The organism is Streptomyces sp. NPDC030296, assembly GCF_055572815.1.
On the sequence record NZ_JBVICQ010000022.1, the window covers coordinates 5,061 to 60,480 of the forward strand.

The 55,420-nt window shown below is 69.9% G+C and carries 50 protein-coding genes, 1 tRNA gene, 2 pseudogenes and 1 riboswitch (1 of these 54 running past the window's edge); of the genes and pseudogenes, 27 read left to right on the forward strand and 26 right to left on the reverse strand.

All coding sequences use genetic code 11. The features are described from left to right. Together ACZ4Z3_RS38555 and ACZ4Z3_RS38560 are read left to right on the forward strand one after the other, a co-directional pair. A partial coding sequence (locus ACZ4Z3_RS38555) for a tetratricopeptide repeat protein (protein ID WP_468505423.1) occupies nt 1–290 on the forward strand: 290 nt, incomplete at its 5' end. Then, nucleotides 280–768 (forward strand): hypothetical protein, encoded by a 489-nt coding sequence (locus tag ACZ4Z3_RS38560; protein WP_468505424.1) that lies wholly within the window; start codon nt 280–282, stop codon nt 766–768. The genes ACZ4Z3_RS38555 and ACZ4Z3_RS38560, both read left to right, overlap by 11 nt. A 784-nt stretch (nt 769–1,552) precedes the next feature. Here the strand turns inward: ACZ4Z3_RS38560 and ACZ4Z3_RS38565 are convergent. Both ACZ4Z3_RS38565 and ACZ4Z3_RS38570 read right to left on the reverse strand, forming a co-directional pair. Continuing rightward, a pseudogene (locus ACZ4Z3_RS38565) lies at nt 1,553–1,744 on the reverse strand (YxiG-like protein); the annotation flags it as partial. A gap of 298 nt (nt 1,745–2,042) precedes the next feature. After that, nucleotides 2,043–3,827 carry an SIR2 family protein gene (locus ACZ4Z3_RS38570; protein WP_468505425.1) on the reverse strand — a complete coding sequence of 595 codons (1,785 nt, stop codon included), beginning with the start codon at nt 3,825–3,827 and terminating at the stop codon, nt 2,043–2,045. 509 nt (nt 3,828–4,336) lie between these two features. Here ACZ4Z3_RS38570 and ACZ4Z3_RS38575 point away from each other — a divergent pair. Beyond that, nucleotides 4,337–4,825: a GIY-YIG nuclease family protein gene (locus ACZ4Z3_RS38575; protein ID WP_468505426.1), complete on the forward strand. Its 489-nt coding sequence runs from the start codon at nt 4,337–4,339 to the stop codon at nt 4,823–4,825. Between the two features lie 245 nt (nt 4,826–5,070). Here the strand turns inward: ACZ4Z3_RS38575 and ACZ4Z3_RS38580 are convergent. The 6 genes and pseudogenes from ACZ4Z3_RS38580 to phoU all read right to left on the reverse strand — a co-directional run. After that, a pseudogene (locus tag ACZ4Z3_RS38580) lies at nt 5,071–5,232 on the reverse strand (site-specific integrase); the annotation flags it as partial. A gap of 191 nt (nt 5,233–5,423) precedes the next feature. Beyond that, nucleotides 5,424–5,840 (reverse strand): hypothetical protein, encoded by a 417-nt coding sequence (locus ACZ4Z3_RS38585; RefSeq protein ID WP_468505427.1) that lies wholly within the window; start codon nt 5,838–5,840, stop codon nt 5,424–5,426. A 726-nt stretch (nt 5,841–6,566) separates the two neighbouring features. Beyond that, nucleotides 6,567–7,436 carry a GNAT family N-acetyltransferase gene (locus ACZ4Z3_RS38590; protein WP_468505428.1) on the reverse strand — a complete coding sequence of 290 codons (870 nt, stop codon included), beginning with the start codon at nt 7,434–7,436 and terminating at the stop codon, nt 6,567–6,569. 409 nt (nt 7,437–7,845) lie between these two features. Then, nucleotides 7,846–8,094 carry an SCO4226 family nickel-binding protein gene (locus tag ACZ4Z3_RS38595; RefSeq protein WP_055538819.1) on the reverse strand — a complete coding sequence of 83 codons (249 nt, stop codon included), beginning with the start codon at nt 8,092–8,094 and terminating at the stop codon, nt 7,846–7,848. A gap of 221 nt (nt 8,095–8,315) precedes the next feature. Beyond that, a complete protein-coding gene (locus tag ACZ4Z3_RS38600) occupies nt 8,316–8,477 on the reverse strand; it encodes a hypothetical protein (RefSeq protein WP_169800283.1) in 162 nt (53 codons plus the stop codon). A 240-nt stretch (nt 8,478–8,717) separates the two neighbouring features. Then, complete coding sequence (gene phoU, locus ACZ4Z3_RS38605; RefSeq protein WP_055517687.1) at nt 8,718–9,407, reverse strand: phosphate signaling complex protein PhoU; 690 nt, start codon at nt 9,405–9,407, stop codon at nt 8,718–8,720. 571 nt (nt 9,408–9,978) lie between these two features. Here phoU and phoR point away from each other — a divergent pair. Then, entirely contained in the window at nt 9,979–11,235 is a 1,257-nt protein-coding gene (gene phoR / locus ACZ4Z3_RS38610) for a two-component system sensor histidine kinase PhoR (protein WP_468505429.1), read from the forward strand. After that, nucleotides 11,232–11,912, forward strand: coding sequence for a two-component system response regulator PhoP (gene phoP, locus ACZ4Z3_RS38615; RefSeq protein ID WP_033322296.1), 681 nt, complete (start codon nt 11,232–11,234; stop codon nt 11,910–11,912). Before phoR ends, phoP begins: the two co-directional genes overlap by 4 nt. Before the next feature lie 84 nt (nt 11,913–11,996). Here phoP and ACZ4Z3_RS38620 read toward each other — a convergent pair whose 3' ends face one another. Continuing rightward, complete coding sequence (locus ACZ4Z3_RS38620; RefSeq protein ID WP_468505430.1) at nt 11,997–12,680, reverse strand: copper chaperone PCu(A)C domain-containing protein; 684 nt, start codon at nt 12,678–12,680, stop codon at nt 11,997–11,999. 616 nt (nt 12,681–13,296) lie between these two features. On the opposite strand from ACZ4Z3_RS38620, the gene ACZ4Z3_RS38625 reads away from it, so the two are divergent. The 6 genes from ACZ4Z3_RS38625 to ACZ4Z3_RS38650 all read left to right on the forward strand — a co-directional run bounded on the left by ACZ4Z3_RS38625 (nt 13,297) and on the right by ACZ4Z3_RS38650 (nt 19,915). Then, the gene (locus tag ACZ4Z3_RS38625; RefSeq protein WP_003953493.1) at nt 13,297–13,779 is read left to right on the forward strand and encodes a CarD family transcriptional regulator; all 483 of its coding nucleotides are present in this window, start codon (nt 13,297–13,299) and stop codon (nt 13,777–13,779) included. Between the two features lie 277 nt (nt 13,780–14,056). Next, a complete protein-coding gene (gene ispD / locus ACZ4Z3_RS38630) occupies nt 14,057–14,821 on the forward strand; it encodes a 2-C-methyl-D-erythritol 4-phosphate cytidylyltransferase (RefSeq protein ID WP_468505431.1) in 765 nt (254 codons plus the stop codon). Next, nucleotides 14,811–15,326: a 2-C-methyl-D-erythritol 2,4-cyclodiphosphate synthase gene (gene ispF, locus ACZ4Z3_RS38635; RefSeq protein ID WP_468505432.1), complete on the forward strand. Its 516-nt coding sequence runs from the start codon at nt 14,811–14,813 to the stop codon at nt 15,324–15,326. Before ispD ends, ispF begins: the two co-directional genes overlap by 11 nt. A gap of 318 nt (nt 15,327–15,644) precedes the next feature. Next, nucleotides 15,645–17,048, forward strand: a complete 1,404-nt coding sequence (gene cysS, locus ACZ4Z3_RS38640) for a cysteine--tRNA ligase (RefSeq protein ID WP_468505433.1) — start codon at nt 15,645–15,647, stop codon at nt 17,046–17,048. Nucleotides 17,049–17,165: 117 nt separating this feature from the next. Continuing rightward, a complete protein-coding gene (rlmB, locus tag ACZ4Z3_RS38645; RefSeq protein WP_468505434.1) occupies nt 17,166–18,107 on the forward strand; it encodes a 23S rRNA (guanosine(2251)-2'-O)-methyltransferase RlmB in 942 nt (313 codons plus the stop codon). A 95-nt stretch (nt 18,108–18,202) separates the two neighbouring features. Next, nucleotides 18,203–19,915, forward strand: a complete 1,713-nt coding sequence (locus ACZ4Z3_RS38650) for a DoxX family protein (protein ID WP_468505435.1) — start codon at nt 18,203–18,205, stop codon at nt 19,913–19,915. A gap of 180 nt (nt 19,916–20,095) precedes the next feature. Here ACZ4Z3_RS38650 and ACZ4Z3_RS38655 read toward each other — a convergent pair whose 3' ends face one another. The 3 genes from ACZ4Z3_RS38655 to ACZ4Z3_RS38665 all read right to left on the reverse strand — a co-directional run bounded on the left by ACZ4Z3_RS38655 (nt 20,096) and on the right by ACZ4Z3_RS38665 (nt 22,823). Beyond that, on the reverse strand, nt 20,096–20,827 hold the full coding sequence (locus ACZ4Z3_RS38655) for a nucleotidyltransferase family protein (protein ID WP_055712729.1): 732 nt from the start codon (nt 20,825–20,827) through the stop codon (nt 20,096–20,098). A 164-nt stretch (nt 20,828–20,991) separates the two neighbouring features. Beyond that, nucleotides 20,992–21,456 (reverse strand): hypothetical protein, encoded by a 465-nt coding sequence (locus ACZ4Z3_RS38660; RefSeq protein ID WP_468505436.1) that lies wholly within the window; start codon nt 21,454–21,456, stop codon nt 20,992–20,994. A gap of 230 nt (nt 21,457–21,686) precedes the next feature. Beyond that, nucleotides 21,687–22,823 carry an ABC transporter ATP-binding protein gene (locus tag ACZ4Z3_RS38665; protein WP_468505437.1) on the reverse strand — a complete coding sequence of 379 codons (1,137 nt, stop codon included), beginning with the start codon at nt 22,821–22,823 and terminating at the stop codon, nt 21,687–21,689. Nucleotides 22,824–23,055: 232 nt separating this feature from the next. Here ACZ4Z3_RS38665 and ACZ4Z3_RS38670 point away from each other — a divergent pair. Continuing rightward, nucleotides 23,056–23,129 (forward strand) — tRNA-Thr (locus ACZ4Z3_RS38670). A 98-nt stretch (nt 23,130–23,227) separates the two neighbouring features. On the opposite strand, the gene ACZ4Z3_RS38675 is transcribed toward ACZ4Z3_RS38670, so the two are convergent. Both ACZ4Z3_RS38675 and ACZ4Z3_RS38680 read right to left on the reverse strand, forming a co-directional pair. Continuing rightward, a complete protein-coding gene (locus ACZ4Z3_RS38675) occupies nt 23,228–24,298 on the reverse strand; it encodes a glycoside hydrolase family 5 protein (RefSeq protein ID WP_468505438.1) in 1,071 nt (356 codons plus the stop codon). Nucleotides 24,299–24,605: 307 nt separating this feature from the next. Continuing rightward, nucleotides 24,606–25,484: an aminoglycoside phosphotransferase family protein gene (locus tag ACZ4Z3_RS38680; protein ID WP_468505439.1), complete on the reverse strand. Its 879-nt coding sequence runs from the start codon at nt 25,482–25,484 to the stop codon at nt 24,606–24,608. Nucleotides 25,485–25,818: 334 nt separating this feature from the next. Between ACZ4Z3_RS38680 and ACZ4Z3_RS38685 the strand changes: the two genes are divergently transcribed. Continuing rightward, complete coding sequence (locus tag ACZ4Z3_RS38685; protein ID WP_468505440.1) at nt 25,819–27,231, forward strand: NAD(P)/FAD-dependent oxidoreductase; 1,413 nt, start codon at nt 25,819–25,821, stop codon at nt 27,229–27,231. Between the two features lie 294 nt (nt 27,232–27,525). On the opposite strand, the gene ACZ4Z3_RS38690 is transcribed toward ACZ4Z3_RS38685, so the two are convergent. Both ACZ4Z3_RS38690 and ACZ4Z3_RS38695 read right to left on the reverse strand, forming a co-directional pair. Next, nucleotides 27,526–28,497 (reverse strand): zinc-binding dehydrogenase, encoded by a 972-nt coding sequence (locus ACZ4Z3_RS38690; protein ID WP_468505441.1) that lies wholly within the window; start codon nt 28,495–28,497, stop codon nt 27,526–27,528. Nucleotides 28,498–28,548: 51 nt separating this feature from the next. After that, nucleotides 28,549–29,751 carry an FAD-dependent oxidoreductase gene (locus ACZ4Z3_RS38695; protein ID WP_468505442.1) on the reverse strand — a complete coding sequence of 401 codons (1,203 nt, stop codon included), beginning with the start codon at nt 29,749–29,751 and terminating at the stop codon, nt 28,549–28,551. 149 nt (nt 29,752–29,900) lie between these two features. Between ACZ4Z3_RS38695 and ACZ4Z3_RS38700 the strand changes: the two genes are divergently transcribed. Then, entirely contained in the window at nt 29,901–30,569 is a 669-nt protein-coding gene (locus ACZ4Z3_RS38700) for a pentapeptide repeat-containing protein (RefSeq protein WP_468505443.1), read from the forward strand. Between the two features lie 39 nt (nt 30,570–30,608). Here ACZ4Z3_RS38700 and ACZ4Z3_RS38705 read toward each other — a convergent pair whose 3' ends face one another. Continuing rightward, nucleotides 30,609–31,109 (reverse strand): hypothetical protein, encoded by a 501-nt coding sequence (locus ACZ4Z3_RS38705; protein WP_468505444.1) that lies wholly within the window; start codon nt 31,107–31,109, stop codon nt 30,609–30,611. 38 nt (nt 31,110–31,147) lie between these two features. On the opposite strand from ACZ4Z3_RS38705, the gene ACZ4Z3_RS38710 reads away from it, so the two are divergent. Beyond that, complete coding sequence (locus ACZ4Z3_RS38710; protein WP_468505445.1) at nt 31,148–32,620, forward strand: M1 family metallopeptidase; 1,473 nt, start codon at nt 31,148–31,150, stop codon at nt 32,618–32,620. Nucleotides 32,621–32,672: 52 nt separating this feature from the next. Here the strand turns inward: ACZ4Z3_RS38710 and ACZ4Z3_RS38715 are convergent, their stop codons facing one another. Beyond that, nucleotides 32,673–33,263: a GNAT family N-acetyltransferase gene (locus ACZ4Z3_RS38715; protein WP_468505446.1), complete on the reverse strand. Its 591-nt coding sequence runs from the start codon at nt 33,261–33,263 to the stop codon at nt 32,673–32,675. A gap of 266 nt (nt 33,264–33,529) precedes the next feature. After that, a complete protein-coding gene (locus ACZ4Z3_RS38720; RefSeq protein WP_037670126.1) occupies nt 33,530–34,105 on the reverse strand; it encodes a TerD family protein in 576 nt (191 codons plus the stop codon). A 227-nt stretch (nt 34,106–34,332) separates the two neighbouring features. Here ACZ4Z3_RS38720 and arfB point away from each other — a divergent pair, with 227 nt between their 5' ends. Then, the gene (gene arfB, locus ACZ4Z3_RS38725) at nt 34,333–34,794 is read left to right on the forward strand and encodes an alternative ribosome rescue aminoacyl-tRNA hydrolase ArfB (RefSeq protein WP_468505447.1); all 462 of its coding nucleotides are present in this window, start codon (nt 34,333–34,335) and stop codon (nt 34,792–34,794) included. Nucleotides 34,795–35,289: 495 nt separating this feature from the next. Here the strand turns inward: arfB and ACZ4Z3_RS38730 are convergent, their stop codons facing one another. Then, on the reverse strand, nt 35,290–35,799 hold the full coding sequence (locus ACZ4Z3_RS38730) for a flavin reductase family protein (protein WP_468505448.1): 510 nt from the start codon (nt 35,797–35,799) through the stop codon (nt 35,290–35,292). A gap of 922 nt (nt 35,800–36,721) precedes the next feature. Here ACZ4Z3_RS38730 and cdgB point away from each other — a divergent pair. Next, nucleotides 36,722–38,512: a diguanylate cyclase CdgB gene (gene cdgB / locus ACZ4Z3_RS38735; RefSeq protein WP_468505449.1), complete on the forward strand. Its 1,791-nt coding sequence runs from the start codon at nt 36,722–36,724 to the stop codon at nt 38,510–38,512. A 207-nt stretch (nt 38,513–38,719) separates the two neighbouring features. Continuing rightward, entirely contained in the window at nt 38,720–39,679 is a 960-nt protein-coding gene (locus ACZ4Z3_RS38740; protein WP_468505450.1) for a carbohydrate-binding protein, read from the forward strand. 116 nt (nt 39,680–39,795) lie between these two features. On the opposite strand, the gene ACZ4Z3_RS38745 is transcribed toward ACZ4Z3_RS38740, so the two are convergent. From ACZ4Z3_RS38745 to ACZ4Z3_RS38760, 4 genes are all read right to left on the reverse strand, one after another. Then, nucleotides 39,796–40,122 (reverse strand): peptidase inhibitor family I36 protein, encoded by a 327-nt coding sequence (locus ACZ4Z3_RS38745; RefSeq protein ID WP_468505451.1) that lies wholly within the window; start codon nt 40,120–40,122, stop codon nt 39,796–39,798. Between the two features lie 163 nt (nt 40,123–40,285). Beyond that, entirely contained in the window at nt 40,286–41,212 is a 927-nt protein-coding gene (locus ACZ4Z3_RS38750; RefSeq protein ID WP_468505452.1) for a 1-phosphofructokinase, read from the reverse strand. Nucleotides 41,213–41,434: 222 nt separating this feature from the next. Next, nucleotides 41,435–42,682: an N-acetylglucosamine-6-phosphate deacetylase gene (gene nagA / locus ACZ4Z3_RS38755; protein WP_468505453.1), complete on the reverse strand. Its 1,248-nt coding sequence runs from the start codon at nt 42,680–42,682 to the stop codon at nt 41,435–41,437. Continuing rightward, entirely contained in the window at nt 42,682–43,644 is a 963-nt protein-coding gene (locus ACZ4Z3_RS38760) for an ROK family protein (RefSeq protein WP_468505454.1), read from the reverse strand. Before ACZ4Z3_RS38760 ends, nagA begins: the two co-directional genes overlap by 1 nt. Before the next feature lie 243 nt (nt 43,645–43,887). On the opposite strand from ACZ4Z3_RS38760, the gene ACZ4Z3_RS38765 reads away from it, so the two are divergent. The 3 genes from ACZ4Z3_RS38765 to otsB all read left to right on the forward strand — a co-directional run bounded on the left by ACZ4Z3_RS38765 (nt 43,888) and on the right by otsB (nt 46,475). Beyond that, on the forward strand, nt 43,888–45,108 hold the full coding sequence (locus ACZ4Z3_RS38765; RefSeq protein ID WP_468505455.1) for an extracellular solute-binding protein: 1,221 nt from the start codon (nt 43,888–43,890) through the stop codon (nt 45,106–45,108). A 243-nt stretch (nt 45,109–45,351) separates the two neighbouring features. Beyond that, nucleotides 45,352–45,579 carry a DUF3263 domain-containing protein gene (locus ACZ4Z3_RS38770; protein WP_468505456.1) on the forward strand — a complete coding sequence of 76 codons (228 nt, stop codon included), beginning with the start codon at nt 45,352–45,354 and terminating at the stop codon, nt 45,577–45,579. A 17-nt stretch (nt 45,580–45,596) separates the two neighbouring features. Beyond that, entirely contained in the window at nt 45,597–46,475 is an 879-nt protein-coding gene (gene otsB, locus ACZ4Z3_RS38775; RefSeq protein ID WP_468505457.1) for a trehalose-phosphatase, read from the forward strand. Nucleotides 46,476–46,571: 96 nt separating this feature from the next. On the opposite strand, the gene ACZ4Z3_RS38780 is transcribed toward otsB, so the two are convergent. Continuing rightward, a complete protein-coding gene (locus tag ACZ4Z3_RS38780) occupies nt 46,572–47,981 on the reverse strand; it encodes an alpha,alpha-trehalose-phosphate synthase (UDP-forming) (protein WP_468505458.1) in 1,410 nt (469 codons plus the stop codon). A gap of 212 nt (nt 47,982–48,193) precedes the next feature. Further along, nucleotides 48,194–49,138: a glucosyl-3-phosphoglycerate synthase gene (locus ACZ4Z3_RS38785; RefSeq protein ID WP_468505459.1), complete on the reverse strand. Its 945-nt coding sequence runs from the start codon at nt 49,136–49,138 to the stop codon at nt 48,194–48,196. A gap of 131 nt (nt 49,139–49,269) precedes the next feature. Then, a riboswitch (SAM riboswitch) is annotated at nt 49,270–49,413 on the forward strand. 18 nt (nt 49,414–49,431) lie between these two features. Between ACZ4Z3_RS38785 and thrC the strand changes: the two genes are divergently transcribed. From thrC to ACZ4Z3_RS38815, 6 genes are all read left to right on the forward strand, one after another. Next, complete coding sequence (gene thrC, locus ACZ4Z3_RS38790; RefSeq protein WP_468505460.1) at nt 49,432–50,733, forward strand: threonine synthase; 1,302 nt, start codon at nt 49,432–49,434, stop codon at nt 50,731–50,733. Nucleotides 50,734–50,786: 53 nt separating this feature from the next. Beyond that, a complete protein-coding gene (locus tag ACZ4Z3_RS38795; protein ID WP_055518759.1) occupies nt 50,787–51,062 on the forward strand; it encodes a MoaD/ThiS family protein in 276 nt (91 codons plus the stop codon). 463 nt (nt 51,063–51,525) lie between these two features. Further along, on the forward strand, nt 51,526–51,729 hold the full coding sequence (locus ACZ4Z3_RS38800) for a cold-shock protein (RefSeq protein ID WP_009339379.1): 204 nt from the start codon (nt 51,526–51,528) through the stop codon (nt 51,727–51,729). A gap of 389 nt (nt 51,730–52,118) precedes the next feature. Beyond that, the gene (groL, locus tag ACZ4Z3_RS38805; protein ID WP_468102026.1) at nt 52,119–53,741 is read left to right on the forward strand and encodes a chaperonin GroEL; all 1,623 of its coding nucleotides are present in this window, start codon (nt 52,119–52,121) and stop codon (nt 53,739–53,741) included. A gap of 207 nt (nt 53,742–53,948) precedes the next feature. Continuing rightward, nucleotides 53,949–55,073 carry an NADH:flavin oxidoreductase gene (locus ACZ4Z3_RS38810; protein ID WP_468505461.1) on the forward strand — a complete coding sequence of 375 codons (1,125 nt, stop codon included), beginning with the start codon at nt 53,949–53,951 and terminating at the stop codon, nt 55,071–55,073. A gap of 203 nt (nt 55,074–55,276) precedes the next feature. After that, nucleotides 55,277–55,420, forward strand: partial view of a superoxide dismutase family protein gene (locus tag ACZ4Z3_RS38815; protein WP_468505462.1) — the beginning only. It continues 489 nt past the right edge of the window; 144 of the gene's 633 nt are visible here — the first part of the coding sequence; its start codon is at nt 55,277–55,279; its stop codon lies off the right edge, out of view.

Consider the following 55,420-nt stretch of genomic DNA (forward strand, 5'->3'; position numbering starts at 1 on the left):
ACGCCATCCCCCTGTTCGAGGCCACCCTCACCCAGCGTGAGCAGGTACTGGGCGACACCCACCCCGACACCCTGGCCAGCCGCAACAACCTCGCCGACGCCTATCAGGAAGCGGGAGACCTCGAGCGCGCCATCCCCCTGCTCGAGGCCACCCTCACCCAGTACGAGCAGGTACTGGGCGACACCCACCCCCGCACTCTGGCCAGCCGCAACAACCTCGCCACCGCATACCGGGCACTGAACACTGCGCCGCCAGTGAATCGCCCGCAGGGGTGGGGAAATGGCCAGTGAATCTCGACGGGCAAGAATCGTTATTATCGAACTTAACGAAAGCGATACCACGAGCATATCAGAGCTGATCCGAGAAATTTCACCGCACGGCACATCAAGCACGTATGTAATTCGAGAGGTGACACACATGGGCGACACGTACAACGTATCTGGTCAGGCAGGAAATGTAGGACCGGACGGGCACGTGGAGGGGAATACCTTCCAGCAGCAGAGCAACAACCCCAAGGCTGAATTTGATCTTCCAACGCTCGCAACTCAACTGCAGGCCTTGCGATCGGCCATGAAGCAAGAGGCACAGACCGCAGAGCACGACATGGCAATCGGCTCCGTGGCCCAAGCGGAGGTCACTGCGTCGAACGGCGACAAGCCGACGACAATTGCCCATCTGAAAGCTGCGGGAGAGTGGGCACTCAAGGTCGCACGCACAATCGGTGTAGAGGTGGCAGCCCTCGCCATTGCCCATTCATTGACCAGTTAGTCAGTGTGGAAACTACAAACCATCGAGCACGGGATGGACGTCGCGACACTCGCCCGGCAAGATTTCGGGTGGCACGAGCTCACGGACCGTTAGCGAAGGCGTTGAGTCAACTCACCCATAAGTAAGTGAGGGGTAGTGTCGGGTGCTCACTACACCAGTCCGCGCACCTGTTCGGGCGGGAAACAGCGGGGAGCCACCAGGAAAGGGGCCGACCTAACAAGGTCGCGCTTCGCCCATTCGCGCAGGTGTGGAACCAGCTGCAAATGCCTGCAGCTTCCCAAGCTGCGGGCCTAAACCCCGCCTGCTCCCGTGCTATGTCGGATAAAGAACCGCTGACAGGCCCCAGTGCGATGGTCGCCTCACAGTTGGCGCCATGCTCATCAGCAAGCGGGAGGAGAACGGCCTGCACTTCTGCCGCGCGGTTTCACCTGCGATAGCAGCACATTTCGTGGAGGTTGTCGGGTGGCTCTACGGCAGCTCGGGACCGTGCCCGTACCCGAAGCTCCTCAGTCGCTGACATCCACGGCTGATATCAACAACGCCGGACAGGGACGAACACAAGCGTCTGTCCCCGGCCGCCGTACCAGTCACCAACCGCAGCTGGAGCGGGTCTGGATTGAACTCCTAAAGCGGGTGTCGCAGGTTCGAATCCTGCCGGGGGCACAGCTAAAGGGCCAGCTCAGGAGGATTTCCTCCCAGGCTGGCCCTTCGTCGGGTTCGAGGCCGTGCCACACGCGTGCCACTACGCCCGCTCAGCAGCTCGTCGGGGCGGAAGGGATACCCGCTACCCCGTGGGAAAGGATGCGTAGCCGTCCGGCACCTCGCTGACCTGCAGGTCCGAGAAGAGCAGGGTAAGGCGGTGCGCGTTGGTCTCAATGCGACCCTCATGGAAGTCGATCCCCACGGCTTGCGCCCAACGACGGGTCGCTTCCGACTCCGGGAGGACCTTCGCACCTGGCCACTCCACCGATCGCCAGTCATAGGCCAAGCGCGGGACATCAGAGAACTACAGCAACATCGCGGACCGCAGCCGGCCGTCTTCACCACCGACTACCCGACCAGGTTCGCCTAGCCGCACGCAGTCCGCGTTGAGGGGCAGTCTGACGTCCAAGACACCGCACGGCGGCGCACACCGGCCCTCTGTAAAGACACAGCCGGCGACGGACGTCAGGATCGGGCGTAGATCAAACTCCTGAAGTAAGTATCACGAGTTCGAATACGCCACACAATCCTGGCGCTCCTTTCGCGCATTAAGAAGCGCACCAGTAAGCACTCTACTGCTGCAGTGAGTCCGGATACCAAGGATCTGAAGGGAAGACAGTCACGCTGCCAGTGGAGTGGCGCCACACTAGGTTCTCTGCCCACTCGGAGAAACGGGCATCGTAAGTCGACTTGGCTGCGTTCAACCGCTCCCGGTCTCCTCCGAAGAGACCGTTAGACAAGAAGGGGTGATCGCCACTGTAGTGCGTGATTCCGCGTGCTAGCCAAGCAGCTGGAGCAGGGAGATAGTGATCATCCTCCTCCACGGCGCGAATGTGCGGTACATCGGACGTGCTTGATCCATGATTCAGTGAGTAATCAGTTTGCACGATCAGGCGCAGATATTCGAATCGTTCCCACGCATCCCGGTATGCACTATCGCCGAAAGCGAGCAACTCGACGAAGATGTTTTTCAGCGACTCATACAGTCTACTTGATGCTCGCGGTACGCCCATCGTTGTGCTAGGGCTCAGCAACACGCTTGCCGGAGCAACCACACCCCTGTAGTGATCTTTGGTTTGAGGCTCGGCAAGCAAACGATTGACCAGGTCCCATCTCTCTCCCGCGAGGGCAGCGATGCCTGCAGCGTAGATCAAGAACGTTGCTGGGGTGCGAATTAGTTCGATGAGAGCAACTGCTCCACCCAAGTTGGGCCGGTGGGCGAAGCGTTCGATGTCGGAAACCCACCACTTGTCGGTTTCTTCACTTCCCCAATATGCCATTGTCGCAGTGAGTGCAATAAGTTTCTCGCATTGCGCTTCGATAAGTTCAAGGCGCTGCCCGTGTTCACTGGGCACATCGGAGGTGTCCCACGGACCGGCCATTAGTACTGGAAGCTGACCGACTCTGTTGATTTCTTGGCGAATCGTATCGTGCAGTGGAATTGCCAACTGGGCGCCAGCTAGGGCCCTTTTAGCCGAAGAAACTGCAGTTGCAATAGAGGCTGGATGCTCACGTTCAATATCGAACAGCGCTTCCGCACTGTCAACCAGTCGACCAAAGAAAGTGTCGGCATCTGACTTTACATACTCGGCTTGGCGCAACTTGAGAACGTCATTGGCTACCGGAGAGAGCTCAAATGGATCTACCCAATAGGTAGCAAACCGGCGAGTCGAGCACCGATTTAGGGAACTCCTCAGGGCTACATCCCACTTTGCGGACCACCCTGAGATGATTAGCCCATACTCATCAAATACTTGATCAAGCAGCTTGTCCAGGCTAGGAGTGTACGACGCAAGCTCGTCCGAGGTGTTCAGCATGCTCGTGGGGTTTAGGTAGTCTCCGTGAAGATGGATAACCACGCATTGCAGAGTGTGCAATGGCGCCATTCCGGCAATATCGCTAGCGTGGGCTACCACGGTTGGCTCAATGCCGACATCCCGCAACGCCGTCTCCATCAGTCGATCAAAATTGATCGTCATAATCACTCGAATGAGTCCAAGACTTGCGAGCCGCGCCAAAGACTGATGTGCCGTTGTGGGCTTCTTGATTCCCTGCGATCTTTCATCGTCAGTGGGCTCGAAGTAGGTGCGGAGAAGGGCTTGACGTTCGTTGGAAGTCTGAGTCAGAGCTCCGAGAAGCCCGTCATATGTCAGGGAGACCCCAAAGCGCTGCTTATACCAGATTTCCGGATCATCCGGACTAACATCCTCGGTTCGCGCGATGCGGCGAATCAAGTCCTCTTGCACATCCCAGGCCGACGGCATCCCGGAGGCGATGGACACACCGGCACCGAGCAACACCGCGTAAGCGCGAGGGTTGGCATGCAGAGCAAACGCAAGGGTCAGCTGCGGTTCCACGTCCCACTTCCAATGAACGACGGCACGATGCGCCTCATACCGTAGGGCACCCGGGGTACATTGTCGTCCCCTTGACGATAAAAAGGTTGTCAGTCGTCGGCCACTCAATCGGATGATCAAGACGTACGCGTGAACGATCGACGCATCCACCATCGTGGCTGACGGTCGTCGGCTGAGGCCCAGCCCCGAGATCGAGCCCGCCCAGGGTTCGTCGCGGCGAACGGGTCGTGCCATTTGCGTGCCAGATCCAACGGGAACCCCGGGCAACCACGGGGATTGACCACGGGTACGACCAGGACCCCGTCACCGTCGCGCCGCAGGTCAGTTCAGTCTCCAGCGCCAGTAAACCCAAGCTTCCCAAGCTGATGTCACGCAGCTACGCAGGCGAGGGACGTTCTACCAGCGGTGACCAGTAGCCTGCGACGATCAGCCGTCGCGCGCCTGGAGATGCCGTGGAAGCTACCGCTCTCGTCAGTCCCGTTCAGCTGTGGTCTGCGCAGGAGGTCTTGGTGCGTGCGAGTCCTGTCCCGGCGGCGGCAGGGGTCTACGGGTGGCACTTCGAGCAGCCGCCCCACCCCGACCTGGACGCTGGGCGCCTGCTGTACGTCGGTATAGCCCCGCGGTTCATGGCGAACCGGACCAGTACGCAGAACCTCCGCAAGCGGGTGCGCTACCACTACCGGGGCAACGCAGCCGGCTCGACACTGCGGCTCACCCTCGGGTGCCTGCTCGGCCTCGAGCTGCGCCGCGTGGGCAGCGGCAAGCGGATGACCTTCGGCGAAGTCGGCGAAGCGACCCTGAGCCAGTGGATGGCGGACAACGCGCGGGTGTGCTGGATTGAGCAGAGCGAACCATGGGACCTGGAGTCACAGCTCATTTCCCAGCTCGACCTCCCGCTGAACCTCGACCAGAACCGCCACAACGCGTTCCACAGTCGTCTGAAGGAGATACGAGCCCAAGCACGCCAGCGAGCACGGGAGTTGCCCATCAGCTCGTAGGCCGCCGAACGGGCCCTTGTCTGGGCCGTCCCTGGGCCGTCCGAGGACGCTCGACAGTGGCCAACAACGACCAACGACGACCACCAGGCGCACGAGCCCACCGCTCCTGAGCAGCGAAAACGCAGGTCATCATGATCCCCAACAAGACCCAGGGCAAGAAGAAGTAGAGTTTGTGATCATGCCCCTGAGCTGCGCAGATGGCGCGACTCAGGGGCATTCTCGTGCCGTGGAACCTCCCTGGAACCTCAGCCCGTGTGATCTTGCGGCCGGAGAGCCTGCCCGAGAGCCTTCCGGGCCCGCTCCCGGCTGCTTGGCATGAAATGCGCGTACACCTTCAGCGTCAGCCCTGGGTCCGAGTGACCGAGGTACTCAGCGAGGGCTTTGATGCTCTGCCCGGCGTCCAAGACCTTCTAGCCCTTCCTCCCCCAGCGCGCCGGCACCGCTGATGTCCTTGTCGCTTGTCGTGGCGAGACCGGACCGCACTGCGGGGTAGGCCGGAACAGACTCTGACCTGCGAGCCAACAAGCGACAAGCGACAAGACAAGCGACAAGCAGACCAGGCCCGTGGGTTGGCCCAGGCACGGCGGGGGACTGGGGACTACGATCTGGCGATTTCTTGCCGGAGCTGGTGGGTGAAGCGCCGCAGGAGGTCTAGCGTCTCTCGGAACTCGGCCCGTCGGTCGTCCCTGCCATCGGTGGGCCGGGTGCTCCAGACCCGACGTGCGAGAGCATCGGCGAGATCCACGGTGTCGCTGGCACAGAGCAGGTAGAGGGCCGAGCGTGCTTCCTGCATCTGGTTCGCCAACTCGTTGGCTCCGGGACCGTCGTCACTCAGCTGTGCTTCCTTCAGGTAGTCCAGCAGCTGAACTACGGCCGTGTTGAAGCCGATCCCGGCTTTGAGCTTCTGCTCGCGGAGCCACATGCGGTCCTGTCGGCGCGCAGTGAACCACGATCCGAACACCGCCCCTATGAGGCCGATAGCGGCCCCGATGGCCACGGCCAGGATGTTTTCCATGGTCAGCTCCCCCCGACGTACAGCACCGCCAGGCTACAGAGGCAGCCGGAGGCGCCGGACTCGACGATCACCCCCTCACATGCCAAGGGTTCGGCCATCCGAACGAAACGGCCCAGTCCCGGAACCTCTCTGGCACCTCCGAGGACGACCAACGACGACAGACAACGACCACCAACGACGGGTCGACCGCAGGTCAGTTGAGGTAGCTAGCCCCCTGACCAGGCCCAAAAAACGGGCCCGCCAGACCCAGGGCAAGAAGAAGTAACCAGCGCCGAACAAGCCCCCTACCTGCGGTTCCGTCGCTGGTAGGGGGATGGGCTCTTGCTTATCCGGCAGCTCAGCTGCCGTCGGGTTGTTCAGGGCGACGGCGTGAAGCCCTCGGACAGGTCGAGGAGGAACGGGGAGCCCGGCTCTGTCGGGGTCGAGCCTCTGGTGAGGGCGAGTTCGAGGAGCGTTCCCCGAGCATTTGGCTGCTCGACCGCGACGTGCACGGCGTCCAGGCCGGCGCCTGGAAGTACGTGGGCCCGCGTAGCCGCCATCGGTAGGCCGTTCCGCCGACCGCGATGCGTCGCGCTCCCTTGTGTCCCAGTCCCACCGGCTCCAGTCCTCCGTACATCACGTTGCCCCGGGCCACGGAGCTCTCCGGCGGCCTTCCCGAGGCCTGAAAGCCCCTGGGCACGGTTCCGTTCGCGCGGTGAGGGGCTTTTGGCGTACGCCGCCCCGACCCTACGAGCCGGCGTACGTGAAGTCGTGTACCGCGATGTCGGTCAGGCGGACGTAGCCGAGGCGTTGGTAGAGGGCGTTGCTCGTGGGGTTGGCGGCGTTGGTGTAGAGGACCACGTCCGTGGCGCCCGCGTTCAGGGCGGCTCGGCTCACCTCTGTCGTCACCGCCGCCCCGTAGCCACGGCCGCGGAGGCGGGCCGGGGTGTAGACCGGGTCCACCCGGGCCATGCCGGCGACCATCGGGTTCACGCCCGCCATGGACACGGGGGTGCCGTCCGGGGCCTCCCAGTACGTGTAGCGCTTCTCGGCGAAGCGGGTGTTCGCCCACGTCGCCGCGTCGATCGTGACGTCCTCCTCGACGTCCGCCGCGAACTCACGGCACCACTGAATGAGGTGTTCCTGGTCCCCCTCGCCCACGAGCCGGCCCCGGCCCTCCGGGTGCGGGTCCGGCGGTGTGAGCCTGCCCAGGCGGTACAGGTGGAGCCGGACACGGCTCGCCGCCGTCGCGCCCGTGCGCTTGTGCCACGCCTCCGTGAACGCCGCGATCGTGTCCTCGTCGGCCGTGATGGACGGCAGGGCCCACTCCATCGCAGTCAGGCGAGCCGCGAGGCTGTCCGCCTGCTCCGGGGTGAGCGACGTGACGTTCATACCGCGGGACGGGAAGCGGTAGAACGTGGCCTCGACCTCGCCCCCTCGCTCCAGCCGGCCGAACACGGGGAACTGGCCCTCGTACGCGGCCGCCCCCAGCGTGCGGAGCTTCTCCGTCACCGAGAGCTGTGTGGTGTGCAGGGCGGGGCGAGAGCGCAGGAACTCTCCGGCTCGCGCGAGGAATTCCTCGACGTCTTCAGTGAGGTGCCAGTCATCCGGACGCATGCCTCATGATCCCGGATGGCCTCGGCCGCGGGGAGGCGGATGAGTGGAGATCGGCCAGCCGCGATTTTTGGGGGGCCAGCCCGGCATCTTGGCCTCAGCCGCAACATCTGGAGCCCAGCCCAGCCCAGCCCAGCCCAGCCCAGCCCAGCGCGGCCCAGCCCAGCCCAGCCCCGCCCGTACGGGTCCCGGCCCGGGTGCGGCGCATGCCGTTCGGCGGGACGTCGGCTGGCGACTCCCGGCCGGACCGAGGCCGTGGGCGGGCGGGCGCCTGGGCCGCCCCGCCGGGGCCCTGACCAGGCGCCGTGCGCCGCCGAACAGTGGCCGAGAATCGCCACCACACGGCCTCGCCCCGACACGCCATGTCTCGGCTCGGCTTGCGTTCGGCCCCAGCCGACTACGGCTGATCGGGTCAGACCGTCAGCGGCACCGGGTGTACCTCGTCCGCCTTGTGGCCGGTGCGTTCGTGGATGCGCTGGACCGCTTCGGCGGAGGGCGCCTCGGAGAGGCAGTAGACGGTGCCGGACTCGGGGTCCGCCCAGGCGCGCTCGAAGTGGACGCGCTCGTCGCTCTCTATGTCGAGATCGGCCTGGTGCGCCGCTCGCAACTGCTCGGCCGTGATGCCCTTCATCCCGTGGTGGACGTCCATGAACTTCGCCATGGCCTCCCACCTCCTTCTTTCCTGGCCGTCCGTCCGTACCTCCATGCTGCGCCCATTCGAGTACGGCCGCGCGTGCTCGAAGGGGACGCGAGCAGAAGGGAACGGAGAAGCGAACACAGAAGTGGGCGGCGAAGCGAGCGGGGGAAAGGGGAAGGGGCCCGTCCCTCGAACAGGCCCCTCGTTCCTCACACCTCACCCGTACGCGCGCGACCGCCTGTCGCTCAGCCGCACTGGCACGGGTTGCCGGACTGGCACCCGCATCCACAGCCGGACCCGCAGCCGCAGGCGCCGAACAGGGGCAGGGACTTGATGTCGGCGGGCTGCTGGGTGTCCCGTGTCTGCGTCGGGTCGGGCGTACTGGGGCTGGCGGGGGATTCGGCCATGGTCCCTCCTCGAAGGCTGATGCCTGTGCCCATTGGATGCCCCATTGCATGACGGTTCAGCCGGGCGCATCAACGGCGCACAGAGGCGTCCGTACGCCCGGCGGAGCCGCCACGCGCACACCCTCGGCCAGGCCCGCACGCCCCTCCCACCAGGCCCGCACGCCCTCAAGAGCATCCACGCGCGGCGCCCACGAAACCACCGGGCGCCCCCGCGCCTGCCGCCTGGACCCTCCTAGGGCCCTACGCCCCCTCCACCCCCGTCACCGGCTGGATGTCGGCCTGGAGTTCGTCCGCGTGTTCGCCGGTCACCAGGTACACCACCCGCTTGGCGACGGAGACCGCGTGGTCGGCGAAGCGCTCGTAGTAGCGGCCGAGGAGGGTGACGTCGACGGCGGTCTCGATGCCGTGCTTCCAGCGGTCGTCCATCAGGTGCTGGAAGAGCGTGCGGTGGAGGAGGTCCATCGCGTCGTCGTCCTGCTCCAGCTGGAGCGCCAGGTCGACGTCCTTGGTGATGATGACCTCGGCGGCCTTGGCCATGAGCCGCTGCGCGAGCTGGCCCATCTCCAGGATCGTGGCGTGAAGGTCGCGCGGGACCGCCCGCTCGGGGAAGCGCAGCCGGGTGAGCTTCGCCACGTGCTGGGCGAGGTCGCCGGAGCGCTCCAGGTCGGCGGACATGCGCAGCGAGGTCACGACGATACGGAGGTCCGTGGCGACCGGCTGCTGCCGGGCCAGCAGCGCTATCGCGCGGGCCTCCAGGTCGTGCTGGAGGTCGTCGACCTTCTGGTCGGCCTCGATCACGCTCTCCGCCAGCTTCAGGTCGGCGTCGAGGATCGCCGTCGTGGCGCGTCCGATCGCCGACCCCACCAGGCGGGCCATCTCGACCAGGCCCTCACCGATCGAGTCAAGTTCCTCGTGGTACGCGTCCCGCATCAGGGTGTCCCTCTCTTACGTGCGTCTGCTCGTGGGTTTCCGAAAAGGCCGTGCCCGAAAGCCGTGCCGCCACACCGACGGTCGTGCCCCCATTCTCCGGAAGCCGTGCCGCCCCTGGGCGATGGCCGCCCTCCGTACCCGGAAGCCGTACCGCCCTCGGCGATGGCCGCCCTCCGTACCCGGAAGCCGTGCCACCACCCGGTGGTGCCCGCCGTCCTCGGCGCCTGGAAGCCGTACCACCACCCGGCGATGGCGTCCTCCGTCCCCGGAAGCCGTACCGCCCTGTCGGCGACGGACGGGTTCCGCTTCCGGGTGGAAGCCGTGCCCTGCCGTCGCATCGCCGGCCGCCGTGCCCGTGCGAAGGCGCGGCCGCCGTTCCGCCGGGCCGGAGCGGATGCCGGCCCGGGGGGCCCGGATGAACCCCACGCTCCCACGTTCCGACCCGTACGCGTCCGTTTCCGCCATCCCAAATGAACCATCACTGGCTCCAAGGTGAACTCTGGGCGACGAGTGTTCGAGGTCGCCCTTCGAGTGCTGTGGGGATGTCCGACCTCGTGCCTAACCTGGATGCATGGACGTGAACGCGGCGGTCGCCGCAGCGGCAGCGATCGCCGGTGTACTCACCGGTGTCATCGCCATGCTGGCGTTCCGCTTCAGCGAGCGCGAGCAGAAGCGTCCGACCAGGACCTCCCTGCACACCGACCCGGTGCTGCCGCCCGGCGTGGACACCGTGCTCTCCGTGCTCCGCTCCTCCGCCGTGGTGCTCGACGAGGGCGACGCGGTCGTCAAGGCCAGCTCCGCCGCGTACGCCCTCGGGCTGGTCCGCGGTGGGAAGCTCGCCATCGAACCGATGCTCCAGATGGCGCGTGACACCCGTCGCGACGGGGAGATACGCCAGGTCGAGCTGGATCTGCCCCGGCGCGGCACCGGGCGCGGCGAGGCCCTCGCGGTCTCCGCGCGCGTCGCGCCGCTGGGCTCCCGGCTCGTGCTGCTCCTCGTCGAGGACCTCACCGAGGCCCGTCGCATAGAGGCGGTACGGCGCGACTTCGTCGCGAACGTGAGCCATGAGCTGAAGACCCCCGTCGGCGCCCTGTCCCTCCTCTCGGAGGCCGTCATGGGCGCCAGCGACGACCCGGAGGCGGTGGAACGCTTCGCCGGGCGGATGCAGATCGAGGCCACCCGGCTCACCAACCTGGTGCAGGAGCTCATCGACCTCTCCCGCGTGCAGAACGACGACCCGTTGGAGGACGCCGAGCCCGTACGGGTGGACGAGCTGGTCGCCGAGGCCGTCGACCGCTGCCGCCACCAGGCCGGCGCCAAGCAGATCACCATCGCGGCCGGCGGCACCGCCGCGCTGAGGGTCTGGGGCCACCGCGGTCAGCTCGCCGCCGCCCTCGGCAACCTCGTCGAGAACGCCGTCAACTACTCCCCGGCCCGCACCCGCGTCGGCATCGCCGCGCGCAGGGTGTCCGCGCCCGGCGGGGAGCTCATCGAGATCTCCGTGACCGACCAGGGCATAGGCATCTCCGACAAGGACAAGGAGCGCATCTTCGAGCGCTTCTACCGCGTGGACCCGGCCCGCTCCCGCCAGACCGGCGGCACGGGTCTCGGACTCGCGATCGTCAAGCACGTGGCGGCCTCGCACGGCGGGCAGGTCACGGTGTGGAGCTCCGAAGGCCAGGGCTCCACGTTCACCCTCAGGCTGCCGGAGGCGGGCGCGTCCCGCGACCGCGCCACGCACCACCCGGACCTCGACGACGAGGACGGACAACCGCACACCGAGTCATCCCCGTACGCATCGCATCCCGCCCCGGAGGTCCTTCCGTGACCCGAGTGCTCGTCGTCGAGGACGAGGAGTCCTTCTCCGACGCCCTGTCCTACATGCTCCGCAAGGAGGGCTTCGAAGTCGCCATCGCGACCACCGGGCCCGACGGACTCGACGAGTTCGAGCGCAACGGCGCCGACCTCGTCCTCCTCGACCTGATGCTGCCCGGTCTGCCCGGCACCGAGGTCTGCCGTCAGCTGCGCAGCCGCTCCAACGTCCCGGTGATCATGGTCACGGCCAAGGACAGCGAGATCGACAAGGTCGTGGGCCTGGAAATAGGAGCCGACGACTATGTCACCAAGCCCTTCTCCTCGCGCGAGCTCGTCGCCCGTATCCGGGCCGTACTGCGCCGCCGCGGCGAGCCCGAGGAGGTCACTCCGGCCGCGCTGGAGGCCGGTCCGGTCCGGATGGACGTCGACCGTCACGTGGTCACCGTCTCCGGCTCCAAGGTCGACCTCCCGCTCAAGGAGTTCGACCTGCTCGAGATGCTGCTGCGCAACGCGGGCCGCGTGTTGACCCGTATGCAGCTGATCGACCGCGTCTGGGGCGCCGACTACGTGGGTGACACCAAGACCCTCGACGTCCACGTCAAGCGCCTCCGCGCCAAGATCGAACCGGACCCGGGCGCTCCGAGATACCTGGTCACGGTCCGCGGCCTCGGCTACAAGTTCGAGCCTTAAGCCATAACAGGTGACAACGACGAAGGGCGGCACCCCCGCGTGGGTGCCGCCCTTCGTCGTACGTCGCGCGTGGCGTGTCGGCGCTCAGTGGCCGGAGGCCGCCTCGGACTCGGAGGCGGACGGCGAGCCGGAGGAACCGGCGGCGGCGCCCTCCTCCTCGGTGGTGCCCTCCTCCGGGGAACCGGAGGCGGACGGCGAGCCGGAGGCCTTGTCCGACGGGCTCGGGCTGGTGACCGGGGCCTCGGGGATGTCGCTCGGGCCCCACTTCTCGAAGTAGTGCTCGGCGGGGACGACGAAGGCGCGCAGGCTCACGTCACCGGTCTCGCTGAAGGCGAAGGTGACCTTCTGGGCGTTGCCGTTCTGCACGGCGGAGCCGATGTCCGACAGGACGGCGGAGGCGTTGCCCTCGCCGCCGAGGATCACGGAGCCGCCGGCCGGGACGACGACCTTGCCGCCCTTGCCCTCCCCCTTGACCGGGGTGACCTCGGCGGCGCCGGCACCGTCCACGGTGACGGAGTCCAGCGTCTGGTCGGTCGTGGAGTTGTTGAACAGGGTCGCGGAGACGACCGCCGGACCCTTGGCCGCGGCGTCCGGCTGGGTGACCACGATCGCGTTCTGGATCTTGATGTCCCCGACGGTCGTCGCCGCGTTGTCCGGCTTGATCTGGAGCGTCTGGGCGTTGCTGCCGGCGCTGCACGCGGCGAGCGAGGCGATCGAGAACGCGAGGGCGGCGGCGGCGAGTGCGCCGCGTCGAAGGCTGCTGCTCACGGCGGCGGCAACTCCTTGAACGTGGGCGATACGTGATCGGTAGCGGGCTTAGGTTACCGAGCCGCCCCATCACGGCCGCACCCGACCCTCCCCAAGTGCACCGCGAGTACCGGAAGCAATTGACCGACGGGCCGCCCGCCCGCTCGTCCGGCATTCACATAACCCCCATCGAACCCTTCCCCGCCGGCCCTCGATTTCCGGCGAGGAATGCGTGCGGCCGAGGAAAATCGATCAGCCGCCAGAACCGGCGGAACCCCCGCGGAACACGATCCGGTAACGGCGGAACATCTCCGGGAGATCGAACTCCTTGATCAATTCCGGATTCGTCTCGTACCCGACTCCGCCCACCGAACGGAGTAACGGAAGTCGCACACTTGGAGTCGGACAAAGTAGGACGTTCGGACAGTCCAGGAGCGCTCCGGATAGGTGTAACGTGCGCGTTTCGCTCCGCCCGGAGAGCCGCTCCCACCTGCGAATACCCGCTCCCCTTCGCCCCTCGCAGCACGTTCCTGTCGCTGTTGTCAAGCCCCGAGATATGCCCTGACCTGCGAAAACGCCATTCAGAACACGCCGTATCCGTGTTACCCTGGATAGCCACGGAAGGGGTACCTGTCACATGACGTTCAAGGTTGGCGACACCGTGGTCTATCCCCATCACGGGGCCGCGCTGATCGAGGCCATCGAAACTCGCCAGATCAAAGGCGTGGACAAGACCTACTTGGTGCTCAAGGTCGCCCAGGGTGACCTGACGGTGCGCGTACCGGCGGACAATGCGGAGTTCGTGGGTGTGCGTGACGTGGTCGGTCAGGACGGCCTGGATCGGGTCTTCGAGGTGCTGCGCGCGCCGTACGCCGAAGAGCCCACGAACTGGTCGCGTCGCTACAAGGCAAACCTGGAGAAGCTCGCCTCCGGCGACGTCATCAAGGTCGCGGAAGTAGTCCGTGACCTGTGGCGTCGTGAGCGCGAGCGCGGACTGTCCGCCGGTGAGAAGCGCATGCTCGCCAAGGCCCGCCAGATCCTGGTGAGCGAGCTCGCCCTCGCGGAGAACACCAACGAGGACAAGGCCGAGGCCCTGCTGGACGAGGTCCTCGCGTCCTGAACTGACTGAGGCAGGCAGCCAGCCCGCTCAGCCGCTCAGCGCACAGTAAATGCCGCGGTGCCCGATGACGTACGTATTGTCGCCGGGCGCTGCGGCATGTTCGTACCCGGTCACGGAACCGGATGGCGTGCGACGGGTTGCGGTCCCCGATACTTGGCGTGCCGGGCCCGGGCAGCTGGCTCGACCAGATGTCACGGAAGGGTCCGGTCAAGATGTCGCGCCCGGCACGCTGTGGCCATACCCACGTAGGCCGAGCACACAAACCTGACAGGAACCGATGTCTGACGATTCGCGTCCCTCGCCTTCCGGGACCGGCGCGGGAGCCCGTACGGCAGCCGTGATCCCGGCCGCCGGTCGGGGCGTACGCCTCGGTCCGGGCGCCCCCAAAGCACTGCGGGCGCTGAACGGCACCCCCATGCTCATCCACGCGGTGCGGGCCATGGCCGCGTCCCGCGCCGTCTCCCTCGTCATCGTCGTGGCACCGCCCGACGGGGCCGCCGAGGTCAAGTCCCTGCTCGACGCGCACGCGCTGCCCGAGCGGACCGACTTCCTCGTCGTACCCGGCGGTGAATCACGGCAGGAGTCCGTGCGCCTCGGCCTCGACGCGCTGCCGCCCGGCTACGACATCGTGCTGGTGCACGACGCGGCGCGCCCGCTCGTCCCGGTCGACACGGTCGACGCCGTCATCGAGGCCGTACGGGACGGGGCGCCGGCCGTGGTGCCCGCGCTGCCCCTCGCCGACACGGTCAAGGAGGTCGAGCCGACGGCGGTGCCGGGCACGCCCGAGCCGGTCGTCGCCACCCCGGAGCGGGCACGGCTGCGGGCGGTGCAGACCCCGCAGGGCTTCGACCGGGCGGTCCTCGTGCGGGCGCACGAGACGGTCACCGGCGAGGTCACCGACGACGCGAGCATGGTGGAGCGGCTCGGATCGCGGGTCGTGGTCGTGCCGGGGCACGAGGAGGCGTTCAAGGTGACCCGCCCGCTCGACCTGGTCCTCGCGGAGGCGGTCCTGGCCCGCAGGAGGCTGAACGATGGGTTCTGAGACACCCGCGGCGCCCACGACACCCGCGGTGGTGCTTCCGCGGGTCGGCATCGGCACCGACATCCACGCCTTCGAGGACGGCCGGGAGCTGTGGTGCGCCGGCCTGAAGTGGGAGGGGGAGGGGCCGGGGCTCGCCGGGCACTCCGACGCGGACGTCGTGGCGCACGCCGCGTGCAACGCGCTGTTCTCCGCGGCGGGCCTCGGTGACCTGGGCCGGCACTTCGGCACGGGCCGGCCCGAGTGGTCCGGCGCGTCCGGCGTGACGCTCCTCGCGGAGGCCGCGCGCATCGTCCGCGACGCTGGATACGTCATCGGCAACGTGGCGGTCCAGGTGGTCGGGCCGCGACCGAAGATCGGCAAGCGGAGGGACGAGGCGCAGAAGGTGCTGTCGGAGGTCGTGGGAGCGCCGGTCTCCGTCTCCGGAGCGACGACGGACGGGCTGGGGTTTCCCGGCCGCGGCGAGGGATTGATGGCGGTCGCCACGGCGTTGGTCGCGAAGGTCTGAGACGCCGGGCGCCCAAGGGGTCGGGGGCGGGTGTGTCGGCGCCGCGGGCCCGTCGTGGCCGTCCGGGCAGTTCCCCGCGCCCTGAAGGGAACGGGCCTGCGGCCCGCCCTTTCATGAAAAGCACGGGGCGCAGCCCCGGCGCTATTCAGGGGCGCGGGGAACTGCGCGAGAAACCACGACGGACCCGCACCCGCGATACGAACGCGCACCCCCGAGCTACTGGGCGCCCGGCCCAGCGGCGCAGCCACGTGTCACGAATTCATGGACCTTCGCCCGGATCGGCGCAGCGCACTTGCGGTTGCCCACTACCCTGGAGGCGTGACTATTCGCCTGTACGACACCAGCGCCCGGCAGATCCGTGACTTCGACCCCATCACGCCGGGTTGTGTCTCGATCTACCTGTGCGGTGCCACCGTGCAGGCGGCCCCGCACATCGGCCACATCCGCTCGGGGCTCAACTTCGACATCATGCGTCGGTGGTTCGAGTACCGCGGGTACGGCGTGACGTTCATCCGGAACGTCACGGACATCGACGACAAGATCATCGCGAAGGCGGCCGACCAGGGCCGCCCGTGGTGGTCGATCGGCTACGAGAACGAGCGCGCCTTCAACGACGGCTACCACGCGCTCGGTTGCCTGCCGCCGACCTACGAGCCGCGTGCCACGGGGCATGTGACCGAGATGGTCGAGATGATGCGCGGGCTGATCGAGCGCGGCCACGCCTACGCGGCCGACGGCAACGTGTACTTCGACGTGCGGTCGTACCCGGAGTACCTGCGGCTGTCCAACCAGGAGCTGGACAATCTGCTCCAGCCGTCCGGCGAGGGCGAGACCGGCAAGCGCGACCCGCGTGACTTCGCCATGTGGAAGACGGCGAAGCCGGGCGAGCCCACCTGGGAGACGCCCTGGGGCCGGGGCCGGCCGGGCTGGCACCTGGAGTGCTCCGCCATGGCGCACAAGTACCTCGGCAGCGAGTTCGACATCCACGGCGGTGGGCTGGACCTGATCTTCCCGCACCACGAGAACGAGATCGCACAGGCCAAGGCCTTCGGCGACGCGTTCGCCCGGTACTGGGTGCACAACGCCTGGGTCACCATGAGCGGCGAGAAGATGTCCAAGTCGCTGGGCAACTCGGTCCTCGTGAGCGAGATGGTCAAGCAGTGGCGCCCCATCGTGCTCCGCTACTACCTGGGCACCCCGCACTACCGGTCGATGATCGAGTACAGCGAGGAGGCCCTGCGCGAGGCCGAGTCGGCGTTCGCCCGTATCGAGGGCTTCGTCCAGCGGGTCGTCGAGAAGGCGGGCGGGGTCGTCGAACCCGCGGCCGAGGTGCCGCCGGCGTTCGCCGAGGCCATGGACGACGACCTGGGCGTGCCGCAGGCGCTGGCCGTCGTGCACACCACGGTCCGCCAGGGCAACAGCGCGCTGGCCGCCGACGACAAGGAGGCCGCGGTCGCGCGCCTCGCCGAGGTGCGGGCCATGCTCGGCGTCCTCGGCCTCGACCCGCTCGACGCCCACTGGGCCGGTGAGGGCGGCGACCGGGGCGAGGATCTGCACGGCGTCGTCGACAGCCTGGTCGGTCTGGTCCTCCAGCAGCGTGAGGCCGCCCGCGCCCGCAAGGACTGGGCCACCGCGGACGCCATCCGCGACCAGCTCAACCAGTCCGGCCTGGTCATCGAGGACAGCCCTGACGGTCCGCGCTGGACGCTCGGCCCCCGCTGACCCGCGATCACCTTGATCGATTGTGCCGCCCGGCCCTCCGGGCGGCACACTGCATAGACGAGACTTCAATGACGTACACGCGCATGTGTACGAACGCTTCCAGGAGACGGGTAGGTCATGGCCGCTAACAACCGCCGCATGTCCGGCAAGAAGGGCGCGCAGGTCGGCAGTGGCGGCCAGCGACGCAAGGGTCTGGAAGGCAGGGGCCCGACGCCGCCCGCCGAGATGCGCAAGGGGCACAAGAAGAACCGCATCGCCAACGCCAAGGCCAAGCAGACGGCGCGCCGCCCCGTGGCGCGTGGGCGCGGCGGCAAGGGCACCTCGGAGATGGTCGTCGGCCGCAACCCGGTCGTCGAGGCGCTGCGTGAGGGCGTGCCCGCCACCACGCTCTACGTCCAGCAGTTCATCGACAACGACGAGCGGGTGCGCGAGGCGCTCCAGCTCGCCGGTGAGCGCGGCGGCATCCACCTCATGGAGGCGCCCCGCCCGGAGCTGGACCGGATGACCAACGGGCTCAACCACCAGGGCCTCGTCCTCCAGGTCCCGCCGTACGAGTACGCGCACCCCGAGGACCTGGTCGCCGCCGCGTTCGACGAGGGCGAGGACCCGTTGATCGTCGCCCTCGACGGGGTGACCGACCCGCGCAACCTCGGTGCCGTCGTCCGGTCGGTCTCCGCGTTCGGCGGCCACGGCGTCGTCGTACCGGAGCGGCGCGCGGCCGGGATGACCGCCGGCGCGTGGAAGACGTCCGCCGGTACGGCCGCCCGTACGCCCGTCGCCCGCGCCACCAACCTGACGCGTGCGCTGGAGGCGTACAAGAAGGCCGGTGTCGTCGTGGTCGGTCTGGCGGCGGACGGCGAGGCCGAGGTGGGTGAGCTGGAGGCCCTGGAGGGGCCCGTCGTCATCGTCGTCGGCAGCGAGGGCAAGGGCCTGTCGCGGCTCGTCGGGGAGACCTGCGACTTCCGGGTGCGGATTCCGATGCCGGGTGGCGCGGAGTCCCTGAACGCCGGTGTCGCGGCGGGAGTTGTGCTGTACGAGGCGGCTCGGCGCCGGGGCTGACAACGGGGGGTTCGGGGTGTTCACGATCACCTTGACGCGGTCCGGACAGATCGGCGCGGTCAAAGCAGTGTCCTAACGACACGTCACTCGGTTAGATGAGTGTGGACACCAGAACACCCCGCACACCCCCGGGGGACCGTTCGTCGGGATACGACGACGCTCCCGCGCTGAGCATGGTGAAGGTGCCGAGCGATCCGGCGCAGGTCATCGTCAACCACGTGAGTTTCCGCGTGCAGTTGGGCGCCTCCACGCGGGCGTCCCCGCGGATCGCACGGCATCTGAGCGCCGCCGAGGACACCGCGCGCATGCCCGTCGTGGGCACGGTGATGCGCGCCGGCGCGCCCGCCGCCGGGCGTCGGCGCCCGGTCGTCTGGAGCGGGAAGTCCGCGCCGGACGACACGGGGGCCCACCGTCTCCTCCAGGCCGTCAGGGAGGCCGGCGCCACCCAGGTCATCCCGCGCCTCGGCGTCACGGAGACCGACACCGGCGGATACGGCGTCGAAAGCGGCCGCTACGACGCCGACTTGACGGTGGAGACGATCGAGACGCCCATCGTCGGCAGCCAGCGCACCCACGGCGACCACGCCGCCCCCGACGGCACCCGGCTGCTGCCCGCCATGCGCCAGGTCGGCAGCGCGTACGACGAGCCGGGGTACGCGGGACGGGACGACCACGCCGACGACCGTTTCCCCGAAGACCGCTTCGCCGACGACCGTTTCGCCGACACGTACGACGACGGGGATCCGGAGGGCGAGCGGACGCGGCGCCGCGCCGCCAACGAGCCGGTGCGGCAGGGCTATTACCCCGGCCGGCGGATGAACCTGGGCGTGGTGCTGCTGCCGCTGCGCGTCTTCCTCGGCTTCATCTCCGTCTACGCGGGCATGGGCAAGCTCTGCGACCCGCACTACTTCGACGGCGGCAAGCGCGGCTCCATGGTGAAGTGGCTGAACACGCTGCACCCGTGGGAGGTCGCCGAGCCACTGCGGCAGTTCGCGCTGGAACACCCGGTCGGCTCCGGTCTCGTCATCGCGTTCGCCCAGGTCGTCGTCGGTGTTCTCACGATCTTCGGGCTGTGGCAGCGGGTCGCCGCCGCGTTCGGGGTACTGCTGTCGGCCGCGCTGCTGGTGACCGTCAGCTGGAAGACCGTCCCCGTCTACGAGACGCCCGACATCATCTACCTCGCCGCCTGGTCCCCGCTGGTCATCGCGGGTGCGCCGGTGTACTCGGTCGACGGGCGGCTCGCGGGCGGTGCCTGGCGCACGCTCGGGCCGCGCGCCGACATCTGGGAGCTGCGGCGGTACGTGCTGCGCCGGGGTGCCCTCGTCGCCACGATCGTCGTCGGTCTCACACTGCTGGTCGGGTCGTTGCTCGGCGGAGCGGTGCGGGACGCCGACCGGATCGTCGTGCCCGGGCCCGGCGAGGCTCCGCGCAACGAGCTGCCCGGGTCGCCGCTTCCCGATGAGGCCGGCAAGGGCCGCAAGGAGCGGCGCAGCCCCTCCGCGTCCAACTCGCCCACCGCCGGAGCGACGTCGGCGAGCCCCACGCAGGGGGTCACCACGACGCCGGACGCGACGCGGGACGCGGGCGCGGCCACCGGGCAGCCCAGCCAGACGCAGGGGACGGCGGGGCAGGCGCCGCCGCAGCAGTCCGCCCCGGTCGAGCAGGCGCCGACGACGGCGGGGCCGACGTCCAGCGGTGGCGGGGGTGCCTCCGGTGGGACGACCGGGGGGTCGGGTGGCTCCACCGGAAGTTCCGGAGGGAGCTCCTCCGGTGGGCAGCCGGGGTTGGTCGGAGGGTTGCTCGGGTAGGTTCTTTCGCCTTTCGAGGCGGTGAGACGGGCCCCACAGGGATGTCCTGTGGGGCCCGTTCTGTGCGTTCGCTTCGCCTGCGAGCTCGGGGTGCGCGTACGTCGGCGGGCGCGCCTCCGTTGTGGTCGCTCGCGCAGTTCCCCGCGCCCCTCTGGGTGTGAGACCCGCTTTGATGGTGCTCTAGCGGCCCAGGGTTGCCAGTTCCCTTGCTGCTTCCGTCAGGTCCTTCGCCGTGTCGATCGCCCGCCAGTAGGCGCCCTGGGGGATCGGGAAGCCGGCCAGGCGGCGTTCGCGGGCGAGGCGGGGGAAGGTGGTGCGTTCGTGGTCGCCGCGCTCCGGGAGGAGGCCGGCGAACTCGGGGGAGAAGACATAGACGCCGGCGTTGATCTCGTACGTCGTCGGCGGGGCCTCGATGAAGTCGGTGACGCGGCCGAAGCCGTCGGTCTTGACGGCGCCCCAGGGGATGCGGGGGCGGGCGAGGGCGAGTGTGGCGACGGCGTCGCGCTCGGTGTGGAAGTCCGCCATGTCGCGCAGCGAGAAGCGGGTCCAGATGTCGCCGTTGGTGGCGTACCAGGGCCGGTCGGGGTGGGGCAGATGCGCGGCGGCGTACTTGAGGCCCCCGCCGCGACCCAGGGGTTCCGTCTCGACGACCGTGGTGACGCGGACGGGCAGGTCGGCCGAGTCCAGCCAGTTCTGCAGGACGTCGGCGAGATGACCGCAGGAGACTACGACGTCGGTGACGCCCTCCTCGGCGAGCCAGGTGAGCTGATGGCCGATGATCGGGGTGCCCGTGCCGGGAATCTCGACCATGGGCTTCGGCCGGTCATCGGTGTACGGGCGCAGCCGGGAGCCCTGGCCACCTGCCAGGACCACGGCTTGAACGGGGCGCGACGCGGCGTTCGGATCGGTCATGCCCGAACTGTACGTGGCGCCCCGTTCGCGGGAGCACGGCCCTGGGTGATCGGTATCGGGGGAGGGGAGTGGGGGTGCGAGCGCCCTGGGCGTCCTGCGAGGCCCTCCGTGTTTCTGCTGGCCCTCGCGGGGCCCTCAGTGTTCTTGTGAACCCTTGGCGGGCCTCAGCCGTGCAGTGCTGCGACTCCGGTCGCGAAGGAGGTGTCGCAGACGGGGCGGGCGTACGACTGGGCCCGGGTGGGGCCGTACGCGCGGACGGCGGCGCGGCCGAGGGCGCGGGCGATGGACGTGCAGTGCTTCGCCAGCGAGGGGCGGCCGTTGACGGCCTGCTGGAGGTGGGTGAGGGCGACGCCGGGGTTCTGCTCCTGGAGCTCCACGAGGAGCTTGTCGCGCAGCAGTTCGTGCGGGGCGCGGGCCTTGGCGCGGGGGGACGTCCGCTGTGCGGAGACGTCCGACGCGGCGAGGATCGACTCGGAGGAGTCGGCCCCCGACCAGTTGACGCTGGTGACCGCGAGCGTGCCGGAGAGCACCAGGACGACGGGCAGGACGAGGGCGAGGGAGCGGCCGATCCGGCGGGCGGGGCCAGGGCCGCGACGCGTCCGTTGGGTGTAGGTGTGGGTGTGCTTCACGTGAGTGAGGGTAGCGCAGCGTAGTGATACGGAGACCTTGGGTCACCAGTTTGGGGGACGCCGCAGCGCCGGTTCTTGGGCGCCGCGTTGACGCACAGGAATCGAATTGGGCGGGATTGTCGGGGTAGTTGGGGGCATGGAAGAGGGCCCCACGGGCTGGCTGCGGGGCCCTCTTCGTCAACCTGGGTGATTTATCCCGGGCCGGTGGTTTCGCGGACGTCGTGTCCGGGTCAGTCGGTGAGGCGCTCGCCCGTGGAGGTCGAGAACACGTGGGTCTCGCCCGGACGCGGCACGACGTGCAGCTGGGAGCCCTTCTCGGGGACCTGGCGGCCGTTGACACGGACCACGAGGTCCTTGGTCTCGCCGCCGACCTCGGCGGTGCCGTAGACGTAGCCGTCGGCGCCGAGCTCCTCCACGACGTTGACGGAGACCGCGAGGCCGGCCGGGGCGTCCTCGGAGTCCTTCGACAGGGCGGAGGCGGCGGCGCCGTTGTACTCGACCACGTCGAAGTGCTCGGGGCGGACACCGACGGTGACGGTGCGGTCGCCCCTGTCGGCGGCGGCCTTCAGGGCGTCACGGTTGACCGGGACGACGCTGTTGCCGAACTTCACACCGCCGTCGGTGATCGGGACCTCGACCAGGTTCATGGCCGGGGAGCCGATGAAGCCGGCGACGAAGAGGTTGGCGGGGCGGTCGTACATGTTGCGCGGGGTGTCGACCTGCTGGAGCAGACCGTCCTTGAGGACCGCCACGCGGTCGCCCATCGTCATGGCCTCGACCTGGTCGTGGGTGACGTAGACGGTGGTGATGCCGAGGCGGCGCTGGAGCGACGCGATCTGCGTACGGGTCGAGACGCGGAGCTTGGCGTCGAGGTTCGACAGCGGCTCGTCCATGAGGAACACCTGGGGCTCACGCACGATGGCGCGACCCATGGCGACACGCTGGCGCTGACCACCGGAGAGGGCCTTCGGCTTGCGGTCCAGGTACTCGGTGAGGTCGAGGATCTTCGCGGCCTCCTCGACCTTCTGCCGGATCTCCGCCTTGTTGACGCCGGCGATCTTGAGCGCGAAGCCCATGTTGTCGGCGACGGTCATGTGCGGGTAGAGCGCGTAGTTCTGGAACACCATGGCGATGTCCCGGTCCTTCGGCGGCAGGTGCGTGACGTCGCGGTCGCCGATGCGGATGGCTCCGCCGTTGACGTCCTCCAGGCCCGCGAGCATGCGGAGGGAGGTGGACTTGCCGCAACCGGACGGTCCGACGAGGACGAGGAACTCGCCGTCCTCGATCGCGATGTCGAGCTGGTCGACGGCGGGCTTGGTGGAACCCGGGTAGATCCGGGTCGCCTTGTCGAACGTGACAGTGGCCATGGGTCGTAGACCCCCTTCACCGGCAGGAACGTGCCGGACGATCCGAGTAAAGGTGGTGAGCCACCGGGGACGGTTCCGCGGTGGTGTAGTCCATGCGAGGGACTGGCTCAGGACGGTACCTGCCGTTCACCTCGTCTGTCAGTACCTCGACCCCTGTGAACTTCGCGGAAATTTTCGACGGAACCGCCCCATGACGTGGGTACACTGCACGGGCGCCCCCGCGCGGGGCCACGCCTCCTTAGCTCAGCTGGCCAGAGCAACGCACTTGTAATGCGTAGGTCGTCGGTTCGAATCCGACAGGGGGCTCTGGGAGAGAGACCCCGGGTCAGGTGATCGTCGACCCGGGGTCTTGTCGTTCTTCGACAGGGGTCGGCCGGGGGGCGTGTCCTTGTCGGGAGTCGTGGTCAGAAGTCGTCCGGGGTCCTGACGCGGTCGCGGATCCAGGTGCCCGCCGGCTTGAGGGAGGCCGTGCCGGTCCAGGGGCCGTTGGCGTCGCAGGTGCCCGGCTTGTAGACCGCGCCGGTGCGCTCGTCGTCGGAGAAGTTCCAGTTGACCCAGCTGATCTTCTTGGCCGCGAGGAGATCGAGGTAGCGCTGCGACATGGCGAAGTCGTTCGCGCCCTCGCCGGCGTAGTTCTGGGTGCCGAACTCGGTGACGAAGACGGGGATGCGGTCGGCCGCGCGGGAGAGGGTCCGGAGGTACTCGTCCCGGTGCGAGTACGCGTAGAAGTGGAACGTGTACATGATGTTGGACGCGTTCACCGGGTTGTTGATCACCTCGGACTCGTTCGCGCCCTCCGAGACGCCGAGTGAGGACCAGGCGCGGGTGCCGACGAGGATCGGGGTGTCGGGGTCCTTGGCCCGGATGACGGGGATGAGCTGTTCGGCGTAGCTCTTGATACGGGACCAGCTCACGCCGCTGGGCTCGTTGGCTATCTCGTACAGCAGGTTGTTCTTGTCGCGGTGGCGCTGGGCTATCTCGGAGAAGAAGGTCTTGGCGCGGGCCAGGTTGTGGTGCGGGTCACCGGGGTCGAGCATGTGCCAGTCGACGATGGCGTACATGCCGCGGGCCGTGGCCTGTTCTATGACCGAGTGGACCAGGTCGGTGAAGCGGCGCGGGTCGGTCTCGTAGCCGTCCTCCTGGATGTACATCGAGATGCGCAGGACGTCGGCCTTCCAGTCCGTGGCGAGCGCGTTCAGGGAACCGCTCGTGACGCACTGGCTGTACCACTGCAGGCCGTGGGTGCTCATACCGCGCAGCTGGATAGTTTTTCCTCGTGCGTTGCAGAGCTTGGTGCCGCAGACCTTCAGCTGTCCGTTCGCGGCCACGGGGGTGACGGCGGTCGGGGCGGCCCGGACGGCGTCGGGCCGGGGGGAGTCGGACGGGGGGTGCGTGGCCTGTGCCGACGCGGGGGTGAGGACGAGGCCGAGCAGGAGGAGCGCGGCGGTGAGCAGGACGGATCGTGCCGGTCTCATGGGGGGCTCCTGGCGGTCGAGGGATCGACGGAGGGGTGCTTCGTGCCAGTGGTGCCGGTCGTGCATGCGAGTGGTGCCGGTCGTGCATGCGGGTGGTGTCGGTCGTGCATGCGGGTGGTGCCGGTCGTGCCAGTGGTGCCGGTCGTGCCAGTGGTGCCGGTATTACCGGTCAACTAGAAGGAAACCTTCCTAACAGATATGAGTAGCGGTTGGTCCGGACCTTTGCAAGAGGTGCGACCGGACCAACCGGGGCGGCCGGTCCCGCCCAAGGCCGGGTCGTCGCCCCGCGCGCGCTCCGGCGGGGCGTTCAGCGCAGCCGGCGGGCGATCTCCAGGTCGTCCGGCTGGAGGGCGCGGCCCTCCTCGATGTCCCACAGGGCGTTCTGGAGGACGCGGGCGAGCGTCCAGGCTCCGGCCCGGCGGCGATCCAGGCCCAGGACGTCGGTCATCGCGTCGAAACGCCAGCGGACCTCGGCGGGGTCGAAGCGGTTGTCGAGGGCGGGCCAGAGGTCGAAGCCGGGGTCGCCGGCGAGGGGCTTGGGGTCGATGGCGAGCCAGGGGGCGCGGTCGGCGGCCAGGACGTTGTCGAAGTGCAGGTCCCAGTGGAGAAGCCGGTCGCCGGGCTCGTCGAGCACCTCGCGCAGGGCGGCGGCGCAGTCGGCGATCAGCCGGCGGTCCCTGGGGTCCCCGATCCGGGCCAGCACCGCCGGGGTCCGCTCCAGCATGCCCGCCCCGATGTCGGACAGGCGCCGCAGGCCCTCGGGGGCGGGCGTCGCCGTCAGGTGGGCCAGCAGACGGGCGATGACCAGGACGGCCTCGCGGGAGTCCGGCTCGTGGGACAGCATCCGGGCCGGGTCGAGGCGTTCGAGGAGCATGGTGCCCGTGTCGTCGTCGTACCGCAGGAGCCGTACGGCCCCGTCGCCGTCCCAGACGCGCAGGGCTACCGGCTCGCCCTCGCTCTCCTCGTCGAGGATCTGCAGCTTGAGGACGGCCGGGGTGCCGTCGGCCGTGTCGACCACGGGGACGACCAGGGCGCACATGCCGTGCATGGGGGTCCCGTCGAGGCGCAGCCCCCAGCGGTCCAGGAACTCGGCGGTCAGCTGGGGGAGCCCGGCGACGAACCGACGGCCCGCCGCTCCGTTGATCTCTCCCTGAGTCTCGGCCAGTGCCTCGGGGACATCGATCATGCGGGCGACCCTACGCGTACGGCTTCGCGGAATCCCTTGAATTTCCGGTCCTCCGAGGGGTCCGCAACGACGGAATCCGAAGGAGACAAGGCATGTCGGCAGGGCTGCCCTGTCGCCTCTGGCCGTACCTGGATGGCCAGGTCGCGCAGGGAGCCGGCCGCCCGGGCCCGGACCACGCACAGGATGCGTGTCGCCGCCCCGGGGCGAGAACGCCGGGGACCTGGGGTTACCTCCCACGCCCTTAAGGCAGTGGGGGAGCGCCCAAGACCGTTCGGGGCGTGCGGCTGAGCGGGCACACTCACGCTCAGTCCACAGGAACGGTTAGCGTCCGGCCATGAGCAGCACGGACGCGACCGCCTCCACCGTCAACGGCGGAATCTCCTTCTGGTACGCGCAGGCCGGCATCCCCGTGCCCAGGGAGCCGCTCACCGGGGACGCGACCGCCGACGTCGTGATCGTCGGTGGCGGGTACACCGGACTGTGGACGGCGTACTACCTGAAGAAGGCCGCGCCCACGCTGCGGATCGTCGTCCTGGAGCAGCGGTTCTGCGGGTACGGGGCGTCCGGGCGGAACGGCGGCTGGCTGTACAACGGGATCGCCGGGCGCGACCGGTACGCGCGGCTGCACGGGCGGGAGGCCGCCGTGCGGCTGCAGCGGGCCATGAACGACACGGTCGCCGAAGTGGTGCGGGTCACGGCGGACGAGGGCGTGGACACCGGGATCCATCGGGGCGGCGTCCTCGAAGTGGCCCGTACTCCGGCCCAGTTGGCGCGGCTCAAGGCGTTCCACGAGCACGAGGTGGCGTACGGGGAGCGCGACCGGGAGCTGTACGGGGCCCGGGAGACCGCCGAGCGGATCCCAGTCGCCGGTGCCGTCGGGTCTACGTGGACGCCGCACGGGGCGCGGCTGAACCCGGTGCGGCTGGTGACGGGGCTGGCGGACGTCGTCGAGGGGCTCGGGGTGACCGTGCACGAGCTGACGCCGGTCACCGAGATCCGGCCCCGGCGCGCGGTCACGCCGTACGGCACGGTCCGGGCGCCCTATGTGTTGCGCTGCACGGAGGGGTTCACGGCCAACCTCAAGGGCCAGAGGCGGACCTGGCTGCCCATGAACTCGTCGATGATCGCCACCGAGCCGCTGACCGCCGAGCAGTGGGCGTCGATCGGCTGGGACGGACGGGAGACGCTCGGCGACATGGCTCACGCGTACATGTACGCCCAGCGCACCGACGACGACCGGATCGCGCTCGGCGGACGCGGGGTGCCGTACCGCTTCGGGTCCCGGACCGACAACGACGGGCGTACGCAGCCGACGACGATCGAGGCGCTGCACGAGATCCTCGTCGGCTTCTTCCCGTCGCTGACCGGGGTGAGGGTCGCCCACGCCTGGTCCGGTGTGCTCGGGGTGCCGCGCGACTGGTGCGCCACGGTCACCCTCGACCGGTCGACGGGGCTCGGCTGGGCCGGCGGCTACGTCGGCTCCGGCGTGGCCACCGCCAACCTCGCCGCCCGCACCCTGCGCGACCTCGTCCAGCGGGACTCGGGGCAGGGCGGGGAGACGGAGCTGACCTCGCTGCCGTGGGTGAACCACCGGGTGCGCAAGTGGGAGCCGGAGCCGTTGCGTTGGGCGGGCGTGCAGGGGATGTACGCCACGTACCGCGCCGCCGACCGGCGGGAGGCGGCCTCGCCGCGCGCTCAGTCGTCACGGCTGGCGCGCTGGGCGGACCGGGTGGCGGGGCGGCACTGAGGCGGGCCGGGGGCGTCCCCGGCCGGCCCGGTCAGGCGGAGGCGTGGCGCGGGGCTTTCGCCGTGATCGTCGTCGCGGCGAGGGCGTCCCGGGGCGTGAGGGACCCCGCCCCGCGTTCCCGGACCACGGACACGATCCGTGCGCGCCGGACGTGGAGCGAAAGCGGGCGACCAGGACACCCGACACCGTTCGGGGCGTCCGGCTGAGCATGAGTGCCGGCAACAGGACCCACTCCCGTTCGGTCTTCAGGAACGGTTCGCGGGGTCGGGCGGTGGCTGTGGTCGGTGCTCGTCGTCACGGCTCCAGGACCACCTTGCCGGTCGTGCCCCGGTTCTCCAGGGCGCGGTGGGCCGCGGCCGCCTCGGCGAGGGGGAAGCGGTGGACGGCCGGGGTGAGGCGTCCGGCGGCGGCTTCCGCCAGGGCGCGGAGTTCGAGGGTGCGGATCGGGTCGGGGCCGCCCGCCCGGCGCCGCATCTCCTCGCCGAGGACCGACTGGGTGACGCCTTCGACGACATACGGTCCGCCGCCCCTGATGCCGTCCGCGGACCAGCCGAAGACGAGGTGCTTGCCGCCGGGCGCGAGGAACGCGACCGACTCACGGGCCACTTCGCCGCCCACGCCGTCGAAGACGACCGTGACCTTCCCCCGGTACGCGGCGGCCCGCTCCGGCCAGGCGGGGTCCGTGTAGTCGAGGGCGAGGTCGGCGCCGTTCGCCGCGACCCGGGCCGTCTTCGCGGGGCCGCCGGCGAGGCCGATGACCGTGGCGCCCGCGTTCCTGGCGGCCTGCACGAGCAGGGTGCCGATACCGCCGGCGGCGGCCGGGACCAGGACCACGTCCTCGGGGCCGAGGTCGGCGAAGAGGAGGATGCCCATCGTCGTACGGCCCGTGCCGATCATCGCGACGGCCTCGGCGAAGTCGAGGTTCTCCGGGATCTCGTGCAGCCGTTCGGCCTCCGTGACGGCCAGCTCGGCGTAGCCGCCGGGTGCCCAGCCGAGGTGGGCGGTGACGCGCTTGCCGAGCCAGGACGCCGGGGTGCCCTCCCCGAGGGACTCGACGACCCCGGCCACCTCTCGGCCGGGGATCGTGGGCAGCCGCGGCGCGGGTCCCGGCCCCTGCTGTCCCTCGCGCAGGGCCGTGTCGAGCAGGTGGACGCCGGCGGCGGCGACGGCTATGCGGACCTGGCCGGGGCCGGGCTCGGGGTCCTCGGTCATCTCGTGGGTGAGGTTCTCGGCCGGGCCGAAGGCGTGCAGGCGGATCGCGTGCATGGAGGGCTCCCCCTTGGGTCTGCGCTTCGCGTGTGACGCCAGCCTTCAACCTCAAGCATGCTTGAGGTCAAGGGAGTTCCGTCGGCGCCGGCCGAGGGCGAGCGAGACAGCCGCGAGGGCGCTGTTGAACGACACCTCCGACAGCACGCCCGGCGCCGCGACCTGGTCGCCCGCGAGGTACACGCCGTCGCCCCGGTCCACGGCCGGCCGGTCGCGCCAGCTGGTGCCGGGCAGATCGACCGCGCCCGTACGGCCGTTCGAGGTCGCCTCGCGCCGCCAGGTGACCCGGTCGCGCCAGCCCGGGAACCCCAGGTCCAGCAGGTGCTCGCCGCGGGCCACCCCGTCCGCGCGCGACTCGTGCGGCGCGATCGGGAACTGGCCCTGGAGCAACTGCTCACCGGCCGGAGCGAGCGTGCGGTCCTGCGCGGTGAAACGCTCGATCCAGCCGGGCGCGTCCAGGTCGGAGACCGCGAACGCGTCGCCCCGGCGCGTCCGCAGGGCGAGGTCGAGCAGCGCGGTACGGCCGCTGGGCCAGGTCAGCGAGTCGTCGCGCAGCAGACGGCGGGCGGCGTCCAGGGAGGTGGCGACGATCACCGGGCCGGGGCGGAGGCCGCGTACGTCGTCCAGGCCGTCGACCCGGCTGAGGGTCTCCATGCGCACACCGAGGTTCCAGGCGCGGGCCGCCATCCGGTCGATGACGCTCGCCCAGCCGCCGCGCGGGTAGTGCGCCTCCGGGGGCAGCTTCGTGGCCCGGCGCAGCCGTTCCTGCACGAACGCGGCGGACAGGGCGCCCGGGTCGTGGTGGAACAGCGCCACCGCCGCGTAGTGGGCGGCGGCCCGCGCGGCCTCCTCGCCCGCCTGTTCGGTCGCCCAGGTGAGGAAGTCGACGTCGACCGGGGCGCGGCCGCCGGTCCGGCGCGGGCGCAGCAGCTTCAGCATCCCGAACGGCGGGGTGCGGCGGAGGACGCCCTTGTGGTGCAGCCGTAGCCGGGACGCCTCCAGCGCCGGGAGCGGCGCGAGCGGACCGATCAGGTCGCGGCGGCTCAGCCAGGTCCAGTGGGGGCCGCCGTTGTAGAGCGCGTGCGGTCCCTCGTTCGTCCGGTACGGGCCCTCCGCGGTCCGGGCCCGGCCGCCGAGCGTGTGGTGCGCCTCGTACACGGTGACCCGGGCGCCCGACTCGGCGGCGGTGATCGCCGCGGTGAGGCCGGCGAAGCCGCCGCCGATGACGGTCAGGTGGGTGGGCGTGCGCTGCATGGTTCGGGCTCCCTCGCGTCGGTGCCGGCTGTCTGCGCGTACGACGGGGAGAGGGACCGGAATGTGACATGGGCGGCCGGGGTGACCCGCTTCGGGCAAGGTCGTCGCAGGTCAGGGGCGTTGTCAGTGGTGGGGTGCAGGATGAGGGCATGGTGCGGGCGAAGTCGGTGGTGAAGGGGGCGCGGCGACCGGAGGTGCGGTTGCCCGCGCTGGAGGCGTACGAGGGCGGAGGGCTGGAGCCGGACGGGGACTACGACGGGCTGGAGTTCCGCGAGCGGGACCTGGCCGGGCAGGACGGCGGGGGCGCCCGGTTCATGGACTGCGCGCTCACGGGCTGCGCGCTGGACGAGACGCGGCTGCACCGGGCCCGGCTGCTGGACTCCGTCCTCACCGGCATACGGGGAGTCGGCACCGACCTCGCCGAGGCCACCCTCCGTGACGTGGAGCTGGTGGACGCGCGGCTCGGCGGCGTGCAGCTGCACGGGGCGGTGCTGGAGCGGGTGCTGATCCGCGGCGGCAAGATCGACTATCTGAATCTGCGTGACGCGCGGCTCAAGGATGTCGTCTTCGAGGACTGCGTCCTCGTGGAGCCGGACTTCGGGGGCGCGCGGCTGGAGCGGGTCGAGTTCGCCGGATGCGCGGTGAGGGGCGCCGATCTGAGCGGGGCGACCCTGAAGGACGTCGACCTGCGTGGGGCCGCCTCGGTGGAGATCGCCCGTGGCGTGGAGCGGCTGTCGGGGGCGGTGATCAGCGCGGCGCAGCTGATGGATCTGGCGCCGGTGCTGGCGGGGGAGATGGGGATCAGAGTGGAGGGGTGAGGGGCCCCGGCCGACCCGGGCCGTGCGGCTCTGCGGGGCTCAGCCGAGCCGGGGGAAGCGGGCCTGGAGGGTCCAGATCGCCGGGTTGTCGGCGAGGTCCTCGTGCAGGTCGCACAGGTCGGCGACGAGGTCGTGCAGGAAGTCCCGCGCCTCTCTGCGGAGGTCGGCGTGGGAGAAGGTGAGCGGGGGTTCCTCGGCCGGCATCCAGTCGGACTCGATGTCCACCCAGCCGAAGCGGCGCTCGAAGAGCATGCGGTCGGTCGACTCGGTGAAGTCCAGCTCCGCGTGCTGCGGCCGGGAGGCGCGGGAGCCCGCGGGGTCCCGGTCCAGCTGCTCGACGATGTCGCACAGCGCCCACGCGAAGTCCAGCACCGGCACCCATCCCCAGGCTGTGGACAGCTCCCGGTCCTCCTTGGTGTCGGCGAGGTAGACGTCACCGCAGAAGAGGTCGTGCCGCAGCGCGTAGACGTCGGCGCGGCGGTAGTCCGTCTGCGGTGGGTCCGGGAAGCGGTTGGAGAGGGCGTAGCCGATGTCGAGCACGTAGGCGATGGTGTCATGTCCCCCATAGGATCTTGGACGTGTCCCGATCCGTACCGGCTGTCCCCACCGCGCTGCTAGCCGCAGCCCTGACGTTCACCCTCACCTCCTGCACGGACGAGGGGGCGGGATCCGGCACCGGCGGCACGCGCGGCGCGGCAGGCCTCGGGGACCCGTACTTCCCGAAGCTCGGCAACGGCGGTTACGACGTCACGCACTACGCCCTGACCCTCGACGTAGACATCGAGCGGGGCAAGGACCGGGACGACCACGACCACGAGGACCATGTCGAAGGGAAGGCCGTCGTCACGGCCCGGGCCAAGCAGGACCTCAGCGCGTTCGACCTGGACCTGAAGGGCATGGACGTCGAGTCCGTGACCGTCGACGGCGCCGAGGCCCGGTGGAAACGGAAGGGCCAGGAGCTGATCGTCCGGCCGGCGCACGCGCTGGAGAAGGGGCGGACGTTCCGTACGACGGTGCGCTACTCGGGCGAGCCGCGGACGATCACCGACCCGGACGGCTCCCACGAGGGCTGGCTGCCGACCGCCGACGGGGCGCTCGCGCTCGGCGAACCGACGGGCTCGATGGCCTGGTTCCCCGGCAACCACCACCCCTCGGACAAGGCGACGTACGACCTCACCGTCACCGTCCCGCAGCGTCTCCAGGTCGTCTCCAACGGGGAGTTGCGCGGCGAGTCGACGAAGGGCGGCCGTACGACGTTCGCGTGGCGCTCGGCCGAGCCGATGGCGAGCTATCTCGCCGCGCTCGCGATCGGCGCGTACGAGATCCGGCGCCCCACGGTCGGCGAGAAGAAGCCGCCGGTGTACATAGCCGTGGACCCCGAGGAGGCCGAGGGCGGCCGCGAGGCCCTCGACGACATCCCGGACATTATCGACTGGGCGGAGATCAACTTCGGCCCGTACCCCTTCTCCTCCACCGGCGCGATCGTCGAGCGGGAGGAGGACGTGGAGTACGCGCTGGAGACCCAGAACCGCCCGGTCGTCCCCGGTGCCCCCGACACCGGCCTGCTCGTCCATGAGCTGGCCCACCAGTGGTACGGCAACTCCGTCACGCCCAAGAGCTGGCGGGACATGTGGCTCAACGAGGGCTTCGCCACGTACGCGGAGTGGCTGTGGCAGGAGGACCACGGGGGCGACAGCGCCCAGGAGAACTTCGACGCGCTCCACGAGGGCGACTACTTCGACACCGCCGAGGCCGACGAGGGGGTCTGGGCGTTCCCGCCCGCGGAGCCGCCGAGCGCCGAGCACATCTCCGACAGCCCGGTCTACGAGCGCGCCGCCATGGTCCTGCACAAGATCCGCCAGGCCATCGGCGACGACGCCTTCTTCGACCTGCTCAAGGGCTGGGCCACAGCCCGCCGTCACGGCAACGCGAGTACGGCGGACTTCACCGCGTACGCCGAGGAACACGCGGAGAAGACGGCGCCGGACGCCGACCTGAAGCCGATCTGGGAGGAGTGGCTGTACGGGGAGGGCAAGCCGAAGAAGGCGTGAGGCCGGGGCCGACGGCCGGGCGCCGGGGGCTTGAGCGGGGCCGGGCGTGACTTCACCGGGACACGGGCTGGGCGAGTGGCGCGGGGCCCTCGGGGTCGAGGGGCTTGCGCAGGACCGTGCAGGGCCGGCCCCGTTGGCGGTCGGCCCGGTGGGCGATGATCTCGTAGCCGAGGGAGGTCCAGAAGGCGAGGGCGCCGGGGTTGTTGTCGAGTGCGGCGAGGCGTACGGCGGTTCGGCCGGCCTGTCGCAGCCGTGTCTCGACGAGCGCCGCCAACCGGCGTCCGTGACCCCGCCGTTGCGCTGCAGCGTCGATGAGCAGGAGTCCGATCCACGGGTCGGGGTCGGCGGGGTCGGGGTGGTGCGCGAGGGTGATGACGACGCCGACGAGGGGAGGGGTGCCGTCGCTGTGGCCCGCGCTGTCGGGGGCGGCGTCGCGGGCGAGGAGGATCTCCACGTCCGGGTTGGCCAACTCCAGGGCCAGGGCGGCGTTCACCTGCTCGGGGCGGATGTCGTCGGGGTCCGGGAAGTCGCCGCTGAGGGTGTAGAAGGCTCGGTTGGAGGCGTGCAGGGCGGTGAGTTCGGCGAGGAGGGGGCCGGGGACGGTCCCGTCCTCGGCGGTGCGGAGGGTCTCGAGCAGCAACATGCCCCGCACGGTATCGACGAGGTCCGACATCGCCCCGCGCCGTGGAGCCGCCGAGCACCGGTAAATGCGGAGACCCCCAGCTCACGGCCGCCTACAGTGCGTGCGTCGAGCTCGGCTCGGGCCTCTGGCCGGGCACCCGCGCCCGGCGCGGCGTCCCCGGCCGGCTGCACATCCAGTACGCGGGGGACTGGCGGGTGTGACGCCGAAGGCCCCGCACGACGGTGAGGTCGGGCGGGGCCTTCGGGGGGTGGCTCTCAGGCGGAGCGTCAGACGTTGACGCCGAAGTCCTGGGCGATGCCGACGAGGCCGGAGGCGTAGCCCTGGCCGACGGCGCGGAACTTCCACTCGGCGCCGTTGCGGTAGAGCTCGCCGAAGACCATGGCGGTCTCGGTGGCCGCGTCCTCGGAGAGGTCGTAGCGGGCGATCTCGGCGCCGCCGGCCTGGTTGATGATGCGGATGTAGGCGTTGCGGACCTGGCCGAAGTTCTGCGAGCGGTTCTCCGCGTCGTAGATCGAGACCGGGAAGACGATCTTGTCGATGTCGGCGGGGAGGCCCGCCAGGTTGACGTTGATCGCCTCGTCGTCGCCCGCGCCCTCGCCCGTGCGGTTGTCGCCGGTGTGGACGATGGTGTTGTCCGGGGTCTGCTTGTTGTTGAAGAAGACGAAGTGGGCGTCCGAATACACCTTGCCCTGGGTGTTGACCGCGATGGCCGAGGCGTCCAGGTCGAAGTCGGTGCCCGTGGTGGTGCGGACGTCCCAGCCGAGGCCCACGGTGACGGCGGTCAGGCCCGGAGCCTCCTTGGTGAGCGAGACGTTGCCACCCTTGGACAGGCTTACAGCCATGGTTGGGAGTCCTTCCCTCGTTGCGTACGTGCCTTACGGGCTTCGTGCCGGGGACGAAGCTACCTGTACCCCTATGAACGCAGGGAGGGGCGCCAGAGGTTCCTGGCGTTTTTACTTTCTTTACCCGGGCGGCCGGGGCGGCCGGGACGGGACGGTGGGGCGGGCGGGGAAGGGGCGGGCCGGAAAAGCGGGTGACGGCGAGGCCGGGGCTCGGTGACCATGGGGGTATGTCCGCTCCTTCCCGGGGGTCGGGGAGCCCGCTCTCCCGAGGCCTCACCATCCGTGGCTCCGTCTCCGTTCCCGAGGCCGAGCTGATGTGGCGTTTCTCCCGGTCCTCCGGTCCCGGCGGACAGCACGTCAACACCAGTGACTCGCAGGTCGAGCTGCGGTTCGACGTCGCCAACACCGAGGCGCTGCCCGAGGTGTGGAAGCGGCGCGCCCTGGAGCGGCTCGCCGGGCGGCTCGTCGACGGGGTCGTCAGTGTTCGGTCCTCCGAGCACCGTTCACAGTGGCGAAACCGGGAGACCGCCGCGGTGCGCCTGGCGGCGCTGCTCGCCGAGGCCACCGCTCCGCCGCCGAAGCCGCGTCGGCCTACGCGTATCCCGAAGGGGATCAACGAGCGGCGGCTGCGGGAGAAGAAGCAGCGCTCCGAGACCAAGCGGGGGCGGAACGGTCGGGATTGGGGCTAGGGCCTGTCGTTTGGATCATGCCTGGGTCGCGGGGCTTGACGCGTGCGGTGTTTATGGGTGCCGTCCTGACCGGCTGTTTTTCGCGTTCTGATGTGCGATTCGGTCTTGTTGGAGGGCGGGTGTGATCCGTTATGGCCGGGGCGGCGGAATGGCGGTGATCCGGGTGGCGGGGTGCTGCCGATGAGTTACGCCGAATTTCCCGATCGTGAGTCGCGTCATGCCAGGAACTCTTTCGGTCGCCGCCTACCGAATGCTCGGTTTGTTCGTGGGGCGGGGGCTGGTCGGGGCGGGGGAGGCGTGGGGGCCGCTTGGCCGAAACCTTGCGGTGTGGCGGGGGCCGTGGGGTGCGGGTGGGCGGCGGGTGGGGGTTGGTCGGCTGCGGGTTCGTCGGGGCTGGTCGCGCAGTTCCCCGCGCCCCTGACCGAGGGCTGCGCCTCCCAGACCTCTAGCCCGACCCCGCCGCTCTTTGCTGTCTGCGGTGGGGAACGGAATGGCTCAGCCCAACTGGCGGTACCTGCCTCGGAAGTAGGTCAGGGGGCCGCCCTCCGTGCCCTGGACCGTGGCTTGCAGGACGCGGCCGATGACCAGGGTGTGGTCGCCGGCGGGTACGCGTTGCTCGGTGCGGCATTCCAGCGTGGCCAGGGCGTCGGTGATCAAGGGCGCGGCGGTCAGGGGGCCCGGGGTGTGGGGAACGGACTCGAAGAGCAGGCGGTCGCTCACGCGGCCCTTCATGGCGAAGCGGCCCGCGATGGTGCGCTGGTGCTCCGAGAGCAGGGAGACGGCCCAGAGCGGCTGCTCGGCGAGGAGGTCGTCCATCCGGGAACCCTCGCGGAGGCTGACCAGGACGAGAGGCGGTTCGAGGGACACGGACATGAACGAGGTGGCCGTCATGCCGACGTCCTCGCCGCGCGGCCCCTCGGGGTCCGGCTGCGCCTCGTGCGCCGTCACCAGGACCACACCCGCCGCCAGCCGGGACATCACGGCACGGAACTCGTCTTCGCTCACCCCCTCAGGATGCCCGCCGGGGAGGGAAGGGTGAGCCTCAGGGGGTGTGCGGGGAGGCCATGTCGCCCGGGGCGCGGACAGGGGCGGGGCGGGGGAGGCTGGGATCGCTGAGGGCTTCGACACGTCCGCACGCTAGTCCGTGGCCCCAGGCCGCCACATCGGGCCGGAGATCCACCTTCGGGCCGGTCCTGCGACCTAGGCCGTGTCCGCAAAGTCCCGTCTGCCCCGCGACGCCTGGCACGCTCTCCCGCCGCACCGGGCGAAAGCCCAAGTACATCCAGTACGAGGCTTTCGCCCGGCACGCCGAGAGCACGCACCAGACGCCGCGGGGCCCGCCTTCCGGGCGGACGACGGGACTCTGCGGACAGGACCGAGGGCCTGCCGTTTGGATCACGCCTGGGTCGCGGGGCGTGGCACGCGGGTCTGCCGCGTTGTCGTCAGTCGCCAACGCTCCGCGTTGACTCCCTCCTCCGCCTTGCGGCCGCACGCATCACGCCCCGCTCACCGGCACAGTCAAGGCGCCGTAGCCCGAAGTCGGCATGATCCAACGAAGGACACCCGGTCGCACCCATCGGCCCCGGCTCGCCCGCGTGCCCGGCGCGTGGCTCAAAAGGGTTCGTCTACCCCGTCGTCGCACTCGGTCGTCATCGCTCACAGGGCCTACACAGAGTCCTGAATTCTGTTCAGGAAGCGCACGCCGGAAACGCATAAACTCCACTCAATTGCTCATGTTTTGTTGTGACTTGAGTCACAGGAGCCATATTTTGTTGACCCTGTGTACCGAGTGGGCTTCGCGCTGTGATTCAGTGGCGGGGACGCTGCAAGCTGTAAGCAGGAACTGTAAGCGGTAGTAAGCCCATGAGTTACGCCGGATAGCAACCCTGGAGCCTGGAGCTGCCACAAGATCTCGGGGGGAGGGCGAATGGAAACCGAGTCGGAGCCTTACGTCCGTCTGACGACGCTGCGGCAGCTGCACCAGGTGATGGCGGACATGAACACCGCACGCAGCCTGGCCGACACGCTGCAGACCGTCGCCGACGGTGTGGTCAACGGCCTGGGGTACGAGCTGGCGTGCGTCAACCTCGTCCGCCCCGACGGAGACCTCGTCGTCGCCGCCCTCTCCGGGAACTCCGCCGCCGAGGCCCTGATCACCGGCCGCGTCGGCTCCCGCGCCTCCTGGGACCGCCGGCTGAACATGGGCGAGGCCTGGGGCGACCTGCGGTTCATACCCCACACCGAGGGCTGGGTCCTCGACGAGGACGACGTACCCCAGTGGTACACCGACGGGCCCGCACCCCGCTTCGAGGACGAGTGGCACCCCTCCGACCGCCTGTTCGCGCCGATGTACACGCCCGGCGCCGGCGGCGCCTCCTGCGGTGAGCTGCTCGGGGTCATCTCCGTCGACCGGCCGCGCAACGGACGGCGGCCCGGCGCCTGGGGGCGCGAGGCGCTCCAGATGTACGCCTTCCAGGCCGCCATCGCGATCAGCAACGCGCGTCTACGTGCGAATATGCAGCGCGCACTGGTCAGGCTCGAACGAGAGCAGCAGGCGCTGCGGGCCAGTGAGGAATCCTTCCGTCAGGCGTTCGAGTACGCCCCGAGCGGGATGGCCATCGCCGAGATGGGCGGGGACCAGCACGGCCGGATCCTGCGGACCAACGACGCGCTCTGCCGGCTGCTCGGGCGGCCCGCGTCCGCCATGCGCCGGTACTCCTTCTCCGACCTCGTCCACCCCGAGGACATCGGCACGCTCCTGCGCACCTCCGCCGAGGGCGGCCGCGCCGAGCTGCGGCTCGGACGTCGCGACGGCACGTACGTCTGGGTCAGCCTGCGCAACTCCGTCGTGGCCGACGCCGCCGACGGACCCCGCTTCCTGCTCACCCACGTCGAGGACATCGAGGAGCGCAAGCGCCGCGAGCTCCAGCTCGCCCACCGCGCCTCCCACGACGCGCTGACCGGCCTGCCGAACTCCGCGGAGCTGCGCTCCCGGCTCTCCGCCCGCATCTGCCAGCGCCCCCAGGCGCTCCCGGCCGGCGCGGCGGCCGACTCCATGGACGCCACCTTCGGGGAGAACTTCGGCGAGAGCTTCGGGGACGGCCCCGGAGACGGCTTCGGGCAGTACGGCGACTTCGGGATCGCCCAGCACCCGGCCGCCCAGCACCCGGCCGTGCCCCCGCCGCACCCGTCGTTCGACGCGTACGAGGCCGGCGGGAACGGCGCGCACGCGTTCGGCTTCCACGCGGCCACCGGGCCGTACGACGCCTTCGACCACCATGTGCACACCGTCGCGCCCGAGAGCGAGCGGGACGACGGCACGAAGGGGCTCGCGGTGCTCTTCTGCGACCTCGACGGGTTCAAGTCGATCAACGACCGGTTCGGGCACAACGCGGGTGACGCCGTCCTCATCGAGGTGGCCCGCCGGCTCAGCCGGGGCGTCCGTGACGGCGACACCGTCGCCCGGCTCGGCGGTGACGAGTTCGTCGTCCTCGCCGACGGGCTCGGCCGCGCCGACGCCCAGGACCTCGCCGTACGCCTGCGCAACGAGATCATCCAGCCGATCCGGGTCGACGGCCGCGCCATGCGCGTCGGCGCCAGTTTCGGCATCGGATGGGCACACTGCGGGATGACGGCGGACGAGGTGTTGAAATCGGCTGACGAGCGGATGTACGTCGAGAAACGATCTCGTCCCAAACAGCATCGGCGGGCCGGATGACCAGAGCCGGGCAGTAGCCCGCCAAGCCGGGAAAAGCGCTGGTGAGGCCCCCGATGAGGGGTCTCCCGGCGTGATGGTGACTCAGGCCACGAGGTCTGAGTCACCCGTTTGGCTCAGCATGAGCGGGTAGGCTCGCTCTCCTACACCCCTGTTGCAAGAACCGCCACCCGTACGCCGCATGTACCGCACCGCTGAGGAGACCTAGGGATGACGCCCGGCAACAACGGCGCGAGCACGCCCGAGGACGACGACCCGTTCGGCTACCTCTACGCCGACGGCCAGGCTCGTGGAGCCCAGCCGCCCACGGGGAGCTACGGCTACCCCAACGCCGTCAACCGGGTGCGGCCGGTCGGCGAGCGCCAGTACGGGCAGCAGACCCAGCAGCCGACCGCCGCCCAGCAGGCCCCCACAGCGGCGTACGGCCAGGTCCCCCAGCAGAACGGCTACGGTCAGCCGAACGCGCACTACCAGGCCCCGGAGTCCTTCACCGGCGGCGCCGAGACGACCCGTCAGCAGCCGTACGGCGGCGGGAGCGGTGGGCGCGGACGCGGCCCCAACACCAAGGGCCTCCTGATCGGCGCGATCGCCGTCGTGGCCGCCGTGGTGATCGGCATCGGCATCGTGATGATCGGCGGCGACGACGGCGCGGACGACAACGCCGGTGGCGGCCCCTCGACCGCGCCGACGGCCGACCAGAGCACCGAGCCCAGCCCGTCGACGACCAAGAAGACCGAGCAGAAGCCCGGCGAACTCCCCAAGGCGGAGGCCAAGACCCTCCAACTCGGCGGCAGCGCCACAGTCGCCTCCGACATCCCCGGCGCCAAGTCCGAGGGCGGCTTCTACGTCACAGGCTTCAACCAGGTCGGTGCCAAGGTCACGTGGAGTTTCAGCGGTATCAAGAAGGCCGGTGCCTACCGTCTGTATGTGCGTTATGGCATCCCTGGTGTCGATGCCGACGCGACCCTCCTGGTGAACGGCAAGGCCAACACCCAGCCGCTCGGGATGAGGAACTTCATCGACTCGCCCAAGGGCGACTTCGAGAAGGGGTGGCAGACCACTTGGGCTCCCGTCACCCTGAACAAGGGGACGAACCAGGTCGAGATCGTGTGTGGTGAGGGCAACAAGTGTGACGCGAACATTGATCAGCTCTACCTTGTGAACCCCTGAGCCGGGGACTTGAAGGCGTTGCGCAACTGGCACAGCCCCGTGCCACGCGAATCGTCGGCGTGGCACGAGGCTGTGTTCAAAGGGTTTGCTGTGGGCGCGAACCAGGGGCGTAGACGTCAGCCCCAGACGGCCATGCTCTTCACCCGCCACGGAGTGTTCTCCGAGTAGTGGCCCGACCGGATGTCGAAACTATCCCCGTAGCAGGATGCCTCCTTGTACACAGTGATCAGTTTGCCAGTCTGGTTGGACACCGAGCGGCCACTGCGCGGGTAGCATCCGTGCGCATTGTTGTAGCTGTGCTTCGTTCCTGCGAAGCTTGCACCCGACCAAGTGCAGACATACCCGCTCGAGCACCTGGTGACGGCGGACGCCGACTGGGCAGTGGTGACGGGCAGGGTCGCGATCAGTGCGGCACCGGCAAGTGCGAACAGGCGCAACTTCATCGGAGTTGCTTCCCCCTTGTTCTCGAACGTAAGTGCGGTCAGTGGGCAGCCTGTCACTCAAGCCGTCCGCTTGACAAAGACAATTGCGAGTTTCGGCCAGAAGATGACCATGGAGTCGTCCAGGGCCATGGCCGAGGACTTCCCCCGCAGGCACCAGGGCGGTTCAGGCCGCGCTGACCTCCCCCGTCACCGCCACCTGCGTTCGCAGTTCGTCGTACGTCCGTTGGTCGAACTCGCCCGCCGTCGGGGCCAGTACGGTCGCCGCTGACAGGGCCGTCGCCCGGGTGAGGCGGTCGGGCCAGGGCAGGCGTTCGACCAGGCCCGACAGGAGGCCCGCGACCACCGCGTCGCCGGCGCCGGTGGGGTTGCCGCGGAAGCGGCGGGGCGGGGTCGCCCGCCAGTGGCCCTCGGGCGTGTGGGCGAGGAGACCGTCGGGGCCGAGTGAGGCGACGACCGCCTGGGCTCCCCTGCGGCGTGCGTCACGTGTCGCGCGGGACGGCTCGTGGGAGCCGGTGAGTTCGGCGAGTTCCTCGGCGTTCGGCTTCACCACGTCGGGGCGCGCCGCCACCCCGCGCCGCAGCGGCTCACCGCTGGTGTCCAGCAGGACGGGGACGGCCAGGGTGCGTGCCGTACGGATCAGGCCCGCGTACGCGCCCACCGGCACCCCCGGCGGCAGGCTGCCGCACAGGGCCACCGCCGAGGCGGAGCGCAGCAGGACCTCGTACGCCTCCTGGAACGCGGACCACTCGGCCGGGGTGATGAGCGGGCCGGGCTCGTTGAGCTGAGTCGTGTCACCGGTGGCGTCGACGACCGCGATCGTCCGGCGCGTCGCGCCCGCCACCGGGACCAGCGCGTCCACGATGCCCGGTGTCCGGGTGAGCCCCTCCTGGACGGCGCGTCCGGTGCCGCCGCCGACGAAGCCGGTGACCGTCACCTCGTGGCCGAGGGCGGCGAGCACGCGGGCCACGTTCAGGCCCTTGCCGCCGGGGCGTTGCATCACCTCGGTCACCCGGTGCGTGGCATGGGGCCTGAGGGCCCGTACGCGGTGGGTGATGTCGAGAGCGGTGTTCAGCGTGACCGTGAGGATCACCCGGGGCTACCCCCTCGAATTCGACGGCGCGACGCGTTCGGTCTTCGTTGACATCAGAATGCGCTCGGCGACAGCTGTTGCGGAGGCTCGATCATGCCAAAAGAGCGGCGGTCGGCCCAGTCCCCGGGGCCAACCGCCGTACTCCGCACCACCCGCCAACAAAGGGGCGGACCGGCCCGGTTGGGGATCGATCGACCCCATCGGCTGCCGTCCGCCGTCGGCTCAGTTCGTGAAGGGGTCCACCACCCAGGTGCCCTTGCGCAGGACGCCCTTCACCGCGAAGTCCGCGTCGAGGAGGACGACGTCGGCGTCCTTGCCCGGCTCCAGGGAGCCGATCCGGTCGTCCAGGCCCAGGAGCCTGGCCGGGTTGGCGGAGAGCGCGGCGACGACGGACTCGACGGGGAGGCCGTCGAGGGTGACCGCCCGCCTGAAGGCGCGGTCCTGGGTGAGGGTCGAGCCGGCGATGGAGCCGCCCTCCACCAGCCGGGCCACACCGTCGGCGACCTCCACCTCCAGCGGGCCGAGCATGTAGCGGCCGTCGCCGAAGCCGGCCGCGTCCATCGCGTCGGTGATGAACGCCACCCGCTCGGCGCCCGCGTGACGGAACGCCAGCTGGAGGGCGGCCGGATGCAGATGCGTGCCGTCGTTGATCAACTCGACCGTGACCCGCTCGTCCTCCAGGAGCGCCGCGATCGGGCCGGGGTCGCGGTGGCCCAGTGGGGGCATCGCGTTGAACAGGTGCGTGGCCACGGTCGCGCCCGCCTCGACGGCCCGCACGGTCTGCTCGTACGTGGCGTCCGTGTGCCCGATCGCCGCGATGACGCCGTGCTCGGCGAGGAGCCGTACGGAGTCCAGGCCGCCGGGGAGTTCGGTGGCCAGGGTGACCATGCTGGCCCTGCCGCGTGCCGCGTCGACCAGCTTGCGGACCTCCGCCGGGTCCGGGTCGCGCAGCAGTTCCTCGGAGTGGGCGCCCTTGCGGCAGGGGGAGATGAACGGGCCCTCGAAGTGGATGCCCGCGATGTCGCCCTGCTCGGCGAGCTCGGAGAGGAGCCCGGCGCGGTGGGCGAGGCCGTCCATGTCGCCGGTGACGGTGGAGGCGACGAGGGTGGTGGTGCCGTGCAGACGGTGGGTGTGGATGCCCCTCAGGACGTCCTCGACCGAGCCCGAGGTGAAGGACGCTCCACCGCCGCCGTGGTTGTGGAGGTCGACGAAACCGGGGACGGCCCACAGGCCGTGGGCCGGAAGGACGGGGGCGTCGGCGGGGGCGTGCTCGGCGATCCGGGTGCCGTCGACCACGACCCGGCCGTTCTCGACGATGCCGGTGGGGAGGACGACGTCGACGCCTTCCAGGACGAAGGGCCGCGCCGCCGGCGGCGACTGCGGGCGGGCGGGGGCTCGGCGCGCGGTTCCCCGCGCCCCTTCGGGCTCGCTGCTCGCGCCGGAAGCGGAAAAGTCCTGCTGGGTCGGCATCAGGGGGTTGCCTCCGAAGCGTCCGTGGGGGTCGTGGGGTTCGTGTCCGTGAGGAAGTCCCAGGCCAGGAGGCCGGCGCCGAGGCAGCCCGCCGTGTCGCCGAGGGAGGCCGGGACGAGTGTGGGGACCTTCTGGAAGGTCACCCGGTGTTCGATGGCGGTCCGCAGCGGGGCGAACAGGGTCTCCCCGGCCTCGGCGAGGCCGCCGCCGATGATCAGGGTGCGGGGGTCCAGCAGGGTGATCGCGGTGACGAGGCCGTCGGCGAGGGCGTCGACCGCCTCCTGCCAGACGCCGCGCGCCCGCGGGTCGCCGTACTCCACGGCCCGCGCGCAGTCCGCCGCGTCCGCGCCGGGGTCGCCCGTGGCCGCGGCCCAGGCCTTGCTGACCGCCGCCGCGGAGGCGAAGCGCTCCAGACAGCCGCGCTGACCGCAGGGGCACGGGGTCCCCCCGGGGCGTACGACGATGTGGCCGATCTCGCCGGCGAAGCCGTGCGCGCCCGCCTCGACCCGGCCCTCGACGCCGATGGCGCCGGCGATGCCGGTGCCGAGCGCCACGAAGAGGTAGCGGTCGGCGCCCAGGCCCGCGCCGACGCGGCCCTCGGCGAGACCGCCGGTGCGCACGTCGTGGCCGAGGGCGACCGGTATGCCGCCGAGGCGCTCGGCGAGGAGCGCGCGCAGCGGTACGTCGCGCCAGCCGAGGTTGGCCGCGTAGACGGCCACGCCCCGCTCGGCGTCGACGATGCCGGGCACGGCGACACCGGCGGCGGACGCGGACTCGCCGAAGTGCCGCTCGCCGTGCGCGCGCAGCTCGACCGCGAAGTCGAGGATCGACGCGACGACGGCGTCCGGCCCGCGGTCGCGGCCGGTGGCGAGGCGCGCCTGGTGCAGCAGCTCGCCGCCCGCACCGACCAGCGCGGCCTTCATCCCGGTGCCGCCCACATCGAGGGCGATGACATGTCTCACGGAGGACAGTGTGGCCCGTGTACCCTCAAGAGGTCTAGTCCACTCACGTGGTGTAGACCTTATGAGGAAGTTCGAGAAGTTGAAGGATTAACGGGCTTGAACGCAAGCCTGCGATCCAGGCTGTTTTGTTCGAAGCCCGTTCGATAAAGCGACAGGTTTGGGGCAGTACCAGTGCGACAGCGGCGGACGAAGACCCACATCAGGACCACCTCGGCACTCGCGGCACTGTCCGCACTGGGGCTGATGTCCACGCTTGCGGGCTGCGGCGCCGGGGAGGCGGACGGGCAGAAGGTCACCCTGAAGCTGGTGGCCGCCGACTACGGCGACTCCAGTGCCAACAGCTCCCAGAAGTACTGGGACGACCTCGTCGCGGCGTACGAGAAGGACCACCCCGACGTCGAGATCGACGTCACCGTGCACTCCTGGAACGACATCGACCGCGAGGTCAAGGAGATGGTCGACGCCGACAAGGCCCCCGACATGGCGCAGATCGGCACGTTCGCCGACTACGCCGCCGCCGGGAAGCTCTACGAGGTGGACGACCTGCTCTCCATACCCGTCCAGGGCAACTTCCTCGGCCAGCTCGCCAACGCGGGCAAGGTGAAGCGGGCCTCGTACGGGATGCCCTTCGCCGCGTCCACCCGGGTGCTCTTCTACAACAAGAAGCTGTTCGCCAAGGCCGGGATCGACGAGGCCCCGCGCACCTGGGGCGAACTGGCCGCCGACGCGGAGGCGCTCCGCGCGGCCGGCACCAAGACCCCGTACGCGCTGCCGCTGGGGCCCGAGGAGGCCCAGGCCGAGACCATGCAGTGGCTGCTCAGTGGTGGCGCCGGATACGTGGACAACGTCGGCGCGTACCAGCTCAACTCCGACGACAACGTGCGGACCTTCACCTGGCTGAAGAAGGAACTGGTCGACAAGGGCCTCACCGGGCCGACCGCGCCGGCCAAGCTGAACCGGGCCGACGCGTTCGACGCGTTCACGCGCGGCGAGGTCGGGATGCTCAACGGGCACCCCAGCCTGATGAAGATGGCCGAGGACAAGGGCGTCGAGTTCGGAACCGCCGCGCTGCCGGGACGTGAGGGGCGGTCGCGGTCGACCCTCGGGGTCACCGACTGGATGATGGCGTTCAAGCAGAACGGGCACCAGGAGGAGATCGGCGACTTCCTCGACTACGTCTACGCCGACAAGAACGTCCTCGCGTTCTCCCGTGAGTACGACCTGCTGCCGGTGACGGCGTCGGCGTCGCAGGCGATGGCGGGGGACAAGGACACCGCCGACCTCACGCCCTTCCTGACGGAACTCCCCTCGGCCGAGCTGTATCCCGCCGGGAAGACGTCGTGGGCGGAGGTCAGCGCGGCGGTGAAGCGGGAGATAGGGACGGCGGTGTCGTCGAACGCGAAGCCGCGGGTTGTGCTGGAGAGGTTGCAGGAGACGGCGACGGTGGCGGAGCGGGAGGACTAGGGCGCCCAGTAGCTCGGGGGTCGCTGTTGTCGGGCGGGTGCGGGTGGTGTGTGGTTTCTCGCGCAGTTCCCCGCGCCCCTGAAAAAGCAGGGGCCTGCGGCCCCGTGCTTTTCCGATGAAGGGCGGGCCGTAGGCCCGTTCCCTTCAGGGGCGCGGGGAACTGCGCGAACGGCCCCCACCCGCCCGCACCCGGCGACGCACCGGTCAGCCCCCACTGTCCGTCCCGTCCGTTACCGTCGGGGCATGGAGAGCCTCGATACACGTGAGCAGGCCATCCTCGCGTTGGAGCGGCAGGGGTGGGGGAGCCCGGGGGCCAAGGAGCGGGCCATACGGGAGCGGCTGGGGCTCGCCCCCGTGCGGTACTACCAGCTCCTGAACGCCCTGCTGGACGACGAACGCGCCCTCGCCCACGACCCGGTCACCGTGAACCGGCTGCGGAGAGTGCGGGAGGCCCGCCGGGCCGAGCGGTGACGGATAAGGTCGACGGCATGGGCAGCCACAAGGATTCCGAGAACCCCAAGGCCACCTTGCCGACACCTGTGACCCAGGCCGGCCGGGACGCGCTCGACGCGATCCTCGCCGACCCCGGCCGTACGGTGATCGCGCTCGACTTCGACGGCACGCTCGCGCCGATCGTCCCCGACCCCGAACAGGCCCGCGCCCACCCCGACGCGGTCCCCACCCTCGCCGCACTCGCCCCGCGTGTCCTCTCCGTCGCCGTGGTGACCGGCCGCCCCGCAGCCGTCGCGGTCCGCCACGGAGGCTTCGCCGGCGTACCCGGCCTGGAACACCTCACCGTGCTCGGCCACTACGGCGCCGAACGCTGGGACGCCGCGACCGACACGGTCACCGCGCCGCCCCCGCACCCCGGGGTCACCGCCGTCCGCGCGGAACTCCCCGCGGTGCTGGAGCGGGCCGGGGCGGGGGAGGGCACCTGGATCGAGGAGAAGGGGCGGGCCGTCGCCGTCCACACCCGGCGCGCGGCCGATCCGCAGGCCACGTTCGAGGCGCTGCGTGCGCCTCTGACCGACCTCGCCACCCGTCATGGCCTCATCGTCGAACCGGGCCGGATGGTCCTCGAACTGCGGCCCCCGGGGATGGACAAGGGCGTCGCCCTCCGTCGGCACGTCGTGGAGTCCGGCGCGACGGCCGTCCTCTACGCCGGGGACGACCTCGGCGACCTGCCCGCGTTCGCCGCGGTGGAGAAGCTGCGGGGCGAGGGCGTGCCGGGGTTGCTGGTGTGCAGCGGCAGCGCGGAGGTGACGGAGCTGTCGGAGAGGGCGGATCTGGTGGTGGACGGGCCGGAGGGGGTGGTGCGGTTGCTGGCGCGGATCGCCGGGTGCGTGGAGGTAGGGGGCGCCCAGTAGCTCGGGGGTGCGCGTCGGTGTGGCGGCTGCGGGTGGTTCGTGGTTTCTCGCGCAGCTCCCCGCGCCCCTGGAGGGACGCACCCCCGGCCCGAGCTACTAGGCCCTCAGCTCCCCCAACTGATCCAAGAACCACCGGGCCGGTGGCAGAGCCGTCGCCGCCGCCGTCAGGCGTTTCGTGCGCTCCGCCCGCTCCTCCGGCCCCATCGACAGCGCCTCGTGCAACGCCCCGGCCGTCCCCCCGATGTCGTACGGGTTGACCACCACCGCGTCGTCGCCCAGTTCCTCGAACGCCCCCGCCTCCCGCGACAGCACCAGCACGCAGCCCCTGTCGGAGACGAGCGGTACCTCCTTGGCGACCAGGTTCATGCCGTCGCGGATGGGGTTCACGAGGGCGACGTCGGCGAGGCGGTACGCCGCCAGGGAGCGGGCGAAGTCGTCTTTGACGTGGAGGACGACCGGGGTCCAGCCCGGCGTCCCGTACCGCTCGTTGATCTCGGCCGCCACCCGCTGGACCTCGGCGGTGTACTCCCGGTACACGGCGAGGTCCTGCCGCGACGGGTACGCGAAGGCCACGTGCACGACGCGCTCGCGCCACTCCGGGCGGTCGTCGAGGAGCTGCCGGTACGCCAGCAGGCCCCGCACGATGTTCTTGGACAGTTCCGTGCGGTCGACCCGGACGATCGTGCGGCGCGGCGTGCCGTCGGGAGCCGTGCCGATCTGCTCCCGCAGCGCGACGATCCGCTCGTCGACGTCCGCCTCGTGCGCGCGGGCCCGCAGGAAGTCCGCGTCGGCGCCGAGCCCGTGCACACCGATCCGGGTGCCGGAGGTGGAGTCGGGGCCCAGGACGGCGTGGCAGCACGCGGTGAACGCGTCCGCCCACCGCCGGGTCAGGAACGCGGCCCGGTCGGCGCCGAGGATGCCGTCCAGCACCTCCGCGGCGATGTCGTCGGGCAGCAGCCGGAAGTAGTCGACGGGCGCCCACGGGGTGTGCGAGAAGTGGCCGATCCTGAGGTCGGGGCGCAGCTCGCGCAGCATCCTCGGCACGAGCGTCAGGTGGTAGTCCTGCACGAGCACGGCCGCGCCGTCCGCCGCCTCCTGTGCCAGCGCCTCGGCGAAGGAGCGGTTGTACGTCTCGTACGCGGTCCACTGGGCCCGGAACTCCGCGTCGAAGACAGGCTCCAGAGGGGTCTGGTACAGCATGTGGTGCACGAACCACAGCGCGGAGTTGGCGACGCCGTTGTACGCGGCGTGGTGGACGTCGGCGGGGATGTCCAGCATGCGTACGCCGGGCTCGCCGACCCCGCGGCGTACGGCCTCGCGGTCGCCGTCGCCGAGCGCGGAGCACACCCAGAGGGCACCGGCGTCGGGGCCGATCGCCGACAGGCCGGACACGAGTCCGCCGCCGCCGCGCTTCGCGGTGAGACCGCCGGAGTCGTCCTGGGTGTACGAGACGGGGCCGCGGTTGGAGGCGACCAGCACCTGGGCTGCAGCGTGCGTTGATGCCATACGGCTCAACCTAGCCCGTGTTCGAACCGCTCAAACGTACGGTTCGGCCGTATACAGGAGCGCCCAGGGGGGTGGGGGTGACTTGTGCGTCGGCGGGTGCGGGTCCGTTGTGGTTTCTCGCGCAGTTCCCCGCGCCCCTGAAGGGAACGGGCCTGCGGCCCGCCCTTCACCTCACCCGCCGACGAGACCGCACCCGGCATTCCTCAGGCGCCCTACGCCGCCTTCCGTTCCACGTACTCCGCGATCTCCGCCATCGGCGGTCGTTCCTCCAGGTCCACCGAGTACGTCCGCGGCTCGAAACCCTCCGAGCCGCGTTCGAACTGGGTCAGGACGGGACGGATCAGGTGGCCGCGGGCCAGACGGAGCTGGGCCGTGCGGTAGATCGCCGCGGACATGCGGCCCAGGGCCTGCCCGTCCTGGTGACGGTGTTTGCGGACGCCCACGTCGACCTGGGCCAGCGCGTCGAGGCCGACGAGGTGGAGCGCGTCGACGAGCATGCCCAGTTCGATGCCGTAGCCGACGGGGAACGGGAGCCGCTCCAGTAGGGAGCGGCGGGCCGCGTACTCGCCGCCCAGCGGCTGGACGAAGCCCGCCAGCTGGGGCCAGTGCATGTTGAGCAGGGGGCGGGCCATGAGTTCGGTCACCCGGCCGCCCTGGCCGGCGGCCGCGCCGAGCGGGCGGTCGTACATCGCCTTGACCAGGTCGACGCCGGGGTCGGTGAGCAGCGGGCCGACGATCCCGGTGACGAAGTCGGACGAGAACTCCTTGAGGTCCGCGTCTATGAAGCAGACGATGTCGCCGGTCGTGACCAGCAGCGACCGCCACAGGACCTCGCCCTTGCCGGGCACGGCGGGCAGGCGCGGCAGGATGTCGTCGCGGTGGACGACCCGCGCCCCGGCCGCCGCCGCCACCTCGGAGGTGCGGTCGGTCGACCCGGAGTCGACGACGACGACCTCGTCGACGAGCGGGACCTGGTGCATGAGGTCATGGCGGATGACGGTGACGATGTCGCCTACCGTCTCCTCCTCGTTCAGCGCGGGCAGGACGACACTGACGGTCTGCCCCGAGGCCCGTTTGGCGGCAAGGATCCTGTGGAGCGGGCGATCGGTCACGGACCAGGAGCGGGTGCTCAGCCAGCGCTCGACTTCCTTCAGCACAGTGCGCGGCTCCTCTGCGTTCATCTCGCGGTTCGGACGGCTCTCTCAACTGTCCTGGCCTTCGGTTACAGTCTTGAACAACGCTGATGACCATCGCATGTCGGTGCTCGTGTGCGTATACAACCAAATACCGCTCATCCAGAGGGGCAGAGGGATACGGCCCGATGAAGCCCCGGCAACCCTCCAGCTGTCTTGTCACGTCGCCGTGGCGAGGTCCGGCTAGGGAAGGTGCCAAATCCGTCTCACGACGAGATGCGTCGTGAGGAAGATGAGGAGAAAGGGCCTCGCCTCACATGGCTGCGCAGACTGTTGCCACCGAATCCACGACCACCGACGGTGCCGCGAAGAGCGTCGACCTCGGCCCCGCCGCCGCCCTGAGCTGTCGCGAGTGCGGTCACCGCGTCCCCCTCGGGCCGGTCTTCGCCTGCGAGGAGTGTTTCGGCCCGCTGGAGATCGCGTACGACTACTCCGCCTACGACACGGAGGAGCTGCGCAAGCGGATCGAGGCCGGCCCCGCGAACATCTGGCGGTACGCGCCCCTGCTGCCCGTCCCCGCCGACGTGGCGACCAAGCCGAACCTGAACCCCGGCTGGACCCACCTCGTCAAGGCCGACAACCTCGCCCGTGAGCTGGGTGTCACCGGCGGCCTCTACATCAAGGACGACTCCGGCAACCCGACGCACTCCTTCAAGGACCGCGTCGTCGCCCAGGCCCTGGAGGCCGCGCGCGCCTTCGGCTTCACCACCCTGTCCTGCTCCTCCACCGGCAACCTCGCCGGCGCCGTCGGCGCCGCCGCCGCCCGCGCCGGCTTCCGCTCCTGTGTGTTCATCCCGCACGACCTGGAGCAGGGCAAGGTCGTCATGGCCGCCGTCTACGGGGGTGAGCTGGTCGGCATCGAGGGCAACTACGACGACGTGAACCGCTTCTGCTCCGAGCTGATCGGCGACCCGGCCGGCGAGGGCTGGGGCTTCGTGAACGTCAACCTGCGGCCGTACTACGCCGAGGGCTCCAAGACCCTCGCGTACGAGATCTGCGAGCAGCTCGGCTGGAAGCTGCCGGACCAGCTGGTCGTGCCGATCGCCTCCGGCTCGCAGCTCACGAAGATCGACAAGGGGCTCCAGGAGCTGATCAAGCTCGGGCTCGTCGAGGACAAGCCGTACAAGATCTTCGGCGCGCAGGCCGAGGGCTGCTCGCCGGTGTCCGTCGCGTACAAGGCGGGCCACGACGTCGTCCGGCCGCAGAAGCCCGACACGATCGCCAAGTCGCTGGCCATCGGCAACCCGGCGGACGGGCCGTACGTCCTCGACATCGCCCGGCGGACCGGCGGGGCCGTGGAGGACGTGACCGACGAGCAGATCGTCGACGCGATCAAGGTGCTCGCCCGGACCGAGGGGATCTTCGCGGAGACCGCGGGTGGCGTGACCGTCGGCGTCACGAAGAAGCTGATCGAGAACGGGCTGCTGGACCCGGCGCTGACGACCGTCGTGCTGAACACCGGTGACGGTCTCAAGACGCTGGACGCGGTCGCCGGAACGGGGCTCACCGCGACCATCCGTCCCAACCTCGACTCGTTCCGCGACGCCGGGCTCGCGTAACCACCCAGCCCCGCGCCCCCAGCTCTGCCGCACACACCCGGAGGTCACCAGTCATGAGCGTCAGCGTTCGCATCCCCACCATCCTTCGCACCTACACCGGCGGTCAGGCCGAGGTCCAGGCCGAAGGCGCCACCCTCGCCGAGGTCATCGCGGACCTGGAGAAGAACCACACCGGGATCGCCGCGCGCGTCCTCGACGACCAGGGGAAGCTGCGACGCTTCGTGAACGTGTACGTGAACGACGACGACGTGCGGTTCGAGCAGGGTCTGGAGACGGCCACGCCGGACGGTGCGGGCGTGTCGATCATCCCGGCCGTCGCCGGTGGCTGATCACCGTTCTGTACCCGGCGGTAGTAACCGTCGGTAACATTGATTACGGATTGTTCATCGAATTGCCCCCTCCGTGAGAGAAGCGGAGGGGGCAATTCTCTATGGTTGAGCACGGTACAGTTGGGGAACCCGGCCCGCTTGTCGTTGTGATTTCATGCCGGGCGCATATCCAATCGCGCCGCACGCCCTATATGAAGTAGCCAAAGTCTGTAGGGCATTTGTGTGTTTCGCGCCTTTTATGGGGCCCGACTTGCCCTGAATTCGGGGGAATTGTTCGTACATTCCCGACCGGGCCTGTCCAGATTTTCTCGTCCGATTGCCCTGTTGCAGACGGCAGTTGGGCAGATACATTCAGCCGCGGTCGACGCGTTCCGGCGCACACCCCCAACCGTTGGGGGGTGAGGTCTGACCCGGGTCCGCGAAGTGCGGATCTGTGCAAGGGCCAGTAATAGGGGAGTTAGGCATGGCTCAGGGCACCGTCAAGTGGTTCAACGCGGAGAAGGGGTACGGCTTCATCGCGGTCGACGGTGGTGCGGATGTATTCGTCCACTACAGCGCGATCCAGATGGACGGTTACCGCACCCTGGAAGAGGGCCAGCGGGTCGAGTTCGAGATCTCGCAGGGTCAGAAGGGTCCGCAGGCGGACATGGTCCGTCTCGCAGGCTGAAGCAACGCGCCGGTTAGCAGCGACGTTCTTCGTTCTTCTCGGAGGGTCCGCGCCCCGTACTCGGGGTGCGGGCCCTTCCGCGTGTCCGGGCCGCGTGTCCGGGGCCGCGTGTCCGGTCCGCCGCCGCCTGATCGTCCGTTCGGGAGGGGCGCCGACCGGGCGCGTAGGGGTGCGTTCACCTGCGGATCATCCGGAGGCGCTTGCACTCGACCATGCCGAGTGCTAATCATTGGCGTTAGCACTCTGAAGGTGAGAGTGACAACGAAGGACCGGGTCGGTGAGGCCCGCAGGCCAGATGGGGCAAGGAACCACGAGGCAGGCGAGCCGTCCGTCGCGGGCGCGGGCGCGGTCCGAAGGAATCACCCCCAGTCCTGGAGGGACCACTTCACATGGCCAAGATCATCGCGTTCGACGAGGAGGCGCGGCGCGGCCTCGAGCGCGGCATGAACCAGCTCGCGGACGCCGTCAAGGTGACGCTCGGCCCCAAGGGTCGCAACGTCGTCCTCGAGAAGAAGTGGGGCGCCCCCACGATCACCAACGATGGTGTGTCCATCGCCAAGGAGATCGAGCTCGAGGACCCGTACGAGAAGATCGGCGCCGAGCTGGTCAAGGAAGTCGCCAAGAAGACGGACGACGTCGCCGGTGACGGTACGACCACCGCGACCGTCCTCGCCCAGGCGCTCGTACGCGAGGGCCTGCGCAACGTCGCCGCCGGTGCCAACCCGATGGCCCTGAAGCGCGGTATCGAGAAGGCCGTCGAGGCCGTCTCCGGTGCGCTGCTCGACCAGGCCAAGGAGGTCGAGACCAAGGAGCAGATCGCCTCCACGGCCTCCATCTCCGCCGCCGACACCCAGATCGGCGAGCTGATCGCCGAGGCCATGGACAAGGTCGGCAAGGAAGGCGTCATCACCGTCGAGGAGTCGCAGACCTTCGGTCTGGAGCTCGAGCTCACCGAGGGTATGCGCTTCGACAAGGGCTACATCTCGGCGTACTTCGCCACCGACATGGAGCGCATGGAGGCGGTGCTCGAGGACCCCTACATCCTCATCGCCAACTCCAAGGTCTCCAACGTCAAGGACCTGCTCCCGCTCCTGGAGAAGGTCATGCAGTCGGGCAAGCCGCTGCTGATCATCGCCGAGGACGTCGAGGGCGAGGCCCTGTCGACCCTGGTCGTCAACAAGATCCGCGGCACCTTCAAGTCCGTCGCGGTCAAGGCCCCGGGCTTCGGTGACCGCCGCAAGGCCATGCTCGGCGACATCGCCATCCTCACGGGCGGCGAGGTCATCTCCGAGGAGGTCGGCCTCAAGCTGGAGAACGCGACCCTGGACCTCCTGGGCCGCGCCCGCAAGGTCGTCATCACCAAGGACGAGACCACGATCGTCGACGGTGCCGGCTCCGCCGACCAGGTCGCCGGCCGCGTGAACCAGATCCGCGCCGAGATCGAGAACAGCGACTCCGACTACGACCGCGAGAAGCTCCAGGAGCGCCTGGCGAAGCTCGCGGGCGGCGTGGCCGTCATCAAGGCCGGTGCCGCGACCGAGGTCGAGCTCAAGGAGCGCAAGCACCGCATCGAGGACGCCGTCCGCAACGCGAAGGCGGCCGTCGAGGAGGGCATCGTCGCCGGTGGTGGCGTGGCCCTGCTCCAGGCCTCCCAGGTCTTCGAGAAGCTGGAGCTGGAGGGTGACGAGGCGACCGGCGCCAACGCCGTGAAGCTCGCCCTGGAGGCCCCGCTCAAGCAGATCGCCGTCAACGGCGGCCTCGAGGGTGGCGTCGTCGTGGAGAAGGTCCGCAACCTCCAGGTCGGCCACGGCCTGAACGCCGCGACCGGTGAGTACGTCGACATGATCGCCTCCGGCATCATCGACCCGGCGAAGGTGACGCGTTCCGCCCTGCAGAACGCCGCGTCCATCGCCGCGCTGTTCCTCACCACCGAGGCCGTCATCGCCGACAAGCCGGAGAAGGCCGCCGCGCCCGCCGGTGGCGGCATGCCGGGCGGTGACATGGACTTCTGAGCCTCCTCGTAGCGAGAAGGTTCGGACCCGGTCCGTCAGTACCGAGGGCGGCACTCCCTGTTCCGACAGGGGGTGCCGCCCTCGGGCGTGTCCGGGGTCACACAAGCCGCCGGTCCTCGGTGGAATGCCGTGGCTGGCGGGGAGGTTGACGAGTACAGCGATTCATGCACATGCATATAGCGCCCGACCTCTCCGAGGAGTCCCCACGTGACCACCGCGTCCACCTCCCGTGCCGCCGACGTTCTCTCCCGGCCCGCCGTCATCAATGGGCTGACCGTGCCGAACCGGATCGTCATGGCTCCGATGACCAGGAACTTCTCACCGAACGGGGTGCCGGGGCCGGATGTGGCCTCGTACTACGGGAGGCGGGCGGCCGCGGGCGTGGGCCTGATCGTGACCGAGGGAACGTATGTGGGGCACGAGTCGGCGGGGGAGAGTGACGGGGTGCCCCGGTTCCACGGGGAGGAGCAGCTCGCGGGGTGGGCGAAGGTCATCGAGGCGGTGCATGCCGGGGGCGGGACGATCGTGCCGCAGCTCTGGCACATCGGGACCGTCCGGGAGCAGGGGAAGCCCCCGTTCCCCGAGGCGCCGGTGCTCGGTCCGTCCGGGTTGCGTGGTGACGGCAGTGTCGCCGAGGGCGGGCGAGCCATGACGCAGACCGACATCGACGAGGTCGTGGCGGCGTTCGCCAAGGCCGCCGCCGACGCCGAGCGCATCGGCATGGACGGCGTCGAACTCCACGGCGCCCACGGCTATCTGATCGACCAGTTCCTGTGGGAGCGCACCAACCGACGCACCGACGCCTACGGCGGTGACATCGTCGCCCGTACGAAGTTCGCGGCGGAGGTCGTGGCCGCCGTGCGCGCGGCGGTCTCGCCGACGTTCCCGGTCATCTTCCGGTTCTCGCAGTGGAAGCTCGGCGCCTACGACGCGCGGCTCGTCGACAGCCCCGAGGAGCTGGAGGCGCTGCTGACCCCGCTCGCGGCAGCCGGCGTCGACGCTTTCCACGCCTCCACCCGCCGCTACTGGCAGCCCGAGTTCGAGGGCTCCGACCTCAACCTCGCCGCCTGGACCAGGCAGCTCACCGGCAAGCCCGTCATCACCGTCGGCTCCGTCGGCCTCCACGGCGATGTCACGACGGCCTACCAGGGCGAGAGCTCCGAGGTCCGCAACATCGAGGACCTGCTCGACGGTCTGGAGGAGGAGCAGTTCGACCTCGTCGCCGTGGGCCGTGCGCTGCTCCAGGACCCGGAGTGGGCGGCGAAGGTGCTGGGCGGCCGCTTCGACGAGCTGAAGGCGTTCGAGCCCGCTTCCATGGCGTCGCTGAGCTGAGCATGCCACTGGGCCGGGACTTTTCGCCAAGTCTCCCCAGTACCCGGCGGTAGTGATCCAATTCCGCCGAATGTGCCGCTGTAGTGTCATGGGTGCGGCGTCGCAAGGCATCTCAACTGCCAGCCGATGAGCGGCAGTTGAGGTGCCTACTTTCTTGCGCGACCGCTCCCCTTCCCCCCCCACGAACGGGACTGGACAAGCTCATGGCACGACACAAGCTCACCCTGAAGCGCAAGCGGCTCATCGCGGCCGTCGCCGCCGTCGGCGCGGTCGCCGGCGGCCTCGGCATCGCGGCCGGCGCGAACGCCAGCGAGACCACCGCCGAGACCTCGAAGAAGCAGCCCGTG

What these genes read in the sequence shown, in the direction of transcription:
- ACZ4Z3_RS38560 (WP_468505424.1), top strand. Translation starts at nt 280, where the DNA reads ATGGCCAGTGAATCTCGACGGGCAAGAATCGTTATTATCGAACTTAAC.
- ACZ4Z3_RS38585 (WP_468505427.1), bottom strand. Translation starts at nt 5,840, where the DNA reads ATGGAAAACATCCTGGCCGTGGCCATCGGGGCCGCTATCGGCCTCATA.
- ACZ4Z3_RS38590 (WP_468505428.1), bottom strand. Translation starts at nt 7,436, where the DNA reads ATGCGTCCGGATGACTGGCACCTCACTGAAGACGTCGAGGAATTCCTC.
- ACZ4Z3_RS38595 (WP_055538819.1), bottom strand. Translation starts at nt 8,094, where the DNA reads ATGGCGAAGTTCATGGACGTCCACCACGGGATGAAGGGCATCACGGCC.
- ACZ4Z3_RS38600 (WP_169800283.1), bottom strand. Translation starts at nt 8,477, where the DNA reads ATGGCCGAATCCCCCGCCAGCCCCAGTACGCCCGACCCGACGCAGACA.
- phoU (WP_055517687.1), bottom strand. Translation starts at nt 9,407, where the DNA reads ATGCGGGACGCGTACCACGAGGAACTTGACTCGATCGGTGAGGGCCTG.
- phoR (WP_468505429.1), top strand. Translation starts at nt 9,979, where the DNA reads ATGGACGTGAACGCGGCGGTCGCCGCAGCGGCAGCGATCGCCGGTGTA.
- ACZ4Z3_RS38625 (WP_003953493.1), top strand. Translation starts at nt 13,297, where the DNA reads ATGACGTTCAAGGTTGGCGACACCGTGGTCTATCCCCATCACGGGGCC.
- ispD (WP_468505431.1), top strand. Translation starts at nt 14,057, where the DNA reads ATGTCTGACGATTCGCGTCCCTCGCCTTCCGGGACCGGCGCGGGAGCC.
- ispF (WP_468505432.1), top strand. Translation starts at nt 14,811, where the DNA reads ATGGGTTCTGAGACACCCGCGGCGCCCACGACACCCGCGGTGGTGCTT.
- rlmB (WP_468505434.1), top strand. Translation starts at nt 17,166, where the DNA reads ATGGCCGCTAACAACCGCCGCATGTCCGGCAAGAAGGGCGCGCAGGTC.
- ACZ4Z3_RS38650 (WP_468505435.1), top strand. Translation starts at nt 18,203, where the DNA reads ATGAGTGTGGACACCAGAACACCCCGCACACCCCCGGGGGACCGTTCG.
- ACZ4Z3_RS38655 (WP_055712729.1), bottom strand. Translation starts at nt 20,827, where the DNA reads ATGACCGATCCGAACGCCGCGTCGCGCCCCGTTCAAGCCGTGGTCCTG.
- ACZ4Z3_RS38665 (WP_468505437.1), bottom strand. Translation starts at nt 22,823, where the DNA reads ATGGCCACTGTCACGTTCGACAAGGCGACCCGGATCTACCCGGGTTCC.
- ACZ4Z3_RS38675 (WP_468505438.1), bottom strand. Translation starts at nt 24,298, where the DNA reads ATGAGACCGGCACGATCCGTCCTGCTCACCGCCGCGCTCCTCCTGCTC.
- ACZ4Z3_RS38680 (WP_468505439.1), bottom strand. Translation starts at nt 25,484, where the DNA reads ATGATCGATGTCCCCGAGGCACTGGCCGAGACTCAGGGAGAGATCAAC.
- ACZ4Z3_RS38685 (WP_468505440.1), top strand. Translation starts at nt 25,819, where the DNA reads ATGAGCAGCACGGACGCGACCGCCTCCACCGTCAACGGCGGAATCTCC.
- ACZ4Z3_RS38690 (WP_468505441.1), bottom strand. Translation starts at nt 28,497, where the DNA reads ATGCACGCGATCCGCCTGCACGCCTTCGGCCCGGCCGAGAACCTCACC.
- ACZ4Z3_RS38695 (WP_468505442.1), bottom strand. Translation starts at nt 29,751, where the DNA reads ATGCAGCGCACGCCCACCCACCTGACCGTCATCGGCGGCGGCTTCGCC.
- ACZ4Z3_RS38700 (WP_468505443.1), top strand. Translation starts at nt 29,901, where the DNA reads ATGGTGCGGGCGAAGTCGGTGGTGAAGGGGGCGCGGCGACCGGAGGTG.
- ACZ4Z3_RS38715 (WP_468505446.1), bottom strand. Translation starts at nt 33,263, where the DNA reads ATGTTGCTGCTCGAGACCCTCCGCACCGCCGAGGACGGGACCGTCCCC.
- ACZ4Z3_RS38720 (WP_037670126.1), bottom strand. Translation starts at nt 34,105, where the DNA reads ATGGCTGTAAGCCTGTCCAAGGGTGGCAACGTCTCGCTCACCAAGGAG.
- arfB (WP_468505447.1), top strand. Translation starts at nt 34,333, where the DNA reads ATGTCCGCTCCTTCCCGGGGGTCGGGGAGCCCGCTCTCCCGAGGCCTC.
- cdgB (WP_468505449.1), top strand. Translation starts at nt 36,722, where the DNA reads ATGGAAACCGAGTCGGAGCCTTACGTCCGTCTGACGACGCTGCGGCAG.
- ACZ4Z3_RS38740 (WP_468505450.1), top strand. Translation starts at nt 38,720, where the DNA reads ATGACGCCCGGCAACAACGGCGCGAGCACGCCCGAGGACGACGACCCG.
- ACZ4Z3_RS38745 (WP_468505451.1), bottom strand. Translation starts at nt 40,122, where the DNA reads ATGAAGTTGCGCCTGTTCGCACTTGCCGGTGCCGCACTGATCGCGACC.
- nagA (WP_468505453.1), bottom strand. Translation starts at nt 42,682, where the DNA reads ATGCCGACCCAGCAGGACTTTTCCGCTTCCGGCGCGAGCAGCGAGCCC.
- ACZ4Z3_RS38765 (WP_468505455.1), top strand. Translation starts at nt 43,888, where the DNA reads ATGTCCACGCTTGCGGGCTGCGGCGCCGGGGAGGCGGACGGGCAGAAG.
- ACZ4Z3_RS38770 (WP_468505456.1), top strand. Translation starts at nt 45,352, where the DNA reads ATGGAGAGCCTCGATACACGTGAGCAGGCCATCCTCGCGTTGGAGCGG.
- otsB (WP_468505457.1), top strand. Translation starts at nt 45,597, where the DNA reads ATGGGCAGCCACAAGGATTCCGAGAACCCCAAGGCCACCTTGCCGACA.
- ACZ4Z3_RS38780 (WP_468505458.1), bottom strand. Translation starts at nt 47,981, where the DNA reads ATGGCATCAACGCACGCTGCAGCCCAGGTGCTGGTCGCCTCCAACCGC.
- thrC (WP_468505460.1), top strand. Translation starts at nt 49,432, where the DNA reads ATGGCTGCGCAGACTGTTGCCACCGAATCCACGACCACCGACGGTGCC.
- ACZ4Z3_RS38795 (WP_055518759.1), top strand. Translation starts at nt 50,787, where the DNA reads ATGAGCGTCAGCGTTCGCATCCCCACCATCCTTCGCACCTACACCGGC.
- ACZ4Z3_RS38800 (WP_009339379.1), top strand. Translation starts at nt 51,526, where the DNA reads ATGGCTCAGGGCACCGTCAAGTGGTTCAACGCGGAGAAGGGGTACGGC.
- groL (WP_468102026.1), top strand. Translation starts at nt 52,119, where the DNA reads ATGGCCAAGATCATCGCGTTCGACGAGGAGGCGCGGCGCGGCCTCGAG.